This window comes from Microbacterium sp. UFMG61 (assembly GCF_015354505.1).
Taxonomy (GTDB): domain Bacteria; phylum Actinomycetota; class Actinomycetes; order Actinomycetales; family Microbacteriaceae; genus Microbacterium.
In genome coordinates this window covers 1-57,023 of the sequence record NZ_JACAFP010000006.1, presented here as the reverse complement: position 1 = coordinate 57,023, position 57,023 = coordinate 1, and the positions used below count along the sequence as shown (strand labels likewise).

General features: G+C 67.0%; 53 protein-coding genes and 3 tRNA genes (1 of these 56 running past the window's edge). 25 read left to right on the top strand and 31 right to left on the bottom strand.

What is annotated here, in order from left to right; translation table 11 throughout:
• Positions 1-1,099, bottom strand: the 5' portion of a protein-coding gene (locus IXW21_RS08540; protein WP_228528331.1) for a carboxyl transferase domain-containing protein. It extends 455 nt beyond the left edge of the window; the window shows 1,099 of its 1,554 coding nt (coding positions 1-1,099); the start codon lies at positions 1,097-1,099; its stop codon lies off the left edge, out of view.
• A gap of 111 nt (positions 1,100-1,210) precedes the next feature.
• On the opposite strand from IXW21_RS08540, the gene IXW21_RS08535 reads away from it, so the two are divergent.
• Positions 1,211-1,804, top strand: coding sequence for a TetR/AcrR family transcriptional regulator (locus IXW21_RS08535; protein ID WP_194763844.1), 594 nt, complete (start codon positions 1,211-1,213; stop codon positions 1,802-1,804).
• On the opposite strand, the gene IXW21_RS08530 is transcribed toward IXW21_RS08535, so the two are convergent.
• Genes IXW21_RS08530 through pdhA form a run of 3 tightly spaced genes read right to left on the bottom strand, consistent with a single transcriptional unit; the run spans position 1,797 to position 5,288 of the window.
• Positions 1,797-3,164: a dihydrolipoamide acetyltransferase family protein gene (locus IXW21_RS08530; protein ID WP_194763843.1), complete on the bottom strand. Its 1,368-nt coding sequence runs from the start codon at positions 3,162-3,164 to the stop codon at positions 1,797-1,799. The two genes, IXW21_RS08535 and IXW21_RS08530, sit on opposite strands and share 8 nt — an antisense overlap.
• Positions 3,161-4,171 carry an alpha-ketoacid dehydrogenase subunit beta gene (locus IXW21_RS08525; RefSeq protein ID WP_228528330.1) on the bottom strand — a complete coding sequence of 337 codons (1,011 nt, stop codon included), beginning with the start codon at positions 4,169-4,171 and terminating at the stop codon, positions 3,161-3,163. The genes IXW21_RS08530 and IXW21_RS08525 overlap by 4 nt, the downstream gene beginning before the upstream one ends.
• Before the next feature lies 1 nt (position 4,172).
• Positions 4,173-5,288 (bottom strand): pyruvate dehydrogenase (acetyl-transferring) E1 component subunit alpha, encoded by a 1,116-nt coding sequence (pdhA, locus tag IXW21_RS08520; protein ID WP_194764033.1) that lies wholly within the window; start codon positions 5,286-5,288, stop codon positions 4,173-4,175.
• Positions 5,289-5,457: 169 nt separating this feature from the next.
• Here pdhA and IXW21_RS08515 point away from each other — a divergent pair, with 169 nt between their 5' ends.
• Entirely contained in the window at positions 5,458-5,931 is a 474-nt protein-coding gene (locus IXW21_RS08515; protein WP_194763841.1) for an Lrp/AsnC family transcriptional regulator, read from the top strand.
• Here the strand turns inward: IXW21_RS08515 and IXW21_RS08510 are convergent.
• Entirely contained in the window at positions 5,903-6,802 is a 900-nt protein-coding gene (locus IXW21_RS08510; protein WP_194763840.1) for an alpha/beta fold hydrolase, read from the bottom strand. The two genes, IXW21_RS08515 and IXW21_RS08510, sit on opposite strands and share 29 nt — an antisense overlap.
• Before the next feature lie 81 nt (positions 6,803-6,883).
• On the opposite strand from IXW21_RS08510, the gene IXW21_RS08505 reads away from it, so the two are divergent.
• The 3 genes from IXW21_RS08505 (at position 6,884) to IXW21_RS08495 (ending at position 8,962) form a co-directional block, all read left to right on the top strand.
• Positions 6,884-7,621, top strand: a complete 738-nt coding sequence (locus IXW21_RS08505) for an exonuclease domain-containing protein (RefSeq protein ID WP_194763839.1) — start codon at positions 6,884-6,886, stop codon at positions 7,619-7,621.
• Positions 7,618-8,547, top strand: coding sequence for a helix-turn-helix transcriptional regulator (locus IXW21_RS08500; RefSeq protein WP_194763838.1), 930 nt, complete (start codon positions 7,618-7,620; stop codon positions 8,545-8,547). Before IXW21_RS08505 ends, IXW21_RS08500 begins: the two co-directional genes overlap by 4 nt.
• A gap of 85 nt (positions 8,548-8,632) precedes the next feature.
• Complete coding sequence (locus tag IXW21_RS08495; RefSeq protein ID WP_194763837.1) at positions 8,633-8,962, top strand: hypothetical protein; 330 nt, start codon at positions 8,633-8,635, stop codon at positions 8,960-8,962.
• A 46-nt stretch (positions 8,963-9,008) separates the two neighbouring features.
• On the opposite strand, the gene IXW21_RS08490 is transcribed toward IXW21_RS08495, so the two are convergent.
• Positions 9,009-9,082 (bottom strand) — tRNA-Ile (locus tag IXW21_RS08490).
• A gap of 32 nt (positions 9,083-9,114) precedes the next feature.
• Entirely contained in the window at positions 9,115-9,651 is a 537-nt protein-coding gene (locus tag IXW21_RS08485; protein WP_194763836.1) for a gamma carbonic anhydrase family protein, read from the bottom strand.
• Between the two features lie 140 nt (positions 9,652-9,791).
• Here IXW21_RS08485 and IXW21_RS08480 point away from each other — a divergent pair, with 140 nt between their 5' ends.
• Positions 9,792-10,277, top strand: coding sequence for a Dps family protein (locus IXW21_RS08480; protein WP_194763835.1), 486 nt, complete (start codon positions 9,792-9,794; stop codon positions 10,275-10,277).
• Between the two features lie 65 nt (positions 10,278-10,342).
• Here IXW21_RS08480 and IXW21_RS08475 read toward each other — a convergent pair whose 3' ends face one another.
• From IXW21_RS08475 to IXW21_RS08455, 5 genes are read right to left on the bottom strand one after another with little or no spacing between them, the layout of a single operon-like run.
• The gene (locus IXW21_RS08475; protein WP_194763834.1) at positions 10,343-11,839 is read right to left on the bottom strand and encodes an amidohydrolase family protein; all 1,497 of its coding nucleotides are present in this window, start codon (positions 11,837-11,839) and stop codon (positions 10,343-10,345) included.
• On the bottom strand, positions 11,836-12,477 hold the full coding sequence (locus tag IXW21_RS08470; protein ID WP_194763833.1) for an FMN-binding negative transcriptional regulator: 642 nt from the start codon (positions 12,475-12,477) through the stop codon (positions 11,836-11,838). Before IXW21_RS08470 ends, IXW21_RS08475 begins: the two co-directional genes overlap by 4 nt.
• A gap of 23 nt (positions 12,478-12,500) precedes the next feature.
• The gene (locus IXW21_RS08465) at positions 12,501-13,499 is read right to left on the bottom strand and encodes an Fpg/Nei family DNA glycosylase (protein ID WP_194763832.1); all 999 of its coding nucleotides are present in this window, start codon (positions 13,497-13,499) and stop codon (positions 12,501-12,503) included.
• 1 nt (position 13,500) lies between these two features.
• Positions 13,501-13,986 carry a ribose-5-phosphate isomerase gene (locus tag IXW21_RS08460; protein WP_194763831.1) on the bottom strand — a complete coding sequence of 162 codons (486 nt, stop codon included), beginning with the start codon at positions 13,984-13,986 and terminating at the stop codon, positions 13,501-13,503.
• Between the two features lie 37 nt (positions 13,987-14,023).
• Complete coding sequence (locus tag IXW21_RS08455; RefSeq protein ID WP_228528329.1) at positions 14,024-15,211, bottom strand: ferrochelatase; 1,188 nt, start codon at positions 15,209-15,211, stop codon at positions 14,024-14,026.
• A 121-nt stretch (positions 15,212-15,332) separates the two neighbouring features.
• On the opposite strand from IXW21_RS08455, the gene pepN reads away from it, so the two are divergent.
• The 4 genes from pepN to IXW21_RS08435 all read left to right on the top strand — a co-directional run bounded on the left by pepN (position 15,333) and on the right by IXW21_RS08435 (position 21,133).
• Entirely contained in the window at positions 15,333-17,885 is a 2,553-nt protein-coding gene (pepN, locus tag IXW21_RS08450) for an aminopeptidase N (RefSeq protein WP_194763829.1), read from the top strand.
• A gap of 73 nt (positions 17,886-17,958) precedes the next feature.
• On the top strand, positions 17,959-19,032 hold the full coding sequence (locus IXW21_RS08445; RefSeq protein ID WP_194764032.1) for a mechanosensitive ion channel domain-containing protein: 1,074 nt from the start codon (positions 17,959-17,961) through the stop codon (positions 19,030-19,032).
• Positions 18,987-19,478, top strand: coding sequence for a globin (locus tag IXW21_RS08440; protein ID WP_228528351.1), 492 nt, complete (start codon positions 18,987-18,989; stop codon positions 19,476-19,478). Before IXW21_RS08445 ends, IXW21_RS08440 begins: the two co-directional genes overlap by 46 nt.
• Entirely contained in the window at positions 19,475-21,133 is a 1,659-nt protein-coding gene (locus IXW21_RS08435) for an FAD-binding dehydrogenase (RefSeq protein ID WP_194763827.1), read from the top strand. Before IXW21_RS08440 ends, IXW21_RS08435 begins: the two co-directional genes overlap by 4 nt.
• Positions 21,134-21,141: 8 nt before the next feature.
• On the opposite strand, the gene IXW21_RS08430 is transcribed toward IXW21_RS08435, so the two are convergent.
• Entirely contained in the window at positions 21,142-21,810 is a 669-nt protein-coding gene (locus IXW21_RS08430; protein WP_194763826.1) for a hypothetical protein, read from the bottom strand.
• A 51-nt stretch (positions 21,811-21,861) separates the two neighbouring features.
• Between IXW21_RS08430 and IXW21_RS08425 the strand changes: the two genes are divergently transcribed.
• Complete coding sequence (locus IXW21_RS08425) at positions 21,862-22,749, top strand: acyl-CoA thioesterase (RefSeq protein WP_194763825.1); 888 nt, start codon at positions 21,862-21,864, stop codon at positions 22,747-22,749.
• Positions 22,750-22,796: 47 nt separating this feature from the next.
• On the opposite strand, the gene IXW21_RS08420 is transcribed toward IXW21_RS08425, so the two are convergent.
• The 4 genes from IXW21_RS08420 to ssb form a co-directional block, all read right to left on the bottom strand.
• Positions 22,797-23,285 carry an acyl-CoA thioesterase gene (locus IXW21_RS08420; protein WP_194763824.1) on the bottom strand — a complete coding sequence of 163 codons (489 nt, stop codon included), beginning with the start codon at positions 23,283-23,285 and terminating at the stop codon, positions 22,797-22,799.
• Positions 23,286-23,292: 7 nt separating this feature from the next.
• Complete coding sequence (gene ettA, locus IXW21_RS08415; protein ID WP_194763823.1) at positions 23,293-24,972, bottom strand: energy-dependent translational throttle protein EttA; 1,680 nt, start codon at positions 24,970-24,972, stop codon at positions 23,293-23,295.
• 108 nt (positions 24,973-25,080) lie between these two features.
• A complete protein-coding gene (locus tag IXW21_RS08410; protein WP_194763822.1) occupies positions 25,081-25,584 on the bottom strand; it encodes a DUF6993 domain-containing protein in 504 nt (167 codons plus the stop codon).
• Positions 25,585-25,654: 70 nt separating this feature from the next.
• Positions 25,655-26,206 (bottom strand): single-stranded DNA-binding protein, encoded by a 552-nt coding sequence (ssb, locus tag IXW21_RS18245; RefSeq protein WP_228528327.1) that lies wholly within the window; start codon positions 26,204-26,206, stop codon positions 25,655-25,657.
• Between the two features lie 204 nt (positions 26,207-26,410).
• Between ssb and IXW21_RS08400 the strand changes: the two genes are divergently transcribed.
• On the top strand, positions 26,411-26,680 hold the full coding sequence (locus IXW21_RS08400; protein ID WP_194763821.1) for a hypothetical protein: 270 nt from the start codon (positions 26,411-26,413) through the stop codon (positions 26,678-26,680).
• 23 nt (positions 26,681-26,703) lie between these two features.
• Here the strand turns inward: IXW21_RS08400 and IXW21_RS08395 are convergent.
• Positions 26,704-26,776: transfer RNA gene (locus tag IXW21_RS08395), tRNA-Arg, on the bottom strand.
• 58 nt (positions 26,777-26,834) lie between these two features.
• On the opposite strand from IXW21_RS08395, the gene orn reads away from it, so the two are divergent.
• From orn to IXW21_RS08360, 7 genes are all read left to right on the top strand, one after another.
• Positions 26,835-27,461, top strand: a complete 627-nt coding sequence (gene orn / locus IXW21_RS08390; protein ID WP_194763820.1) for an oligoribonuclease — start codon at positions 26,835-26,837, stop codon at positions 27,459-27,461.
• A 36-nt stretch (positions 27,462-27,497) separates the two neighbouring features.
• A tRNA-His gene (locus IXW21_RS08385) sits at positions 27,498-27,573 on the top strand.
• Positions 27,574-27,691: 118 nt separating this feature from the next.
• Positions 27,692-29,737 (top strand): heavy metal translocating P-type ATPase, encoded by a 2,046-nt coding sequence (locus tag IXW21_RS08380; RefSeq protein ID WP_194763819.1) that lies wholly within the window; start codon positions 27,692-27,694, stop codon positions 29,735-29,737.
• 43 nt (positions 29,738-29,780) lie between these two features.
• Positions 29,781-30,407, top strand: a complete 627-nt coding sequence (locus IXW21_RS08375; protein ID WP_194763818.1) for a LysE family transporter — start codon at positions 29,781-29,783, stop codon at positions 30,405-30,407.
• Between the two features lie 36 nt (positions 30,408-30,443).
• Complete coding sequence (locus IXW21_RS08370) at positions 30,444-30,791, top strand: metallopeptidase family protein (RefSeq protein ID WP_194763817.1); 348 nt, start codon at positions 30,444-30,446, stop codon at positions 30,789-30,791.
• The gene (clpS, locus tag IXW21_RS08365) at positions 30,788-31,081 is read left to right on the top strand and encodes an ATP-dependent Clp protease adapter ClpS (RefSeq protein ID WP_194763816.1); all 294 of its coding nucleotides are present in this window, start codon (positions 30,788-30,790) and stop codon (positions 31,079-31,081) included. The genes IXW21_RS08370 and clpS overlap by 4 nt, the downstream gene beginning before the upstream one ends.
• Positions 31,078-31,569 carry a DUF2017 family protein gene (locus tag IXW21_RS08360; protein WP_194763815.1) on the top strand — a complete coding sequence of 164 codons (492 nt, stop codon included), beginning with the start codon at positions 31,078-31,080 and terminating at the stop codon, positions 31,567-31,569. Before clpS ends, IXW21_RS08360 begins: the two co-directional genes overlap by 4 nt.
• A gap of 3 nt (positions 31,570-31,572) precedes the next feature.
• On the opposite strand, the gene IXW21_RS08355 is transcribed toward IXW21_RS08360, so the two are convergent.
• Genes IXW21_RS08355 through gatC form a run of 6 tightly spaced genes read right to left on the bottom strand, consistent with a single transcriptional unit; the run spans position 31,573 to position 37,124 of the window.
• On the bottom strand, positions 31,573-32,154 hold the full coding sequence (locus IXW21_RS08355; protein WP_194763814.1) for a hypothetical protein: 582 nt from the start codon (positions 32,152-32,154) through the stop codon (positions 31,573-31,575).
• Positions 32,138-32,455, bottom strand: coding sequence for a hypothetical protein (locus IXW21_RS08350; RefSeq protein ID WP_194763813.1), 318 nt, complete (start codon positions 32,453-32,455; stop codon positions 32,138-32,140). The genes IXW21_RS08355 and IXW21_RS08350 overlap by 17 nt, the downstream gene beginning before the upstream one ends.
• 37 nt (positions 32,456-32,492) lie before the next feature.
• Positions 32,493-33,749, bottom strand: a complete 1,257-nt coding sequence (dinB, locus tag IXW21_RS08345) for a DNA polymerase IV (RefSeq protein ID WP_194763812.1) — start codon at positions 33,747-33,749, stop codon at positions 32,493-32,495.
• 47 nt (positions 33,750-33,796) lie between these two features.
• Positions 33,797-35,311, bottom strand: coding sequence for an Asp-tRNA(Asn)/Glu-tRNA(Gln) amidotransferase subunit GatB (gene gatB, locus IXW21_RS08340; protein WP_194763811.1), 1,515 nt, complete (start codon positions 35,309-35,311; stop codon positions 33,797-33,799).
• The gene (gatA, locus tag IXW21_RS08335; protein WP_194763810.1) at positions 35,311-36,828 is read right to left on the bottom strand and encodes an Asp-tRNA(Asn)/Glu-tRNA(Gln) amidotransferase subunit GatA; all 1,518 of its coding nucleotides are present in this window, start codon (positions 36,826-36,828) and stop codon (positions 35,311-35,313) included. The genes gatB and gatA overlap by 1 nt, the downstream gene beginning before the upstream one ends.
• Complete coding sequence (gene gatC, locus IXW21_RS08330; protein ID WP_194763809.1) at positions 36,825-37,124, bottom strand: Asp-tRNA(Asn)/Glu-tRNA(Gln) amidotransferase subunit GatC; 300 nt, start codon at positions 37,122-37,124, stop codon at positions 36,825-36,827. The genes gatA and gatC overlap by 4 nt, the downstream gene beginning before the upstream one ends.
• Positions 37,125-37,192: 68 nt before the next feature.
• Between gatC and IXW21_RS08325 the strand changes: the two genes are divergently transcribed.
• Both IXW21_RS08325 and IXW21_RS08320 read left to right on the top strand, forming a co-directional pair.
• Positions 37,193-38,893, top strand: a complete 1,701-nt coding sequence (locus IXW21_RS08325) for a long-chain-fatty-acid--CoA ligase (protein ID WP_194763808.1) — start codon at positions 37,193-37,195, stop codon at positions 38,891-38,893.
• Positions 38,894-38,940: 47 nt separating this feature from the next.
• Positions 38,941-40,788, top strand: a complete 1,848-nt coding sequence (locus IXW21_RS08320) for a DEAD/DEAH box helicase (protein ID WP_323742198.1) — start codon at positions 38,941-38,943, stop codon at positions 40,786-40,788.
• Between the two features lie 152 nt (positions 40,789-40,940).
• Here the strand turns inward: IXW21_RS08320 and IXW21_RS08315 are convergent, their stop codons facing one another.
• Genes IXW21_RS08315 through IXW21_RS08300 form a run of 4 tightly spaced genes read right to left on the bottom strand, consistent with a single transcriptional unit; the run spans position 40,941 to position 46,063 of the window.
• Positions 40,941-41,426 (bottom strand): hypothetical protein, encoded by a 486-nt coding sequence (locus tag IXW21_RS08315; RefSeq protein WP_194763807.1) that lies wholly within the window; start codon positions 41,424-41,426, stop codon positions 40,941-40,943.
• Complete coding sequence (ligA, locus tag IXW21_RS08310; protein ID WP_194763806.1) at positions 41,423-43,738, bottom strand: NAD-dependent DNA ligase LigA; 2,316 nt, start codon at positions 43,736-43,738, stop codon at positions 41,423-41,425. Before ligA ends, IXW21_RS08315 begins: the two co-directional genes overlap by 4 nt.
• A gap of 42 nt (positions 43,739-43,780) precedes the next feature.
• Complete coding sequence (mnmA, locus tag IXW21_RS08305; protein ID WP_194763805.1) at positions 43,781-44,878, bottom strand: tRNA 2-thiouridine(34) synthase MnmA; 1,098 nt, start codon at positions 44,876-44,878, stop codon at positions 43,781-43,783.
• 9 nt (positions 44,879-44,887) lie between these two features.
• A complete protein-coding gene (locus IXW21_RS08300) occupies positions 44,888-46,063 on the bottom strand; it encodes a cysteine desulfurase family protein (RefSeq protein ID WP_194763804.1) in 1,176 nt (391 codons plus the stop codon).
• A gap of 94 nt (positions 46,064-46,157) precedes the next feature.
• Here IXW21_RS08300 and glgX point away from each other — a divergent pair, with 94 nt between their 5' ends.
• The 3 genes from glgX (at position 46,158) to glgB (ending at position 52,572) form a co-directional block, all read left to right on the top strand.
• Positions 46,158-48,230 carry a glycogen debranching protein GlgX gene (gene glgX / locus IXW21_RS08295; protein ID WP_194763803.1) on the top strand — a complete coding sequence of 691 codons (2,073 nt, stop codon included), beginning with the start codon at positions 46,158-46,160 and terminating at the stop codon, positions 48,228-48,230.
• A gap of 65 nt (positions 48,231-48,295) precedes the next feature.
• Positions 48,296-50,371: an alpha-1,4-glucan--maltose-1-phosphate maltosyltransferase gene (locus IXW21_RS08290; RefSeq protein ID WP_323742197.1), complete on the top strand. Its 2,076-nt coding sequence runs from the start codon at positions 48,296-48,298 to the stop codon at positions 50,369-50,371.
• Positions 50,368-52,572 carry a 1,4-alpha-glucan branching protein GlgB gene (gene glgB, locus IXW21_RS08285; RefSeq protein ID WP_194763801.1) on the top strand — a complete coding sequence of 735 codons (2,205 nt, stop codon included), beginning with the start codon at positions 50,368-50,370 and terminating at the stop codon, positions 52,570-52,572. The genes IXW21_RS08290 and glgB overlap by 4 nt, the downstream gene beginning before the upstream one ends.
• 15 nt (positions 52,573-52,587) lie before the next feature.
• Here the strand turns inward: glgB and IXW21_RS08280 are convergent, their stop codons facing one another.
• Positions 52,588-53,526 (bottom strand): tetratricopeptide repeat protein, encoded by a 939-nt coding sequence (locus IXW21_RS08280; RefSeq protein ID WP_194763800.1) that lies wholly within the window; start codon positions 53,524-53,526, stop codon positions 52,588-52,590.
• Positions 53,523-55,481 (bottom strand): glycosyl transferase, encoded by a 1,959-nt coding sequence (locus tag IXW21_RS08275; protein ID WP_194763799.1) that lies wholly within the window; start codon positions 55,479-55,481, stop codon positions 53,523-53,525. Before IXW21_RS08275 ends, IXW21_RS08280 begins: the two co-directional genes overlap by 4 nt.
• A gap of 181 nt (positions 55,482-55,662) precedes the next feature.
• On the opposite strand from IXW21_RS08275, the gene IXW21_RS08270 reads away from it, so the two are divergent.
• Positions 55,663-56,724 (top strand): AI-2E family transporter, encoded by a 1,062-nt coding sequence (locus IXW21_RS08270; RefSeq protein WP_194763798.1) that lies wholly within the window; start codon positions 55,663-55,665, stop codon positions 56,722-56,724.
• On the opposite strand, the gene IXW21_RS08265 is transcribed toward IXW21_RS08270, so the two are convergent.
• The coding region (locus tag IXW21_RS08265) for an integrase core domain-containing protein (protein WP_194763797.1) at positions 56,721-57,023 on the bottom strand (303 nt) is incomplete at its 5' end. The two genes, IXW21_RS08270 and IXW21_RS08265, sit on opposite strands and share 4 nt — an antisense overlap.

Below are 57,023 nucleotides of genomic sequence, written 5' to 3'. Positions count from 1 at the left end.
CTTCGGTGCCGACCATGAAACCACTGATGTTCTGCAGGAAGACCAGCGGGATGCCGCGCTGATCGCACAGTTCGATGAAGTGCGCCCCCTTCAGGGCGGACTCGCCGAACAGCACTCCGTTGTTCGCGACGATGCCGACAGGATGCCCGTGCAGCCGAGCGAATGCCGTCACCAGCGTCGTTCCGTACTCCGCTTTGAACTCACGGAGTGAGCCCCCGTCGATCAGGCGTTCGATGACCTCATGCACGTCGTACGACGCGTTGACGTCGACCGGAACAACGTCATAGAGCGACCCCGCGGTCGACGGTGCCCGGGTATCGTGCACCTCCCACGCGGGTGCCGGTGGCTGCGGAAGCATGGCGACGATGTCGCGCAGGATCTCGAGTGCGTGCTCGTCGTCCTCGGCCAGGTGATCGACGACTCCGCTTCGTCGTGCGTGCAGCTCGCCGCCGCCCAGTTCTTCCGCAGAGACGACCTCGCCGATCGCCGCCTTGACGAGCGGCGGGCCGCCCAGGAAGATCGTCCCCTGACCGCGCACGATGACGGTCTCGTCGCTCATGGCCGGAACATAGGCGCCTCCTGCCGTGCAGGAGCCGAGAACAGCAGCGAGCTGCGGAATGCCCTGCGCCGACATGCGGGCCTGGTTGAAGAAGATGCGACCGAAATGCTCGCGATCCGGGAACACCTCGTCCTGTCGAGGAAGAAAAGCCCCGCCGGAGTCGACGAGGTACAGGCAGGGAAGACGGTTCTCGAGCGCGATCTCCTGTGCACGAAGGTGCTTCTTCACCGTGAGCGGGTAATAGGTGCCGCCCTTCACGGTCGCGTCGTTGCAGACGACCATGACATGGCGTCCGTGCACGAGCCCGATTCCGGCGATGACTCCCGCGGCCGGCGCATCACCGTCATAGAGACCGTCGGCCGCGAGCGGAGCGACCTCGAGGAAAGGACTCCCCTCGTCCAGCAGACGCGATACACGATCACGGGGAAGGAGTTTTCCCCTCGCCAGATGCCGCTGCCGAGAGGCCTCGGGGCCTCCCTGGGCGGCTGCGGTACGTCGCTCTTTCAACTCGGCGGCCAAGGACTGCTGGGTCGCAGGCATCGTGATGTCCTCCTCGACACACGTGCGCATTCGTCACACTCTGGTGCGACTCGTGCTTCTTCGGTTAGTGTGCACTAACCAGTCTCATCAGGTTAGCGAGGATTAACTGAGATGACAACCCCGATCACCGCCCGAGATCGAGCCAAGGCGGAGCGGTCCGGTGCGATCCTGCGCGCCACCGCGCAGCTCTTCGCCGAGCGCGGCTACAACGGTGTCAGCCTGGAGGACATCGGGGCGGCGGTCGGCGTGTCCGGACCCGCGGTCTACCGGCACTTCGCCGGGAAGCAGGCGCTGCTGGGCGCCGTGCTCGTCGAGGTCAGCCGCGACCTCGTCGACGGCGGATCCCGGGTGTCGGCGGCCGCGACGACGCCCGACGAGCGCATCAGCGCACTGATCGCCTTCCACGTCGATTTCGCACTGCGCCACGCCGACGTCATCCGTGTACACGACAGCGATGTCGCCCACCTCGCTCCCGCCGATCACAGTGAGGTCCGTCGCCTGCAGCGCGCGTACATCGAACTCTGGATGGATGCGCTCGCCGCGGTGGTCGATGCCGGTGCCGATGAGCTACGGCTCCGCGTGCAGGCGTGCTTCGGTCTCATCAACTCGACACCGCACAGCACGACGTCGGCTGCTCGCCGACATGCCGCCACCGCGACCGTGCTGGCCGCGATGGCGGAGTCGGCTCTCCGGGCCGCTATCTGAAGAGCAGGGCTCTGCCCGGTTCCTCGAGGATGTCGGCGACGTCTTTGAGGAACCGCGCTCCCTCCGCGCCGTCGACGACCCGGTGGTCGAACGACAGACTGAGCGTCATCATCTGGCGCAGCGCGATCTCGCCGCGATACTCCCAGGGCTGACGACGCACGGCGCCGACGGCGAGGATCCCCGACTGCCCGGGCGGCAGGATCGGCGTGCCGGCATCGACGCCGAACACCCCGATGTTCGAGATCGAGAATGTGCCACCCGCGAGTGCGGAAGGAGCAGTGCGCCCTTCGCGCGCCGTCTCGGCGAGACCCTGCACCGCATCGGCGAGTTCGACGAGCGTCAGACGCTCGGCATCCCGGATGTTCGGCACGAGCAGCCCGCGGTCGGTCGCTGCGGCGATGCCGAGATCGACGTAGCCGTGTCGCACGATCTCGCCCGCCGCCTCATCCCACCGCGAGTTCAGTTCCGGCGCTCGTCCGAGAGCCAGACACACGGCTTTCGCGACCACCACGAGCGGCCCGATCCTGTGCCCGGCGAGGGATCGATCATCGCGGAGCGACGACACGAGGTCCATGGTGGAGGTCACGTCGACCGTATGGAACACCGTGACGTGTGGCGCGGTGAACGCACTCTCGACCATGGCGGCAGCGGTGTGCTTGCGCACGCCCCTGATGGGCACGCCTATCTCGCGGGCACGCTCCCCTGGCGACGGGTCGGCTGACGCCGCCGAGGCTCGGAGCCGGTCCGGACGAGCGCTCGCGAGCGCGGCGCCAGAGGTCAGCTCGGCGTAGTCATCGACGTCGGAGCGCGTGATCAGCCTGTCACCGACGGCTGCGGCCACGAGCACGAGATCGATGCCGAGGCGTTTCGCATACGCGCGAACCGGCGGCGTCGAACGCGGACGTTCGACCACGAGATCGACGCTCGGGGTCGGGGCAGCATCGTGCGGGGCCGCCTCGAGCACCGCGGTGTCCTGTGCCCGCGGTGCGCCACCGAACCGTCGCGCTCGACGGGCGGGTCGCGCCGCCGAGGTCGGAGCCGCACCGTACCCGACGAGATTCGGCTCGGCCTTGACGTCATCGGCGCGCCCCGTTCCGCTCGCCTCATCGTCGGAGCCGTCGGCCTCGATCTCGAAGGCGATCAGCGGCGCGCCGACGGCGACCGTCTCACCCGCGCCGGCGTGCAGGGTGGCTACGGTTCCCTCGTAGGGCGAGGGAAGCTCGACGATCGCTTTCGCGGTCTCGACCTCGGCGAGCGTCTGATTCAGAGCGACGCTGTCGCCTGGCGCGACCAGCCACTGCACCACTTCTGCCTCCGTGAGACCTTCGCCGAGATCAGGCAGCCGGAACTCCGTGATCATGCGTCCACTCCCGTCAGGCTGTTCGGTCGGTCGAGCACGCGATCCACCGCGTCCAGAAGACGATCGAGGTCGGGCAGGTGGTACTTCTCGAGCTTCGCGGGCGGATACGGCACGTCGTGCCCGGTCACTCGAAGCGGCGCGGACTCGAGGTAGTCGAAGCATCGCTCGGTGACACTGGCGATGATCTCGGCAGCGACTCCGGCCTCGCGAGACGCCTCGTGCGCGACGACCACTCGACCGGTCTTTCTCACGGACGCCGCCACCGAGTCGTAGTCGACGGGTGACAGCGAGCGCAGATCGATGACTTCCAACGAGATCCCCTCGTCCTCTGCGGCGTCCGCGGCCTGAAGAGCGGTGGTCGTCATCGCTCCGTAGGTGATGAGCGTGACGTCGGTCCCCTGACGAACGACGCGCGCGAGTCCCATCGGTGGAGCATCCGCCAGCGGTGCCTCGAGGTCGACCTCACCCCTGTGGTGATACAGACGTTTGGGTTCGAAGAAGATCACCGGATCGTCGGATGCGATCGCCTGACGGAGACTCCGATACGCATCGTCGGGGTTGGAGACCGCGATGACTCGCAGGCCTGCGGTGTGCACGAAGTAGGCCTCCGGCGACTCGGAATGGTGTTCGGCGGCACCGATGCCACCCGCCCACGGGATCCGTATCGTGATCGGCATCTTCACCCGCCCCTGGGTGCGGTAGTGCAGCTTGGCGACCTGCGCGACGATCTGGTCGAAGGCCGGATAGACGAACCCGTCGAACTGGATCTCGACGACGGGACGATACCCCCGGAATGCGAGCCCGACTGCGGTGCCGACGATGCCGGACTCCGCCAACGGCGTGTCGATCACGCGCTGTGCGCCGAACTCGTCAAGCAGCCCGTCCGTGATGCGGAACACCCCTCCGAGCCTTCCGATGTCCTCTCCGAGAAGGACGACTCTGTCATCATCGCGCATCGCCTGGCGGAGCCCTGCTCCGAGGGCTTTACCGAGGGTGAGCTCCGTCATCTCACACCGCCCCGTCGAAGGACGCGAGGTACGCGGCATACTCCGAGCGCTGACGCTCGAGGCCCGAGTGCGGCTCGGCGTACACCCCGTCGAAGACCGCGAGCGGCGGCCGGGTCACCATGCCGAGGCACTGCGCGCGCATCTCCTTGGCGATCGCGTCGGCCGCCGCCTGCGTGTCCGCCACGTGATCGTCGTCCAACTCGCCGAGGGCGCGCAGATGGGCCTCGAGGCGGGCGATCGGGTCGCGACGACGCCAGGACTCGAGCTCGTCACTGCCGCGGTATCTGGTCGGGTCGTCCGCAGTGGTGTGCGGCCCCATCCGGTATGTCACCGCTTCGATGTAGGCGGGCCCCTTGCCCGACCGCGCGTGCTCCAACGCCCAGCGCATCGCAGCCATGCACGCGAGCACGTCGTTGCCGTCGACCCGCAGACTCGGGATCCCGAACCCCGGCGCACGCCCGGCGATCGGGAACTGCGACTGCACTGTGACGGGCTCCGAGATGGCCCAGTGGTTGTTCTGACAGACGAAGACCACGGGTGCGCGATACGACGACGCGAACACCATCGCCTCGTTGACGTCCCCCTGGCTCGTCGCGCCGTCGCCGAAGTACGTGACGGCGACCTCGTCGGCACCGTCGTGCCGGATGCCGAGCGCGTAGCCGACCGCGTGCAGGGTCTGCGCTCCGATGATGATCTGCAGCGGAGCGACCCGGAGCGCGGCGGGATCGTGTCCGGCACCTTCCTCACCGCGCCACATGCGGACGAAGTCGGCGGGCCGCGCTCCGCGGGCGTAGATGACCCCGGTCTCCCGATAGCTCGGGAAGACATAGTCCTGCGGGGCGAGAGCGCGAGCGGTGCCGATCTGCGTCGCCTCCTGGCCCTGGCACGGAGCCCAGAGCCCGAGCTGTCCCTGACGCTGCAGAGCGATGCCCTCGGCATCGATGCGCCGAAGAACGATCATGTCGCGGAGAAGATCCCTCAGCATGGGGGCGTCGACGTCGGCCACATACGGGTCGAGCTCCGGGTGAGGGATCCGCGTCCCGTCCGGTGCCAGGATGCGTTCCGACAGCTCGAGATTCTGCGCGGTGTCGACTATCGGAGTGCTCTGCGGTGACATCATCGTCCTCCTTGCTCATGCTGCCCTCGTGAGGCATCGCACGCGTCTTCCGGCTTCGTCGCCGGCCATCTCGAGCGTACGTCCGCTCAGCAGCTCGCTCAAGCAATGAACGAGCGGTTGAGCATGTTGCCAAATCGAAGCGAACGAAGCGCTGCTACTCTTTGGCACTATGGCCGGACTTGACCGTATCGATCTGGAATTGCTCGCCGCGCTCGCCGATGACCCGCGCATCACCATCGTCGCGCTGGCCGAGAGCCTCGGGCTGTCGCGGAACACCATCCAGGCCCGCATGGCACGTCTGGAGGAGACCGGAGTGTTCCTCTCCTACGAGAGGTCCTTCTCCCCCGATGTGCTCGGATTCCCGCTCCAGGCTTTCGTGAGCATCGGAGTCCGCCAGACCGAGCTCCCGCGCATCATCAACGAACTCTCACGCATCCCCGAGATCGTGCAGGCGCACGGCCTGAGCGGCTCCGTCGACCTCCTGGCGCGCGTCGCGTGCCGCGATGCGCGCCACCTCTTCGACACCGACGCGCGCATCCTCTCGGTCGACGGCGTCGAGCGGACCGAGACGTCGCTCGCGATGGGCGAGGTCATCCCGTTCCGCGTGGCCGGACTCATGGGCGTCGCGCGACGGGAATCCTGAGGAATCGACGGATCGCCCCTGCCGCCTCGGCCGGGGTCTCGTAGTGGATGAGATGTCCGACGTGGGCGATCTCCACGAGTGACGCGTCGGCGAACCGCGCGGCGAGCTTGCGCTCGACCTCGATGGGCGTGATGTCGTCGTTCGCGGCCGCTATCAGCAGCGTGGGCGCGTCGATGTCCGCGGCCACCTCGCTCACGTCGTGCGAGACGCTGGCCACGAACGCGTCGCGCAGGACGTCGCGGTCGGCGAATCGCGAGAAGTACGTGTCGTGCTGATCGTGGATGAAGCGACGGAGCTCCGGGTCCGAAGTCTTCGCCATCGTGATGCTCATCACCCGCACGATCAGACGATTGCGCAGCAGAGCGGTGCCCAGCCGCTCGGGCAGACGTGCGCCGAGCGCATAGTAGAGGACCGCGAGCCGGGTCATGATCCCCTTCGGCCCTTCGAGAGCCGGTGCACCGATCGGGTTGATCAGAACCAGGCGCGGTGTCGCGAGCCCGCGCGCGACGGCTGCAGACGTGACGATGGACCCGAACGAATGCCCGAGGATCACCGCCCCGGGTGCCACCGCAGCCGCGAACTCCGTGAGCCACGCCACGTACTCGTCCAGATCGTAGGTGCGCCCGGGCACAGGCGCCGACTCCCCGAAGCCGGGAAGGTCCGGCGCGATGACGCGGAGCTCCGGCAGAAAGGCGAGTACCGGCTCGAGACCGTGATGGTCGCCGCGGAATCCATGCACGGCGATGACCGTCGTGGATGCGTCGGCCGGGCCGTACTCCCAGAAGACGGCGTCCGCACCCCTGACCTCGACCTCGCGACGAACGACCGGCAGGCGACTCAGGCGGTCGGCATACGGCGAAGCTACAGACATTCCCTCAGTCTACGAGCGTCTCTCAGGATGATCACCGTGCGCCTTCACGGCGATGTCGGAGGCAGCCTCTAGCGTGAACCCATGACCGAGGTTCCCGACGCTCCCTCATGGATTCGGCGCGTGGGCGTCTTCGATCTCGAGACGACGGGAGTGGACGTCGATCACGATCGCATCGTCACCGCACACGTCGGCCTGCTCGACGGCGACGGCCGCGAGCTCGCCTCGAAGACGTGGCTCGTGGACCCCGGAGTCGACATCCCTGAAGGAGCGAGCGCGATCCACGGGATCACGACCGCACAGGCGCGTCGAGACGGACGGCCGCCAGCGCTCGCGATCGCCGAGATCGTCGGTGCTCTCCGCTCCCTGCTCTCACAGGGCGTTCCTGTCGTGGCCTACAACGCGTCCTATGACTTCTCGCTCCTCGACCACGAGGCGCGTCGCCACGGTGTCGCGCGGCTCGAGAACCCACAGCCGATCATCGACCCTCTCGTCATCGACAAGGCGTACGATCGCTATCGGCCCGGCAAGAGAACTCTCGAAGCCGTCGCCGCCCTGTATGCGGTGAACCTGGAAGGCGCCCACGACGCCTCTGCGGATGCGGTCGCAGCGGGGCGGGTCGCCCAGGCGATCGCTCGGCAGTACGCACTCCCGGACTCGATCGACGATCTTCACACCCGACAGGTCGGATGGGCGCGCTCGCAGGCCGCGAGCCTGACCGAATATTTCATCAGGATCGGCCGGTTGGATCCCGAAGATCGACTCGACGGGACGTGGCCGGTGCGGCCGCCGCGCGACGAAGGAGAAAGACAGCGAAGATGAGGTTCCGTACTCGCGACGTGACCCGTGTCGAGAGCACCTGGAAGCAGTTCGTGCCCTCGGCCGTTCTGCATGACGTCGATCCGCACCGATTCCTCTTCGACTGGCATTCGGCAGACCTCGGCGGTGCGAATCTCGTGCGCTACGACCTCGCCGCAGCGGTGCTGTCCACCGCAGAGCCGCAGGACCAGTTCCTCGCCTGTCGTGTCGACGGCCCGGATGCACGGGTGTGGTCCGATCGCGATGATCTCGATGCGACGAGGCCATGGCTTTCCGACGGCCCCAGCGTCCACGCGCGCTGGGAGCAGGGCGCTCGAGTCACCGCTCTCATCTTCGAACGCGAGGAGCTGCAGCGCATCGCCCGGCAGATCAGCGGTGACGAGACCCTGTCTCTGCACGTCGCGGATCTCTCACCGCTCTCGGCCGAGGCGGCCGCGCGATGGAATCGGATGTTCTCCTACCTCGAGGCGAACGTATCGACGCTGAGCGACGACGATGGAGTGCTGCGGGCCGAGTACGCCAGGCACGCCGGCGCGACCACGTTGTCGACCTTCGCGACCACGATGTCGCAGAGCCGGCACCGACCGGTACAGACCGCGCCGGCACCCGCGACGGTGCGGCGCGCCCTCGCGTACATCGACGAGAATGCGCACCTTCCGATCACCGTCGACGACATCGCCGCATCGGTGCACATCTCGACGAGAGGCCTCCAGTACGCGTTCCGCCGTGCGCTCGACGCGACACCGGCCGAGTGTCTGCGCCAGGCGCGCCTCGACGGCGCGCATCGCGAGCTGCGTTCCGGAGTGCCGACCTCGGTCGCCGCTGTCGCGCGGCGCTGGGGTTTCTCCCACCCCTCGCGCTTCGCCGCGGCGTATCGTGACGCGTTCGGCGTGCTCCCGTCCGCGACCGCCGGCAGACATCGTCGATGACACCACGCGAACAGGATGTTCGCATCGTGCGCGCGTCGCCCGCCGTCGGCGCGCCCGCACTACGCCGACGCCGTAGATTTCGACCATGGGTTCTCTGTATTACGGCGCCTCCGCCCCGATCTCGATCGAGGATCGTGCGCTCGCACACCTCAAGGTGGTCGTCGCGACCAAGCTGCGTCGGAACGAGAGCTTCACACTCTCGTGGCAGCATCAGGACGGCGAACAGCACGGACGCTCCACGGTGTGGCTGCACCCCTCGATCCCGCTGCGATTCGTCTTCGACGAGCCTGACGCTCCGGACCTGAGTCGTCGCTGGATAGAGGAGCTCGCGCATTCGGCCAACTCCAGTGGAGGGATCACGCTGATCGCCGAGCACCTCGAGACCGTCGAACCGGTCGAGCCCGTCCTCTCCTGAGCGACGCCCGCGCCACGAGGGGCGTCGGGAGGAACGAGGGTACAAGTAGGGCGGGTCGGACTTGAACCGACGATCGTTGGGTTATGAGCCCACTGCCTTAACCAGCTTGGCCACCGCCCCGTGACTCCAGCCTAGCGGGAGCAATTCGTGGATCAGATCGGACTCGCCTCGGCGTGGGTCCGCTTGTGGTCGAGATAGACGTCAGCGTTCCGAAACAGCCCGGCACGCTCCTCCTCGCTGAGAGCACGACGAACCGTCGCCGGAACTCCGGCGACGAGAGATCCCTCAGGAACGACCGTCCCCCCGAGAACGACAGCCCCGCCCGCGATGAGGCAGCCGGCACCGATCTCAGCACCGCTGAGCACGACGGCGCCCATTCCGATGAGCGACCCGTCACCGATCGTGCAGCCGTGGACGACCGCGTTATGGCCGATCGAGACTCTCGCTCCCACGATCACGGGATGCTCGACGTCCACATGGATCGACACGTTGTCCTGCACATTGCTGGCCGCTCCGATTCGGATACCGGCCGAATCTCCGCGGAGCACTGCGTTGTACCAGACGCTCGCGCCGGCTGCGAGGGTGACGTCCCCCACGATCCGCGCACCGTCCGCGATGAACGCGTCATCATGGATCGAAGGGGATGCCGAAGGAAGCGCGAGAACGGATGCCCCTGGTGCGATGCTCATGAGGCGAGACTACCCTCACCACCCGGTTTTTCCGCGTGATTCCGGGGCACTAAGCCGAGCCTTCGCTTGCTTGCGGAATGTTCCAGGCTGAGTAGCGTTGTCATCATCAGGCACGAAGCACACCACTTGGAGGAGCCAAGATGAGCAAGGCACAGACCGTTTCCACCACCTCGAGCGACCCGACCGTGGCAGCCGCTGCAGCCCAGTTCCTCTCCCCCGTCGTCCTCGGTCTGCAGGCGCTGACCGTCAACGGCAAGCAGGCGCACTGGCATGTTCGCGGAGCCAACTTCGTCGGCGTGCACGAGCTGCTCGACACGATCGTCGCCCACGCCGGCGACTTCGCCGACACCGCCGCAGAGCGCATCGTCGCCCTGGGCCTGCCGATCGATGCGCGCATCAGCGCCGTCGCCACGAAGGGTGGCGCGACCGCGGTACCTGCCGGTTTCACTCAGTCCGACGAGCTCGTTCGCGCGGTCATCGCCGACATCGACACGATCCTGGTCGACGCCAAGGCAGCGATCGACGGCCTCGACGAGGTCGATCTGACGAGCCAGGACGTCGCGATCGAGATCGTGCGCGGCCTCGAGAAGGACCGTTGGTTCCTCGTATCGCACATCGCCGCATAAGCAGTTCCACGACTGAGCAAGGGCACCGGGGTTCTCCCGGTGCCCTTACTCGTGCGCATACGACGTCAGACGCCGTGGGTGAGTCGTCCGGACACGAGTGTGGCGAGAACCGGCATCGCCCGGAGACCCGTCCCCGTCGTGGCCATCGGGTCGAGACCGCACAGCACGATGTCGGCGACCTCGCCGGGTCGCAGGGCGGTGCGCACGCTGGCACGGAGTGCCTGCTCCCGCGTGAGACGCTCTTCGGGATGCCAAGGTTCACGGTCATCGTCGGTACGCGTCACCGCAGCCGCGATCGCCTGCCAGGGATCCAGCGGTGCGACGGGAGCATCAGAGCCGAACCTCAGCTCGACGCCCGCATCGCGAAGTGCACCCAGCGGATACCCGATCGATGTCTGTCCCGCCCAGTGCCTACCCACGAGATCGCGGTCGTCGAGAGCATGCTGGGGCTGCACGCTGGCGACGACACCGAGACGACCGAACCGAGCCAGATCGGCGTGCCGCACGAGCTGAGCGTGCTCGATGCTGCCCACCGCGCCCGAGACGGTGAAGGCGTCGAGCGCGCCGGTGACCGCTCGGTCGCCGATCGCGTGGACGGCGACTGCCAGACCGGCCCCGGTCGCGACCGTCAGCAACTCGGTGAGCTCGGCAGGAGGGACGGTGAGCACGCCGAAATTCTCCGGATCACCAGGATAGGAGTGCGAACAGGCTGCCGTCCGGGTTCCCAGCGAGCCGTCGCTGATGATCTTCAGCGGACCGACGTGCACCAGGCCGCGACCCGCATCCGGGACGCGCGGATCTTCGTGCAGTTCACCGGTGCGCAGCCCCGCAGCGATCGCGCGCTCAAGGTCGAACGGGTAGACCGCGAACTCGACGCGGTGCGATGCGAAACCCGCGGCGACTCGACGTGGCCAGGCGTCGGCGTTCCAGGCCATGTCGAAGTCGACGAGGCCGGTGATGCCTCTCGACGCCGCACGCTGTCCCGCCGCGATCACGGCGTCGTCTCCGCGCGCCGGGTCCACTGCGTTCAGCCGCCGAGAGATCTCGAACGCGTCCTCCTCGCGAAGCATGCCGTCCGGGCTCGCGAACCCCTCGAGCTGAAGCGCCGCGGTGTTCAGCCACGTGCTGTGCACGTCGGCATTGATGAGGTAGGTGGGTGTCGAGCCGGTGGCACCGTCGAGAAGCGCGAGACTCGGCGCATCCGGCCACATCGCGTCGCGGAATCCACTGCCGACCAGACGCCCGTCAGGCAGCGGTGACGCCGCGGTCATGATCGCAGCGGCCTCCGCCGCTGAGGACGCTGCGCCCAGCGCGACACGCTCGGTCGCGAGCGCCCACTGCACCGTGTGCACATGGTTGTCCCAGAGCCCCGGCACCACCCAGGCGCCTTTTCCTTCCAGCACTTCTCCCCTCGACGGGATCGCGCCTGTCGGAGCGATGTCGCTGATGAGGCCGTCATCGATGAAGATGTCGACCGGTTCGTCGTCGATCAGGAACTCCGCTCCAGGCCCTGCGATCCGCACAGCCGTGATGGTGCCGATGCGGCTGTCGATTCCGTTCACCTTTTCCCTCCGGTGCGCGCCTCCTGGGCGCGCCTCATCTCTGCGGCGAGCTCCGGCTGCGCGTAGGGGCCGTCGCCCTCGAGCTCGGCGATGACCGTCTCGATCGTGTCGATCGGCTTGTTCTGGCTGAGCTTCCGCTTCGCGAGCACGCGCGTCGGGGTGAGTCGGAAGCCCACCGTCCCCGAGGCGAGACGGGTGACGAACGCCGGATCGTTCGGGCGCTCCCACATGCGCCGCGGCTCCGGCATCCGCCCTTCGAATCGGTCGACGAGTCGGTCGAGCACGGCGAGGTTCTCCTCATCGCTGAGGATCTCGGGCACCCCCGCGAGGTGCACCGCGGTGTAGTTCCACGTCGGGACGGCCTGCACATCGCCGTACCAGCCCGGCGAGATGTAGCCATGAGGCCCCTGGAAGATGACGAGCAGCTCGCGGTCGCCCAGACCGTGGATCAGGTCATCGGGCCGACCGACATGGCCCACGAGCGTGAGGTCGTCGCGATCGTGGTCGAGCAGCACCACATAGTGCGAGGAGACGAGTCCGTCGGGGCCGTCGCTGACGATCGTCGCCCACGGATTCCCGTGGATCACACGACGGATCTCGTCGACATCAGCGAGCGTGAAGCTGGGGTTCTGACGCATCCTCCCAGCCTATGGCCGACGGTTCACGCCTGGCAGCGCGGACACCAGTACAGCTTGCGTGCGCCGATCTCCTCGAGTGCGATCTCCGTGCCGCAGACACGGCACGGAAGTCCTGCGCGGTGGTAGACCCAGTGACGGTCGTCGCGACTCGCCATCGCCGCACGGTACTGGTCGGGCGAGAGGTCGTCCATGGTCATCATCTGACCGGTCTCCACTCCGATGGCCAGCAGCCGCACCCAGTCGTCCCACAGTGCGCGGACGACGTCCTCTGGCACATCGCGGCCCGGCGTATGGGGGTTCAGCCGCTGACGGAAGAGCATCTCGGCGCGGTACACGTTGCCGATTCCGCTGACGACCGCCTGATCCATGAGGAGCAGTGCGATCACCGTCTGCTTCTTGCGCACGGCCTGAACGAAGCGGTCCTCGTTCTGCACCGGATCACCCACGAGCGGATCCGGGCCGAGCTTCGCGATGCTGGCGAGCTTCTCCTCCGGCGTCTGCAGCACGCAGGCCGTCGGTCCGCGCAGGTCGGCCGCCGTGATGTCGGTCATCAGCCGCAGGCGCACCTGACCGACCACGGGAGGCGGCCACTCCATGCCCTCGTCGGCAAGACCTTTCGTCTGCTCGGACATGCGCACGTGCACGCGGGTGCGTCGCGGCGCTCCGATGGAGGCGAGGGAGTTCTCCCCCGCCTCATCGAGGATCGCCTCGTCGACGAGCGTTCCGCGCTGATTCGTCTGTCCCATGCGTCCGTTCGCGGATGCGATCGTGGGGTCGACCAGGATCTCTCCGGCGAAATCCCAGGCCCCGTACAGGCCGAGGTGCACGCGCAGCCAGAGGTCGCCCTCGGCTTCGAGGAACATCTGCTTGCCGACCGCCTGGACGCTGAGCGCCTCGCGGCCGTCGAGGACGGCCGCGCCCTCGGCGAATCGACCCTGAGGACTCGACGCGCTCATCGTCTTGCCGACGAAGTTCCGCTCGAACTGGCGCGCGATGCGGTGGACGGAATGCCCCTCGGGCATGTCAGGCCCGAGAATCCGGGAGAAGCGAACCGTCGCGCTCGAAGTCCGCGATCTGGCCGATGCGACGCACGTGGCGCTCGTCATGCGAGAACGGCGTCGAGATGAAGGTGTCGATGAACGACGTGACCTCGTCGAACGCGTGCTGGCGAGCCCCGATGGAGATGACGTTCGCGTCGTTGTGCTCACGAGCGAGCTCAGCCGTCGAGGTGTTCCACACCAGCGCGGCGCGGATCCCCTCGACCTTGTTCGCAGCGATCTGCTCGCCGTTGCCCGATCCGCCGAAGACGACGCCGAGCGCGTCGACGCCGCCACGCTGATCGACGACCACCGCCTGAGCCGCGCGGATGCAGAAGGCCGGGTAGTCGTCGAGCGCGTCGTACTCCACCGGACCGTGATCGATGACCTCGTGACCCGCGCTGCGAAGATGCTCCTGCAGCCGGGTGGAGAAGTCGAGTCCTGCGTGATCGGTGGCGAGGTGGATGCGCATGGCATCCATCCTAGAAGCGCGTGAGGTCAGTGGGTGATCACGGAGCGACGCCGGCCGCCGCAGGCTTGAAACCGGCGCGCACGTTCTCGCAGCATCCGGGACGGCACACGTCGAAGGCACCCGGCAGCGGAGTCACGTGGGGACGCTCCTCGTTGGGGCGTCCTTCGAGCCGCTCGACGATCAGATCGACGATTCCGGTGACGAACGACGGTGCCACTCCGGGGGTGGGCGTCCGCGTGAACGCCAGGCCGGCTTCCTCCGCGGCTTCTGCCGCCTCGGTGTCGAGGTCCCACAGGACCTCCATGTGATCACTCATGAAACCGACGGGAACGACGGCTACGGCCTTCCGTCCGCGCTCGGGCAGCTCTCCGATCACGTCGCACACGTCGGGCTCGAGCCACGGCTGCGAGGCGGGGCCGGAACGCGACTGGTAGACCAGCTCCCACGAGACATCGGCGGCAGCGGGGATGCTCTCGCGGACCCGATCCATGACCCAGGCGGCCACGGCGAGATGCTGAGCGGCGTAGGCGCCCCCCTCTCCCCACTCGATCTCCCGGGATCCCGAGCGCTCGGCATCGGCAGTGGGGATGCTGTGGGTGGAGAAGAGGATCTGGATGTCCGCGGCAGCGATGCCCTGAGCGAGGAACCTCTCGACCGCCTCGCGCACTCCGGTCTCGAACGACTCGACGAAGCCCGGGTGGTCGTAGAACGGGCGGATCTTGTCGATCGTGACCGTGTCGCCGAGCTTCGTCTCCTCGAGCACGCGGGCGAAATCCTCGCGGTACTGACGGCAGCTCGAGAACGAGCTGTACGCACTCGTCGCGAAGGCGAGCAGCGTGGTGCGTCCGTCGGCGGCCGCCTCAGTGACGACCTCCTCGAGGTATGGGCTCCAGTTGCGGTTGCCCCAGTACACGGGCAGGTCTATGCCACGGCGAGCGAGTTCGCCCTCCAACGCCTCCTTGAGGATGCGGTTCTGGCCGTTGATCGGGCTCACGCCGCCGAAGTGGCGGTAATGGTGCGCGACCTCTTCGAGACGCTCGTCCGGGATGCCGCGCCCGCGGGTGACGTTGCGCAGGAACGGGATCACGTCGTCCTGCCCTTCGGGTCCGCCGAACCCGGCGAGGAGGATGCCGTCGTACGCCGTGGGCGTCGTCACATAGGGCGCACCGGAGGCGGCGGCGGGAGAGGCAAAGAGTACGGTGTTCGGCTCGATCGCGGTCACCATCCCATCATCCCACCTCTCGGGAGTGGGACAGGTCGTCGTGCTGGCGTAGGCTGTCATGGTTGCCGTGGGCGCCAACTGCGCTGGGTTGCGGCAGCATCCCCTCACCCCTGGGAGTAAAGCTGTGCCTGGAGAGAATCTCACCCGCCTCGAAGCGCAGGAGCGCCGCGACGTCATCGACACCCAGTCGTACGAGGTCTCGCTCGATCTGACGAAGGGCGCAGAGGTCTTCGGCTCGCGCAGCGTCGTGCGCTTCACCGCCACCCCCGACGGCTCCACCTTCATCGACCTGATCGCCCGCGAGGTCCGTGAGATCTCGCTCAACGGCGAGCAGCTCGACCCCGACGAGGTCTTCGCCGACTCGCGCATCTCGCTGTCCGGCCTGCAGGCCGAGAACGTCCTGGTCGTCGACGCCGACTGCGAGTACACGAACACCGGCGAGGGACTGCACCGCTTCGTCGACCCTGTCGACGGCGAGGTGTACCTCTATTCGCAATTCGAGGTACCCGACTCCCGTCGTGTGTTCGCTGTCTTCGAGCAGCCCGACCTCAAGGCCACGTTCCAGTTCACGGTGACCGCACCGGCAGCGTGGAAGGTCGTCTCCAACTCACCCACTCCCGAGCCCATCGTGCATGACGACGATTCGGTGGCCACATGGGGCTTCGAGCCCACTCCCCGCATCTCCTCGTACATCACGGCCCTCGTCGCAGGCCCCTACGAGTCCACGTTCTCGGAGCTCACGAGCGCGTCGGGACGGGTGATTCCTCTCGGCGTCTACGGGCGCAAGAGCCTGTGGCAGCATCTCGACGCCGACTACATCTTCGACAAGACGCGCGAAGGCTTCGCCTACTTCGAGTCGAAGTTCGGTGTGCCGTACCCGTTCGCGAAGTACGACCAGCTGTTCGTGCCCGAGTTCAATGCGGGCGCGATGGAGAACGCGGGCGCGGTGACCTTCACCGAGAGCTACGTGTTCCGCAGCAAGGTGACCGACGCCGTCAAGGAGCGTCGTGTCGTCACGATCCTGCACGAGCTCGCGCACATGTGGTTCGGTGACCTCGTCACGATGAAGTGGTGGAACGACCTCTGGCTGAACGAGTCGTTCGCCGAGTGGGCGTCGACCATCGCCACCGCCGAGGCCACCGAGTGGACCGAGGCATGGACCACGTTCAACGCCATGGAGAAGACCTGGGCCTATCGCCAGGACCAGCTGCCCTCCACGCACCCGATCGTGGCCGAGATCAACGACCTCGAAGACGTGCAGGTCAACTTCGACGGCATCACGTACGCGAAGGGCGGCTCCGTCCTCAAGCAGCTCGCCGCCTGGGTGGGCATCGAAGAGTTCTTCGCCGGCGTCTCGCAGTACTTCCAGAAGCACTCCTGGGGCAACACCGAGCTCAGCGACCTGCTCGTCGAACTCGAAGCCACCAGCGGCCGCGATCTCAGCACCTGGTCGAAGAAGTGGCTCGAGACGGCCGGCGTGAACACGCTCGAGCCGGTCATCGCCGAGGACTCCGACGGCACGATCTCGCGCTTCGCCGTCACCCAGACCGCCCCCGCCGACTACCCGACGATCCGCCCCCACCGCCTCGGCATCGGGTTCTACACCCTCACCGACGGCGCGCTGGTGCGCACCCACTACGCCGAGGTCGACGTCGACGGCGACCGCACCGAGATCCCCGAGCTGCACGGCCACAAGCGCCCCGACCTCGTGCTCCTCAACGACAACGACCTCGCCTACACGAAGATCCGCCTCGACGAGCGCTCCCTCGCCACCGCGATCGCCCACCTCGCCGACATCAGCGATCCCCTCGCCCGCTCCCTCGTCTGGGGCGCCGCGTGGGATCAGACCCGTGACGCCGAGACCGCCGCGACCGACTACATCGACCTCGTGCTCGGCAACATCGGCCGCGAGACCGAATCCACCACCGTCCGCACGACCCTTGCACAGCTGCGCACCGCCGCGACGCTCTACGTCGCCCCGGACGCTCGTCTCGCCGCTCGCCAGAAGGTCGCAGACGGACTCTGGTCGCTCGCCGAGGCGGCCGAGTCAGGCAGTGACAGCCAGCTGCAGTTCGTGACGGCGTTCGCGAGCGCGCTGGTCACGCACGACCACGCAGGTATCGTCGGACGCCTGCGTTCGGGTGAGGAGACGCTTCCCGGTCTCGAGATCGACGCGGATCTGAACTGGCAGCTCCTCGTCGGGCTCGCGACGATCGGCGCCACGGATGCTGCGACGATCGATGCCGCACTCGCCTCAGACAACACCGCGAAGGGTGGGGAGTTCGCCGCCCAGGCACGCGCGGCACTGCCCGACGTCGCTTCGAAGAAGGCCGCATGGGCCTCGCTGATCGAACGCGATGATGCTCCGAACACGATCGTCCGCTCCGCCGCGCTCGGTTTCGTGCATCCGGCCGGAGCCGAGGTGCTGCGCGAGTTCGTGCCGGCGTACTTCGACATGCTGCTCCCGATCTGGGGGTCGCGGACCTACCAGATCGCGCAGTACCTGATCGTCGGGCTCTTCCCGACCGCGATCGCCGACGTCGAGCTGCGCGATGCGACACGCGCCTGGCTCTCCGCCAACCAGGGTGCGGCTCCGGCACTGCGTCGCCTCGTGCTCGAGAACCTCGCTGACGTCGAGCGGGCTCTGGCTGCTCAGGTCCGCGACGCGGAGGACTGAGCGTCTCTTCCCGATCAGGCCTCTGCGCGGTGCGTCCAGCCCGCGCAGAGGCCTGATGGCTACTCTGGAGGGGATGATCATGCTGCCGTTGCAAACGTCCGATGCGCCCGCCACAGAGCTGCCGAAGTGGTGGGCCGATGCCTTGACCGTGCTCGGCGCCGTCGGAATGAAAGCTCTGCACGTCGCGGTGATCATCGTGATCTGCGTGGTCATCGCACTGGTGCTGCGTGTCGTCATCCGTCGAGTCGTCCATCGCATCGTCGACAGCGCGAAGAACAAGGCCGACGTCGACGACACCCAGGCCTTGGAGCGATCTCCCCTGGCCGATATGCGCCTCGTGCAGCGAACCCGAACCCTCGGCACGATCCTCCAGAACATCGTCAACGTCATGCTCGTCGTGATCGCCGTGGTGTTGATCGTGAACGCGCTCGACAGCAGCCTGCTCGGCTCCCTCACTCTTCTGACCGCCGCGGTGGGCGCCGGCCTCGGTTTCGGCGCTCAGAACATCGTCAAGGACGTCTTGAACGGCATGTTCATCGTGGCGGAAGACCAGATCGGCATCGGCGACGTCGTCGATCTCGGCTTGGCAAGCGGCGTGGTCGAGTACGTGAGCGTGCGTATCACGCAGGTCCGCGATGTCAACGGGACCCTCTGGTACGTCCGGAACGGCGAAGTCCTCCGCATCGGCAACATGTCGCAGGGGTGGGCGCGTGCGATCATCGATCTCGGCGTGCCCGTCGACTCCGACCTCGATCGGGTCGAGACGATCATGCTCGAGACCGCCCAGGGGCTCGCGAAGGATCCCAAGTGGCGCACACGCATCATCGAGAAGCCCGAGCTCTGGGGCCTCGAATCGATCGATGGAGATGCGCTCGTGGTGCGGCTCGTCATCAAGGCGCGGGCGAACGCGAAGGACGACGTCGCCCAGGAACTCCGCAAGCGACTGCGGGCAGCGATGCTCGAGAACGAGATCGCCTTCCCCAGCATGACCACGGTGATCCCGACGGGACTCGACGGGGCTCGTCGAGTGCGTGGCGCCAACCCGCCCAAGACCCGCCCCAACGCCGTGACAGGCGTGCCCGTGATCCCGGATCGCGGCATCTGGCGACGCAAGAAGACGAACGACGACGGGAGCCCGCAGAAGTGACGTTCTACGACGAGGTCGGCGGCCGAGAGACGTTCGCGAAGATCGTGTCGGTGTTCTACCGGGAGGTGGCACTCGATCCTGTGCTGAAGCCGATGTACCCCGAGGAGGATCTCGGCCCCGCAGAGGAACGACTCCTTCTTTTCCTGGAGCAGTACTGGGGCGGTCCCACGACGTACGGCGAGACGCGCGGACATCCCCGACTCCGCATGCGCCACATGCCGTTCCATGTCGGTCCTGACGCTCGCGACAGGTGGCTGCGCCACATGCGGACGGCGCTGGACGAGGCCCAGTTGTCGCCGCTCCACGAATCCACGCTGTGGGACTATCTCGAGCGCGCGGCTTATGCCATGGTGAACACATTCGAGCCGTCCGGCATCGGCACCACCGCCGCGGGACGCCCCACGCTCGAGACCCGCTCGAGTCAGGAATCAACGGAGAAGCCATGACCTCAACGCCCCTGTCTGCAGACGTCCTGGTCATCGGATGGGGTCTTGCGGGTCTCGTCGCCGCTAGCGAGGCGCTGGATGCCGGCCGGCGGGTGGTCCTGGTGGATCAGGAGCCGCGCACCAACCTCGGCGGGCAGGCATGGTGGTCGTTCGGCGGCCTGTTCTTCATCGACTCCCCCGAGCAACGACGCATGGGAATCCGGGATTCGCACGCGCTCGCCTCGCAGGACTGGTTCGGCAACGCGGCGTTCGATCGCCCCGAAGACCATTGGCCGCGTCGATGGGCCGAGGCCTACCTCGAGTTCGCCGCCGGCGAGAAGCGCGCCTGGCTGCGTGAGCGCGGTGTGAGCTTCTTTCCGGTGGTCGGCTGGGCCGAACGCGGCGGCTACGGGGCGCTGGGTCCCGGCAATTCCGTACCGCGGTTCCACATCACGTGGGGAACCGGTCCGGGTGTCGTGGCGCCGTTCATCGCTGCTGTGGAGCAGGGCGAGCGCGAGGGTCACCTCACGGTACTCCCCCGCCACCGGGTGACGGAGCTGGTCATGACCGACGGCGCCGTGACCGGCGCACGAGGGACGATCCTGGCCTCGACCGCCGCCGCGCGCGGTGTCGAGACCTCCCGAGAAATCATCGGCGAGTTCGAGATCGCCGCGGGAGCGACCGTGGTGAGCTCGGGCGGGATCGGCGGTAACCATGACCTCGTCCGCGCGGCCTGGCCCGCGCGGCTCGGCACGCCGCCCGACCACATGCTCACGGGGGTGCCCGCATACGTCGACGGATCGATGCAGCCCGTCGCCCAGGCTGCGGGAGCGCGACTCATCAACGGCGATCGCATGTGGCACTACGTCGAGGGGATCTCGAACTGGGACCCCGTGTGGCCGTCGCACGGCATCCGGATCCTGCCCGGCCCGTCGTCGCTCTGGATCGATGCCACAGGTTCGCGGCTGCCCGTGCCCCTGTTCCCCGGGTTCGACACACTGGGCACCCTCGCGCACCTGCGCGCGACAGGGCACGATCACTCGTGGTTCATCACCTCTCGTCAGATCGTCGAGAAGGAGTTCGCGCTGTCGGGCAGCGAACAGAATCCCGACCTCACCGGGAAGGACGTCGGTCTGCTGCTGAAGTCCCGCCTGGCCAAGGGTCCGACCGGCCCCGTGCAGTCCTTCCTCGACGAGGGTGCCGACTTCATCGTCGAGCGCGACCTCGAGACGCTGCTCGAGCAGATGCGCCATCACCCCGGTGGCGAGCTCCTCGACATCGACCATGTCCGTCGAGAGATCGTCGCGCGTGACCTGGAGATCGAGAACGACTTCACGAAGGACGCACAGATCGGGATGCTCCGCTCCATGCGTGGGTACCGCGGCGACAAGCTGATCCGCACCGCGTCGCCGCATCGCCTTCAGGATCCCGCTGCCGGACCGATCATCGCCGTGAAGCTCCATGTGCTGACCCGGAAGTCTCTCGGTGGCATCAACACCGATCTCGACGGGCGCGCGCTGGGTGCAGACGGTGAGCCCATCCCCGGCCTGTACGCCGCCGGTGAGGCGAGCGGATTCGGCGGTGGCGGAGTGCACGGGTATCGCGCGCTCGAGGGAACATTCCTCGGTGGATGCCTGTTCTCCGGCCGTCAGGCGGGCCGAGCGGCCTCGCGCTGACGGTCTCGCTAGTCGGAGACTCCGGTGCCGCGCACCGCTGTGAGCCCGGTCGCGACGGGGCCGCGGGCGAGTACGTGACCGCGGCGGAAAGCCAGTCGAGTCCAGCGTCCGGAGACGGTGACCGCGACCTGCTCCTCCCCGGAGATGAATCCGAAGGCATCCGCGGCGAAGGCCACACCGCGTGGGAGGCCCCCGAGATCCTCGTCCGGTTCGCCCCAGACTGCGGCCCGCAGTGCCCGCACCGCCTCTTCACCGGAACCGGGAGTCGCCCCGCGCGCGACGGCGCTGATGCCCCACTGCGCACGCTGAGCGATGACGGATGCCGCCACGCTCCCGGTCGCCTCCCACTGACCTCGGGGTGGGGCCACACCCGCCCATGCCGGGGAAAGTCCGGTATCCGGGAGGGTCAGCGCACGATCATCGTCGTCCGTCACCGCGAGCGAGGAGACTACGACGTCGCATTCCAGCTCCGGATCGGCGTGGACGATGCGCATCGCCAGCACCGTCGGAGTCTGATCGAAGAGCCCGTGCGGTGCGAGAGCTGCCGCGGTCAATGCCAGCACACCGTTCGAGGCCTGCAGGCGGACCCCCTCGTCCGAGATTCTCGACGAACGTCCGACGAAGGTCAGGACATCTTTGGAGGTCTCGGAGTCTGCGAGGAGGAGCTTGTGGGACACACCCTCTAAACTATCAACGCTGTAGCGACCGCAGTCGCGGGGAAGGAAGTCATGACCGCCGACGAACACGCGATCCGCACCGTCGACCAGCTCCTCGAGGTGCTGGACCTCGACTCGACGCAGGCCCGGACGACAGAGGACATCTTCACCGGGTCCTCGCATCCGATGCCCTCCGGACGGATCTATGGCGGCCAAGTGCTCGCTCAGAGTCTGCTCGCGGCAGAGCGGACCCTCCCCGAGGACAGAGCGGTGCACTCGATGCACGGGTATTTCCTGCGTCCCGGTGATGCAGGCCAGGGCCTCACGATCGCGGTCGACCGGATTCACGACGGTCGTTCGTTCTCGACGCGTCGCTCTCAGGCCTACCAGAACGGCGTCCCGATCTTCTCCATGATCGCTTCCTTCCAGGATGACGATCCGGGGGTCGAGCATGCGATCACGATGCCCGAGGGCGTTCCGACGCCCGAATCGCTCCTCCCCGACGAGAAGAGAGTAGACGGGCTTCCGCCAGGCGCTGCACGCATGCTCAGTGACCGCGCGGCCGACGTGCGCCACGTCGACAGCCCCCTCTTCCTGCCGAACGACGACGCCCGCGTGCCCCAGCAGGGAGTATGGATGCGGATGCGCGCGCCCCTTCCCGACGATCAGCGCATACACAGAGCTGCACTGGCGTACCTGAGCGACATGACCATCCAGGAGTCCATCCTCCGCGCGCACGGTCTCCACTGGTCACTGCCCGGCTTGAAGGTGGCGAGCCTGGATCACGCGATGTGGTGGCATCGCCCCGCCCGCGTCGACGAATGGCTTCTGTACATGCAGGAGTCGCCCAATGCCCGAGGCGGACGAGGACTCGCTCAGGGACGCATCTTCACCCGCTCCGGCGAGCTCGTCGCCTCCGTCGCGCAGGAGATCATGGTGAGGGTTCCGACGAAGGGCTGAGCGCGAACGCCCTGCTCGGCAGTGTGTGGACTCAGCCGCGTGCAGACTCAGCGGTGTGCGTACTCGATGGAAGGACCGATATAGGGATCCCATGCATCCCGCATCTCCTGCGAAAGCCGGGTAGGGCGTCCTGTCGCAGCATCGACGAGGACGATGACCGCCGTCGAGCGTGCGTAGATCGTGCGGGGCTCCGCCTCCGGAGCGTTGTGCACCTCGTAGCAGACCTCGACACTCGACCCACCGAGCTTGCCGAACCACATCTGCACCTCGAGCGGGCGCCGCTGATACGGCACCGGCGCGAGGTACTCGATCTCCTGTCGCGCGATGAGCGTGAGGATGCCCTCATCGATACCGGAGTCCAGCACCGCCGTGGACGGAGCCTGCTCACCGGGGCCCGCACGCCAGAACGCGCGAACGCGCGCCTCCTCGAGCAGCTTCAGCATCGAGGTGTTGTTGACATGATTGAACGCATCCAGATCGCCCCAGCGGAGGTGAATCGGAATGTGAAGACGAGGCCCCGGTGTCAGGTCGGACATCGCCGGATCAGTCGCGGGTGAGCTTGCGGTGGGTCGACCGGTGCGGCTTGGCAGCATCCGCACCCAGGCGCTGGATCTTGTTCTCCTCATAGGCCTCGAAGTTGCCCTCGAACCAGTACCACTGGTCGGGCTTCTCGTCGGTTCCCTCATAGGCGAGGATGTGGGTCGCGATGCGGTCGAGGAACCACCGGTCGTGGGTGATGACCACGGCGCAGCCGGGGAACTCGAGGAGCGCATTCTCGAGCGAGCTGAGGGTCTCGACGTCGAGGTCGTTGGTCGGCTCGTCGAGGAGGAGCAGGTTGCCGCCCTCCTTGAGCGTGAGCGCGAGGTTCAGGCGGTTGCGCTCACCACCGGAGAGCACGCCTGCCTTCTTCTGCTGATCCGGACCCTTGAAGCCGAACTTCGAGACGTACGCGCGCGACGGGATCTCGGTCTTGCCGACGGTGATGTAGTCGAGCCCGTCGGAGACGACCTCCCACAGCGTCTTGTCGGGGTCGATGTTCGCGCGTGACTGGTCGACGTAGCTGATCTTGACTGTCTCACCGATCTTGAGGTCACCGCCGTCGAGCGGTTCGAGACCGACGATGGTCTTGAACAGCGTGGTCTTTCCGACACCGTTGGGGCCGATCACACCGACGATGCCGTTCGGCGGCAGGCTGAAGCTCAGGCCGTCGATGAGCGAGCGGCCGTCGAAACCCTTCTGGAGCTTCTTCGCCTCGATCACGACGCTGCCGAGACGCGGGCCGGCGGGGATCTGGATCTCCTCGAAGTCGAGCTTCCTCGTCCGCTCGGCTTCCGTCGCCATCTCCTCGTAGCGAGCGAGACGTGCCTTCGACTTCGTCTGGCGACCCTTCGCGCTCGAGCGCACCCACTCCAGCTCCTCTTTGAGGCGCTTGGCGAGCTTGGCGTCCTTCTTGCCCTGGATCTCGAGGCGTTCGCCCTTCTTCTCCAGGTACGTCGAGTAGTTGCCCTCGTAGCCGATCAGACGGCCGCGATCGACCTCGGCGATCCACTCGGCGACGTGGTCGAGGAAGTACCGGTCGTGGGTGATCGCGATGACCGCACCCTTGTACGCCTGCAGATGCTGCTCGAGCCAGAGAACGCTCTCGGCGTCGAGGTGGTTCGTGGGCTCATCGAGAAGCAGCAGGTCGGGCTTCTGAAGAAGCAGCTTGGCCAGCGCCACACGGCGCTTCTCACCACCGGAGAGCGGCGCGATGGCAGCGTCTCCCGGAGGGGTCCGCAGTGCGTCCATCGCCTGCTCGAGCTGGGAGTCGAGGTCCCAGCCGTCCGCAGCGTCGATCTCCTCCTGCAGGGTGCCCATCTCGGCGAGCAGCGCGTCGAAGTCCGCGTCGGGATCGGCCATCAGCATGGAGATCTCGTTGAACCGATCGACCTTCGCCTTGATCGCGATGCCGTCTTGGACGTTCTCGAGCACCGTCTTCGTCTCGTCGAGCTCCGGCTCCTGCATGAGGATTCCGACCGTGAAGCCCGGAGTCAGCTTGGCCTCGCCGTTGGAGGGGGTGTCGAGTCCCGCCATGATCTTCAGGATCGTCGACTTACCGGCACCGTTCGGGCCGACCATGCCGATCTTCGCGCCGGGGAGGAACGACATCGTCACGTCGTCGAGGATGAGCTTCTCACCCACCGCCTTGCGCGCACGGACCATCGAGTAGATGTACTCAGCCACCGAAAAAGCTCCTTCTGTTGGCGTCGAAGATCGACACTCCAGCCTACCGGCCTCTCACCCCACCTCTGCTGTGCACTCGGGAAGGAGATGCCGTGACGGGAACTCAGCTCACCAGTCGATCGCGCGAGTGGTACCGACCAGGCATCGCCCCTCTGCGAGCTGAGGCATCACAGCCGTCACCGGTTCGCCCGTCGAGGGGCCGACCTGACCGACGAGGCATTCGGTCTCTCCCCACCGCACGGAGAACTGGAGACTCTCGACGGGGTTGCCCACCGTCGTCGCATCCTGAGTGACCTGCATCGCCGCACGATCGAAGCCGGCGCCGACGAGCGCGTCCACATACGCGCGTCCGGAGTTTCGAGACTCCGACGACCACACCTGCGCCGTGACCGCAGTGAAAAGCGGCAGGTTGTCGGCCGCACTCCCGTCAGCGACGTACGTGGGACCCGACGGCTCGGGTGCCGATGAAGGGGGCGCCGATGAGGTCGCCGCCTCTTGTCTCGGCTCGGCCGGTTCCGAAGGTGAGCATGCCGCGAGCCCACCGGCGAGCGTCGCTGCGACGACAGCCGCGAGCACGCAGCGAGAGACGGAGGAGCCCGATCGTCGTAACACGGGTCGAGTCTACGGGTCGGTCTCCCCCGCCCGAGCATCTGCGCGAGCCTGCCGAGCCCGGCGGATGCACTCAGCGCGAGGAGATCGCAGAGGCGAACTCGTCGTCGAAGTCCGGCGCATCACGGTCGGTGCTGGCCCACGATGTGTCGACCTCGCCCTCGACTCCGCTGCCCGCCGCGTCGCCGGCTACCGAGCCCTCGTCGCGGTCGTCGCGGTCGTCGCGATCCGGCGCGGTGTGACCGCGCGATTGGTCATTGCTGGCGCTTCGCGGGTTCCGCCGGTACGCGGCTGTTCCCCACCGGAGATCATGCCCGATCGCATCGGCATCGATGTCGACGCTCGTGCCCTGTTTGCCGTTGTTCTCCCACGATCGGATCTTCATCCGACCGGTGACGATGACGCTGTCGCCGGACCGCAGCGAGGCCTTCGTGTTCTCCGCGAGCTGACGGAATGCGGCGACCGAGTACCAGTTGGTGGAGACGTCGACCCAGGTCTGGGTGGCGTCATCGAACCGACGATGCGTGCTGGCGAGGCGGAAGTTCGTCACGGGAACTCCGCTTGCTGTGCGACCCTGCGTCGGATCCGTGGCGACGTTGCCGACGATCGTGACCGTGTCTTGCATGATTCTCTCCTCTGTACGCCGGAACATCATCCGGATGCATCCAGAGTGCGCGCATCGAGGTCGACATGGATGTCGTCTCACCACCGATTGTGCAGAGGATCGACGAGTTCGAAATCGTGCAGTCCGAGTGATGGAACGCCTGATGCGGGCGGAGAGTCGAATGTCCGTGGCCGGCCATATGTTCGAATCGGAAAGGAGATACCGATGTCCGACACCCTGATCAGATCCCACCCCGAGGTTCCTTACGCGACTCCGACGATCAGTTCGCCGCGCGAGCATCTGGTGCGGGCCGCCGCACACCTGTGGCGCGTGCAGGACGCGTCCGGGAGGGTACTGGGACACCTCCGCATCGTCAGCGATCCACTCGGGATCCGATACCGGGCCGAGCGTCTGCATCTGGCGACGGGCGGGTTCCGCCTCGTCGGCGACTTCTGGCGAGCGGACGATGCCGTCGCAGCTCTTCGGAACGGCTGACCCCCAAGCCGATGCGAGCACAGTGCCCCCGGCAGGATTCGAACCTGCGACCAAGAGATTAGAAGGCTCCTGCTCTTTCCCCTGAGCTACGGAGGCGGCCCCTCTACCGTACCGCTCCGGAGACCGATGTCAGAGCCGTCGATAGGATGTCCGCATGGTATCTGCGTCAGAGAACGACCGCCTCGTCTGGATCGATTGCGAGATGACGGGACTCGACCTCTCTGTCGACGAGCTCGTCGAGATCGCCGTCGTCATCACTGATTTCGAACTGCGACCGATCGATCCCGGCTTCCAGATCGTGATCCGTCCAAGCGAGGCTGCACTCGAGCACATGAATGACTTCGTGACGAAGATGCACGAGACCTCGGGGCTCATCACCGAGATCCCGAATGGTGTACCGGTCGACGAGGCACAGGCTCAGACGCTCGCGTACATCAAGCGCTTCGTGCCGCTCGAACGCAAAGCGCCACTCGCCGGCAACACCATCGGCACGGACCGCATGTTCCTGGCCAAGTACATGCCCGATGTCGATCAGTGGCTCCACTATCGGAACGTCGACGTCTCGAGCATCAAGGAACTTTCGCGACGGTGGTATCCGCGTGTGTTCTTCCAGGCCCCCGCCAAGGACGGCGGTCATCGTGCCCTGGCAGACATCCTCGAGTCGATCCGCGAGCTCCGCTACTACCGCGAAGCCGTCTTCGTCGACGAGCCCGGCCCCTCGAGCGATGACGCTCGTGACATCGCGACGCGCACCGTGTCAGAGTTCACTCCAAACATGTAATAGACTCATCTGGTCGCCAACTCCGGTTGGCACATGGTGGGTATAGCTCAGCTGGTAGAGCGCTGGCTTGTGGTGCCGGATGTCGCGGGTTCGAGTCCCGTTACTCACCCCATCATGAAGAGGCCCGAGTCTTAGGACTCGGGCCTCTTCCGTGTCCCCGAAAGATGGAGCTGGAATACCCCCTGGGGGTATTCGGTTGTCTTCAGTGAACTCGCTGAAGGGATCCGCTCATGACACACACGCACGGCTCGACACCGACCGATCACGCCGCGCCCGGCGAAGATCCCGCGCCTGGCGCTCACTCGAACCACTCCGGCCACAGCGGCCACACCGCCAGATTCCGTCGGCTCTTCTGGATCATGCTCGTGGTGGCGATACCAGTGGTCACGGCGTCGCCGATGTTCGGAATGCTTCTCGGGTACGACGTACCGGGGTGGGCACGGTGGCTCGCGCCCGCTCTCGGCACGGTGATGTACGCATGGGGCGGGGCACCGTTCCTCGCCGGCGCGGTCGCCGAGATTCGGGACCGCAGACCGGGCATGATGCTCCTGATCGGACTCGCCATCACCGTCGCCTTCCTCGCATCGTGGGGCGCGAGTCTCGGTGTGCTGCATCACGAACTGGGGTTCTGGTGGGAACTGGCGCTGCTGATCGTGATCATGCTTCTGGGGCACTGGCTCGAGATGCGCTCGCTCGCCCAGACGAACTCCGCGCTCGATTCCCTCGCCGCACTGCTGCCTGATGTGGCCGAGCGCATCGAGCACGGCGACACAGTGCAGGTCTCGCCCGACGACCTCCGTGTGGGCGATGTCGTGGTCATCCGACCGGGTGGACGTCTGCCGGCCGATGGACGCGTCATCCAGGGCAGCGCAGATGTGGACGAGTCGATGATCACCGGCGAGTCCCGCGCGGTGACTCGGTCCACCGGCGATGCCGTCGTTGCAGGGACCGTGGCCACCGACTCAGGGCTCCGGGTCGAGGTTACGGCGGTCGGCACGGACACCGCACTCGCCGGCATCCAGAGACTCGTGGCCGACGCACAGGCGTCCTCGTCTCGCGCCCAGAGACTCGCCGACCGCGCTGCCGGATGGCTCTTCTGGTTCGCGCTCGGTGCCGCTGCCATCACCGCTCTCGCGTGGTCCGCGGCGGGGTTCCCTGACGACGCAGTGATCCGCACAATCACCGTTCTGGTCATCGCCTGCCCGCACGCCCTGGGCCTCGCCATCCCTCTCGTCGTCTCGATCACGACGGAGCGCGCGGCCCGCGCTGGAATCCTCGTGAAAGACCGCCTGGCGCTCGAGACCATGCGCACGGTCGACACCGTGCTCTTCGACAAGACGGGAACGCTCACGAAGGGCACCCCCGCGGTCACGTCCATCGAACCCGTCAGCCCGTTCACGCCCGAAGAGCTTCTCGTCCTCGCAGCGTCAGCCGAGCAGGACTCCGAGCACCCCCTCGCGAAGGCGATAGCGATAGCCGCACACGACCGAGGACTCGAGTTCCGACGTGCCACCGGCTTCCGGTCCTCCCCTGCCGTCGGCGTGAGCGCGCACGTCGACGGCAGAACGGTGCAGGTGGGCGGGCCACGCCTGCTCGACGAGGCCGGCGCCGAGGAGCTTCCGATCGCCGAGGCCTGGCGGGAGGAGGGCGCGATCATCCTTCATGTGCTCGTCGACCATCGGGTCGCCGGCGCGTTCCGACTCGCCGACGACATCCGCCCGGAATCGATCTCGGCCGTCGAGGCGCTGCATGCGCGCGGAGTCGACGTCGTGATGATCACGGGCGACGCGGCCGCCGTCGCTGAGAACGTCGCTCGACAGGTCGGCATCGACCGGGTGATCGCCGGCGTGCGACCCGAGGACAAGGCCGCCCGGGTTCGAACGTTGCAGGCGGAGGGACGCAGAGTCGCGATGGTGGGCGACGGCGTGAACGACGCCCCCGCGCTCGCGCAGGCCGATGTCGGCCTCGCCATCGGCGCCGGAACCGATGTGGCAATCGCCTCTGCCGGCGTGATCCTCGCCGGAGATGATCCCCGCGCGGTCATCTCGGTCATCGATCTCTCCACGGCCGGTTACCGCAAGATGACCCAGAATCTCTGGTGGGCGGCCGGATACAACCTGCTCTCCGTGCCTCTCGCGGCGGGCGTGCTCGCCCCGTTGGGGTTCGTGCTCCCGATGTCGGTCGGAGCGATCCTGATGTCGGTGTCGACGATCGTCGTGGCGCTCAACGCACAGTTGCTGCGTCGACTCGATCTGCGCCTGCCGAAGACACTGTGAGCAAGTGAACATCGCGTCGGAGCGAGAGCCCTAGGATTGCGAGGTGTCACTCGCCGTCTGGTTCTCGCTCCTGACCGCCTGCGTTGTGATCAGCTTCACTCCGGGCGCCGGCGCCATCAACACCATGTCGAACGCGCTCAGTCAGGGCTGGCGCCGATCGATCTGGGGCATCATCGGTCAGCAGCTCGCGCTGATCGTCCACGTCGCGATCGTCGCGGCAGGTCTCGGCCTGATCGTGTCGCAGTCCGAAGTGCTGTTCAACGGCATCAGATACGCCGGTGCAGCGTACCTCGCCTTTCTCGGCATCAGGTTGATCATCGCGAGACCGAGCCCCGGCATCGCAGAAGCCGATCCCGTCGACGTTCATGAGGGCCACTGGTCGATGATTCGACGCGGCTTCTGGGTGAATCTGCTCAATCCGAAGGCGATCGTCTTCTTCCTCGCCTTCCTCCCGCAGTTCATTCGTCTGGACCAACCTCAACTTCCCCAGTACCTCACTCTCATCGTCACGGTCATGGTGGTCGACATCCTCGTCATGTGGGGATTCTTCGCAGCGGCGGCTCGACCGTTCCGTCGCTTCACCCGATCTGCACGGGGTCAGCGCATCTTGAACACCGTGTTCGGAGCTCTCTTCATCGCCGTCGCCGCACTGCTCGTGTTCCTGCACTGACGCCGAAGCATCCTGCGCAGCAATAGGCTGGAGCCGATGGAGATGGATGCGACCCCCTTCGAGGAACTCGTGATCGACGAGCTCGATCGCCTGCCCGACGAGATGGTCGACGGTCTCGAGAACGTCGTCTTCGTGGTCGAAGACCGCCCGGAGGACGGAAGCCTCGACCTCCTCGGGCTGTATGACGGCTTGGCACTGACCGAGCGCACGCAGTACGGATCCGGTGAGCTACCCGACCGCATCGTGGTCTATCGCGAGCCGCATCTCGCCGCATGCGAGAGCGAGGACGAGCTCCGCGACGAGGTGCACACCACGCTGGTTCACGAGATCGCGCATTTCTACGGCATCGATGACGAGCACCTGCACGAACTGGGCTGGGCATGAGCCCCCTCGCGACTCCGGAGATCGACGAGGTCGTCGACCTTCAGGCAGCACCGATGGAACCGTGGGAGGTCGTCGTCTGGAACGATCCCGTGAACCTGATGAGCTACGTCGTGCGGGTGTTCCGCACCTACTTCGGTTATTCCGTCGAGCGCGCGACCCAGCTGATGCGCGCGGTCCATCATGAGGGTCACGCGATCGTCTCCACCGGGCCACGCGAGACGATGGAAGTGCACGCACAGGCCATGCACGACTATGGGCTCTGGGCGACAGTGCGGAGGGCCGCTCAATGAACGACCCGACCATCCACGTGCGGATGGCGAGAGTCGAGGCTGTTCAGCTCGCTCAGCTCGTCGACGACTTCCGCGAACTCGTCGGCTCCGACCGTGACATCACGGATCCTGCCCTCGGACGCCTGGCTCCCGATCCCTATCCGGATGACGAGGACGCCTCGAAGACTTTCCGAAGCGCGACGCGTGACGATCTGCTCGATCGTCGCGCTCTCGATGCCGAGATCGTCCGCACGGCGCTCGCGGACCTTCGTGGTGACATGGACTCCATGTCCCAGACCGAGGCCTTCACCGAGCACGAGCTGGCGATCGGCCCGGCGGAGGTCGATGCGTGGCTCCGCACGCTCACGGCCCTGCGGCTGGTGATCGCCGAACGGCTCGGCATCGAGAGCGACGACGACCACGACCCCGACGATGCGAGGTTCGGCGTCTACGACTGGCTCGGCTACCGTCTCGAACTGGTGATCGAGGCGGCGGACGCGCTGCTCTGAGCACTAGGGGATGTCGATCACCCTCGTGGCGAGTGATCGAGGATCGTCGCGGGCGATGTGCGACTGCTCCTGCTCGGCCCAACGGTCCCAGTGCGGTCGGTAGGTGTCTCCGTCGCGCGTCAGGGCGCGCGCCTTCCTCCCGCTCTCGCCGGATTCCAGCCACACGCGCACGTCGGCGATCGCCGCGGTCGCAGATGTCAGTATGCCGCTGCCCTCGATGAGCACGCCGAGTGCAGGATCGACCGCATGGCTCTCGGCCTCGGCCCCCTGATCCCAGTCCCAGCGCCGCCACTCGCCGAGATACCCGCGACCGTGCGGGCGGAGGATGCCCGTCAACGCGCGCTCCACCCCATCGTCGAGTCCATCCCACCCGGGGTAGATCGAGTCGAGAGCGATGAGCTGCACGCGGCCCACGATCGGCCATCGCTCGATGAGCATCCGGGCGAGGGTCGTCTTGCCCGCACCGCTCCGGCCGTCGATGAGCACCACCGGGTTGGCCGCATCGAGAGCTCGGATGTCGGCGACGATCAGCGCCGCAGCGCGCTCGAGAGCGGCCGCGACGGGGTCGTCACTTCTTGAGGGCACGGATGATACGCGAGAGTGCTCGCCCGGTGACCCAGACGAACGGCACAGCCACGACCAACAGAGTGATGATGTTGGGTTCGAACCGGAGTCCCTCCTCACGACGCACGTAGACGCCCACGGGGATCGAGACTCCGCCGCCTCCGCCGCCTTCTGCTCCGTCGCCGCTTCCGCCACCGAAGCCCGAATAGGTCAACGCGACAGGAGTGATACTCACGCCATCGACATCCTGCGGCTCCCCGTACGCGCTCTTCACGCCGAAAGTGGATGCCTGCTTACCGAGTTCCAGTGCAATGTTGGGCATGACTCCACGCTAGTCCAGGAGGCGCGATCTCGAAGGGCTAATCCAGACCGTGTGCTTTCGGATGCTGTGCGGCACCCCGGCCCTCGCCGCGGCCGATGTGTCTGGCGCGACCGATCATCGCCGAACCGAAACGCGCGACGGCGTCGTCCACTGCGCCCTCGACCTTCCGCCAGCCCTCGTCGTCGTCCCACAGGCCGATCCCTCCGCCTCCAGCGGGGCGCAGTCTCTCGGCCCGCACGCCGACGAGACGCACGGGATCGCGGCGCTCGATCTGTTCGAACAGCGCCTGAGCCGCTTCGCCGATCCGCTGACCGACCGCAGTCGGCTCGGCAAGCGTCTGCGACCGGCTGAGTGTGCGGAAGTCGTCGAAGCGGATCTTGATCGCGACCGTCGACGTCTCCCACTCGGCCTTGCGCAGACGCGCGGCGACGCGATCGGCGAGCCTGAGCAGTTCGGCGCGCAGATATGTGCGGTCGGTGACATCTGTGTCGAAGGTCTCCTCGTGACCGATGCTCTTCTCGACGCGCTCGGTCTCGACCGCGCGCGCGTCTTCCCCCCGCGACAGCAGCGTGAGGCGGGAGCTCAGCGCAGGACCGACGGCACGGTCGAGCATGTCGGTCGACGACATCCGGATGTCGCGGACGGTGCGGATCCCGCGCCCTTCCAAAGCCTCTGCCGCTTTCGGTCCCACACCCCACATCGCTCGCACAGGTCGAGGATCGAGGAAGGCCTGTGTCTCGGACGCGGCGATCACGAGCATCCCGTTCGGTTTCGATATCGTCGAGGCCATCTTCGCGACGTGCTTCGTCGCCGCCACGCCGACGCTGCAGGTGATCCCGACCTCATCACTCACTCGCGTACGGACGAGCTGGGCGATCTGCGCCGGACTCCCCCACAGCCGCCGCACGCCACGGACATCGAGGAAGGCCTCGTCGACGGAGAGCGGCTCTACCAGCGGCGTGATGGACTCGAAGATCGCCATCACCTGCCGCGACACCTCCTGATAGCGATGGAAATGCGGCGGCACGATCCTCGCCGAAGGACAGAGGCGAATGGCCTGGGACACCGGCATCGCGGCGCGGACACCGTATCGACGTGCTTCGTACGAAGCGCTGGATACGACGGAGCGGCCGTCGGGGGCACCGATGATCAGCGGGAGGCCACGCAGAGTCGGATCGTCGAGCACCTCGACCGCTGCATAGAACGCATCCATGTCGACGTGCAGGATGCTCGTACCGGTGTCGTCGGCATCGGCGGATGACACGAGGCGCCCTCTGCCGTCACCGTGTCCCATGAGACCATTCTCCCCCGGACCTCGGACATGAGGTCCGGGGGATACGGTTACTGCGCAGCGCGCTCGAGGACGAGCTCGCGGACCCGAGCGGCATCCGCCTGGCCCTTCATCGCCTTCATCACCGCACCGATGACGGCGCCGGCCGCCTGGACCTTGCCGTCCTTGATCTTGGCGAGCACATCGGGCTGCGCAGCGAGAGCCTCATCGATCGCGGCGATGAGCGCGCCGTCGTCAGAGACGACAGCGAGACCGCGGCTGTCGACGACCTGCTTCGGCGTGCCCTCGCCTGCGATGACGCCCTCGAGAACCTGACGCGCGAGCTTGTCCGTGAGCGTCCCGGCATCGACGAGCTTCTGCAGCGCGGCGACGTTCTCGGGCGAGACGAGCTCGGTGGCGTCCTTCTCCTGCGCGTTGGCCAGACGGGTGATCTCACCCGTCCACCACTTGCGCGCGGTCGCCGGAGTGGCGCCCGCCTCGATGGTCGCCACGACGACGTCGAGCAGGCCGCCGTTGCGCACGTCCTGGAACTCCAGGTCGGTGAAGCCCCACTCGGCCATCAGGCGGCGTCGGCGTGCGACGGGCTGCTCGGGAAGCTCCGCCCGCAAGGCCTCGATGAGCTCCGCGGCCGGCTCGACCGGAAGCAGATCGGGCTCGGGGAAGTAACGGTAATCGTCTGCATCCGACTTCGGACGACCGGGCGATGTGGTGCCGGTGTCCTCGTGCCAGTGCCGCGTCTCCTGTGTGATCGTCCCGCCGTCAGCGAGGATCTGGGCCTGACGCTGGATCTCGTAACGGACCGCGCGCTCGACCGATCGCATCGAGTTGACGTTCTTCGTCTCCGTGCGCGTGCCGAGCTTCTCCTGGCCGCGAGGGCGCAGCGAGACGTTCGCGTCGCAGCGCAGGTTCCCGCGCTCCAGACGAGCCTCGGAGATCCCGAGGCTGCGCACGATGTCGCGAATCGTCGCGACGTACGCCTTGGCGACCTCAGGGGCACGGTGCTCGGTGCCGAAGATCGTCTTGGTGACGATCTCGACCAGCGGAACTCCCGCGCGATTGTAGTCGACGAGCGAGTATTCGGCGCCCTGGATGCGACCGGTCGCGCCCCCCATATGGGTGAGCTTGCCGGCATCCTCCTCCATGTGCGCGCGCTCGATCGGGATCTGCACGATCGTTCCGTCTTCGAGTTCGACCTCGACGGATCCCTCGAACGCGATCGGCTCGTCGTACTGAGAGATCTGGTAGTTCTTGCCGAGGTCGGGGTAGAAGTAGTTCTTCCTCGCGAACCGGCTCGACGGAGCGATCGAGCAGCCGAGCGCGAGGCCCAGGCTGATCGACGAGCGGATCGCCGTCTCGTTCACGACGGGAAGCGAACCGGGCAGCCCGAGGTCGACGGGCGCGATCAGCGTGTTCGGCTCGGCTGCGTGATACAGCTCGTTGGCCGGGTTCGGCGCGTCCGAGAACATCTTCGTGTTCGTGTTGAGCTCGACGTGCACCTCGAACCCGAGCACCGGCTCGAACAGTTCGAGTGCCTTGTCGAAGTCCATGAGCTTGGCGGTGGCCATCAGCGGGTCCCTCCCATGAGCTGGGGTGCACGCGTGAGGAGCGGTGCTCCCCACGAATCGACGAGCAGCGTCTCGACGGCCGCGCCGACCTTGTACAGTCGCGCGTCCTCCCGTGCCGGTGCGATGAACTGGATGCCGACGGGCAGGCCGTCTTCTGCGGCCAGCCCACTGGGGATCGAGATCCCCGGAACGCCGGCGAGGTTCACCGGGATCGTCGTGATGTCGTTGAGGTACATCTGCAGCGGGTCGTCGATCTTCTCGCCGATCTTGAACGCGGTCGTCGGAGCCGACGGCGTCGCGATCACGTCGACGTCCGCGAACGCGTTCGCGAAGTCCTGCTGGATGAGCGTGCGGACCTTCTGCGCGCTGCCGTAGTAGGCGTCGTAGTATCCGGCCGACAGCGCATAGGTGCCGAGGATGATGCGTCGCTTGACCTCGTCGCCGAAGCCGGCGTCACGCGTCGCGGACATGACGTCCTCGACCGTCGGGTTGCCATCCGGTGTGACACGGAGGCCGAAGCGCACCGAGTCGAACTTCGCCAGGTTGCTGGATGCCTCGGCGGGGAGGATCAGGTAGTACGCGGCGACGCCGTACTCGAAGTGCGGTGCTCCGATCTCGACGATCTCGGCTCCCTGTGCCTCCATCAGCGCGAGCGCGCTGCGGAACGACTCCGCCACACCCGACTGGAAGCCGCTGTCGGGAAGCTCGCGGATCACACCGACCTTGAGACCCTTGAGCACCTCTCCGCGTGCGCCCTCGCGGGCGGCGTCGGCGAACGACGGCCACTCATCGCGCAGCGACGTGGAATCCTTCGGGTCATGGCCGCCGATGGCGTCGTGAAGCAGACCGGCGTCAAGCACCGTACGCGTCACAGGGCCGACCTGGTCGAGGCTCGACGCGAGGGCGATCGCGCCGTAGCGGCTGACGCCACCGTAGGTGGGCTTGACGCCGACGGTGCCGGTGACGTGCGCCGGCTGACGGATGGATCCGCCGGTGTCCGAACCGAGCGCGAGCGGCGCCTCGAACGCGGCGACCGCGGCAGCCGATCCGCCACCGGAGCCACCGGGGATCCGGTCGAGGTCCCAGGGGTTGCGAGTCGGCCCGTATGCCGAGTGCTCGGTCGAGGACCCCATGGCGAACTCGTCCATGTTGGTCTTGCCGAGCGGGATGAGTCCCGCGGCGCGCGAACGGGCGACGACGGTGGCGTCGTACGGCGAGCGGTATCCCTCGAGAATGCGCGAACCGCTCGTGGTCGGCTGGTCGGTCGTGACGAGAACGTCCTTGATCGCCAGCGGAACGCCGGCGATGGGTCCGAGATGCTCTCCCGCGGCGCGCTGCGCGTCGACGGCCGCGGCCGCGTCGAGCGCTCCCTCGTTGACGTGGAGGAAGGCATGGACGTCGCCGTCGACGGCAGCGATGCGGTCGAGGTGAGCACGCGTCGCTTCGACGCTCGAGATCTCGCGGCTGGCGAGCTTGTCCGCAAGTTCCGCGGCGGTCATGCGGATGATGTCGCTCACTGTTCTTCTCCCAGGATCGCGGTGACGCGGAACCGGCCGTCGGCCTGGTCCGGCGCGTTCTGGAGCACCTGCTCATGCGTGAGCGTCTCGCCGACGACGTCGGGACGGAAGACGTTGCTCAGCGGGATCGGGTGACTCGTCGCTGCGACGTCGGGGCTTGCCACCTCCGACACCTTGGCGATGTTGTCGACGATGGCGTCGAGCTGGCCCGTGAGCCGCGTCACCTCGTCGTCGTTCAGCTGGATGCGCGCGAGCACGCCGAGATGGCGCACAAGATCAGGGGTGATTTCAGACACACCACGAGTCTACTTGGCGTGCCCGTCGACTCCCTGCAGTGCTTCCACTGCCGCCCTATGCTGGGCGGGTGAGCTCGTACCAGCCTCCTCGCCCGTGGATCGCCAGCTACGCCGACGGCGTCCCGGATGACCTCTCCCCCGTGTCGGGATCCCTGATCGACATCGTCGCGGCGTCTGCACGCGACGACCCGGACGCGCCCGCGCTGCAGTTCTTCGGGCGTGAGACGAGCTACTCCGAGTTGCAGGATGCGATCGACCGCGCCGCCGCCGGTCTGCGCGCCCTCGGCGTGCGAGCGGGCGACCCGGTGGCGATCGTGTTGCCGAACTGCCCCCAGCACATCGTGGCCTTCTACGCTGTCCTGCGTCTGGGTGCGGTCGTGGTCGAGCACAACCCCCTCTACACTGCCCGCGAGCTGCGCAAGCAGTTCGAGGATCATGGAGCGAAGCACGCCATCGTATGGAACAAGGTGGTCTCCACGGTGCAGGGGTTCCCGGCCGACCTCGCGATGACGAACCTCGTCTCCGTCGACGTCACCCGGGCGATGCCGGTCCTGACGCGGGTCGCGCTGCGACTGCCCGTGGCGAAGGCCCGCGAGTCGCGCGCGGCGCTGACCGAGAAGGTCCGCGGAACCGTCACGTGGGATTCACTCGTGCGGTCTTCCCCCATCCCGGCCACGCACCCGAAGCCGGCGACAGACGACCTCGCGATCATCCAGTACACGTCCGGGACCACCGGCACCCCCAAGGGCGCAGCGCTGACCCACGGCAATCTTCTCGCGAACGCGGCTCAGTCGCAGGCCTGGGTGCCGTCGATCCAGCGGGGCAAGGGCTGTGTCGTCTACGCGGTGCTGCCGATGTTCCACGCCTACGGGCTGACGCTCTGCCTGACCTTCGCCATGTCCATGGGTGCCCGGCTCGTGCTGTTCCCGAAGTTCGACCCCGACCTCGTGCTCGATGTGATGAAGAAGCATCCGGCGACGTTCCTCCCGCTCGTTCCGCCGATCGCCGACCGGCTGCTGTCGGCGGCGAACGCGAAGGGTGTCTCCCTCGACGGCATCGAGGTGGCGATCTCCGGGGCCATGGCTCTGCCTCATGACCTGGTCGTCCCTTTCGAAGCAGCCACGAACGGCTTCCTCGTCGAGGGGTACGGACTCAGCGAATGCTCACCCGTGCTGATGGCGAACCCGGTGGCCGACAACCGCCTGCCCGGAACCGTCGGACTCCCGCTGCCCGGCACGGAGTGCCGCGTCGTCGATCCTGAGAATCCGAGCGTCGATGTGCCTGCAGGATCCGCCGGCGAGCTCCTCGTACGCGGACCCCAGGTGTTCTCGGGCTATTACGGCAAACCTGAGGAGACCGAGGCCGTCTTCGTCGACGGGTGGTTCCGCACGGGCGACATCGTCACGGTCGACGACGCGGGGTTCATCCGCATCGTCGACCGCATCAAGGAGCTCATCATCACCGGCGGCTTCAACGTCGCTCCGACCGAGGTCGAGAACGCCCTGCGCCAGCATCCGCAGGTCATCGACGCCGCTGTCGTCGGCCTTCCGAGCGATCATTCGGGCGAGGAGGTCGTCGCGGCGATCGTCGTCGACGATGGTGCGGACGTCGATGTCGAGGCGATCCGCGACTACGCACGCAGCATCCTCACCCCGTACAAGGTCCCGCGGCGCGTCTTCGTGGTCGATGAACTACCGAAATCACTGATCGGCAAGGTGCTCCGCCGTCAGGTGAAGGAGAAGCTGCTTGCGCTCACCGGCAACTCCTGAGGGCGCCCTCACAGGCGCGGAATCCCGCGAAGCGCTACCCTTGGTCAGTGACTCCTGAAGACGCTGTGCCCACCGACGCCCCCGAGACCCCTGGATTCGAGGAGCTCGGCATCACCGGCCCCGTCCTCAAGGCCATCAAGGACCTCGGCTACGAGACCCCCTCCCCCATCCAAGCCGCGACCATCCCCACCCTCCTCTCGGGTCGCGATGTGGTCGGCATGGCGCAGACCGGAACGGGAAAGACCGCGGCCTTCGCGCTCCCCGTGCTCGAGCGCCTCGATGTATCGCAGAAGACCCCGCAGGCCCTCGTGCTCGCACCGACCCGCGAGCTCGCCCTGCAGGTCTGCGAGGCGTTCGAGTCCTATGCCTCGAAGATGAAGGGCGTCCACGTCCTTCCCGTCTACGGCGGCCAGGGCTACGGCGTGCAGCTGTCGGCTCTCCGCCGCGGCGTGCACGTGATCGTCGGAACCCCCGGCCGCATCATGGACCACCTCGCCAAGGGCACGCTCGACCTGTCCCAGCTGCAGTACCTGGTGCTCGACGAGGCCGACGAGATGCTGAAGATGGGCTTCGCTGAGGACGTCGAGCAGATCCTCGCGCAGACGCCCGAGGAGAAGCAGGTCGCCCTGTTCTCGGCGACGATGCCTCCGCAGATCCGCCGCCTCGCGCAGAAGTACCTGCGCGAGCCCGAAGAGATCAGCATCAAGTCGAAGACCGCCACCGGCACGAACATCACCCAGCGCTATCTCGTCGTGTCGTACGCGCAGAAGGTCGACGCGCTCACCCGCATCCTCGAGGTCGAGAACTTCGACGGCATGATCGTCTTCGTCCGCACCAAGAACGAGACCGAGACGCTGGCCGAGAAGCTCCGCGCCCGTGGGTACTCCGCTGCGGCGATCAACGGCGACGTGCCGCAGGTGCAGCGAGAGCGCAGCGTCAACCAGCTGAAGGCGAGCAAGCTCGACATCCTCGTGGCGACCGACGTCGCGGCCCGTGGCCTGGACGTCGAACGCATCAGCCACGTCGTCAACTTCGACATCCCGACCGACACCGAGTCCTACGTGCACCGCATCGGGCGCACAGGTCGCGCCGGTCGTACCGGTGACGCGATCAGCTTCATCACTCCGCGTGAGCGTTACCTGCTGAAGTCCATCGAGAAGGCCACGCGTCAGCAGCCCACGCAGATGCAGCTGCCGACTCTGGACGACGTGAACACCACGCGTCTCACCCGGTTCGACGACGCGATCACGGCGGCTCTCGGCGATGCCGCGCGGATCGAGAAGTTCCGCGACGTCATCGATCATTACGTGCGCAATCACGACGTGCCGGAAGCCGATGTGGCCGCTGCACTCGCGGTCGTCGCGCAGGGCGACACTCCGCTGTTGCTCGACCCGGCCGATGACCCGCTGTCGAAGGCGGTCGAGTACGACAATCGTCCGCCGCGCGAGAACAGCACCCGCGAGCGGCGTGAGCCCCGCGAACCCCGCGAGCGTCGCGGACGCGGAGACTACAAGCCGTACCGCATCGAGGTCGGACGCCGTCACCGTGTCGAGCCCCGTCAGATCGTCGGCGCCCTCGCGAACGAAGGCGGCCTCGGTCGTGACGACTTCGGCGCGATCAACATCCGCCCGGACTTCACGGTCGTCGAGCTGCCGGCGAACATGGATTCCTCGGTGCTCGACAAGCTCAAGGACACCCGGATCTCGGGTCGCCTGATCGAGATCAAGCCCGACCGCGGACCCGTGGGTCGTCGCAACGATGGACCTCGGGATGGCGGCAGCCGCGGTGGCTTCGACCGTCGTGACGATCGTCCGCGCTACGACCGCGACGACCGTCCGGCGCGCAACGACGAGCGCGCCGAGAAGCCGTTCCGCAAGCCCCGTCATAAGGGCTGATCGCTGTGAACTCGAGCGCACCGGTCTCGCCTGTGGGATCGGTGCGCTCGACACCCACCCTGCGGTGTGATCGACCAGCGACGACGGTCGAACTCGTTCGGGTGCCGCGACGCATCAGCTGATCGGCCCCACCCACCGGATCGTCGAGCGGCTCAGTCGACAGACGACCCTGATGCCGACCCGCGGGCGAGACGTGCCGCCACATCGATGAGCTGTTCAGGGCGAGCGAGCAATGATCGCTGCTCCGGATGGTCGATCAGGTGCTGAAGCAGCCGGTGCGCACCGTCGACTGTCGGCGTCCAATACCCGCCGACATGATGACGGCTGAGTGGTGAGGTGACCGGCTCTCCGTCGACCATCACCTCCACTGCGCCATCGTCAGGGTCCATATCGACGCTGTCGAGCGTCAGGAACGTCAGCGCGCCGAGCACGATGGTGCTCACGAGGCCCGGCAGCCTGAACCTCGTCGTCGGCACGTCGAGCAGCACCCGCTCGATCTGGGACCACGGCGCGATCCCGTGCTCTTCGGTCCCCTGTCGAAAGAAGACCGCCTCGGGTGTGAGACGCAGGTGAAATCTCCCCGGATCGCCGACGGCCAGTGCGCCCGGCACAGCGATCAAGGGCCCGTACCGCTTCATCCGAGCGCGTCCGGCCCCTCGGTGACGAGGATGTGGAACTGTGCAGCATCGAGAACCCGGATGCCGAGCTCTTCCGCCTTGCCGAGCTTCGAGCCCGCTCCCGGACCCGCGGCGACGAAATCGGTCTTCTTCGACACGCTCGAGGCGGCTTTGCCGCCGGCCTTGATGATGGCCTCCTGTGCTCCGTCTCGGGTGTAGCCGTCGAGCGATCCGGTCGCCACCACGGTCAGACCGTCGAGCACACCGCCCTCGACCACTGCGGCACCGGGCCCTGGGTGCCCGGGTGTGGCCCACTGCACACCTGCATCCGTCCATTGCCGGACGATCTCCTGGTGCCAATCGACATCGAACCACGCGAGCAGGGAGTCGGCGATGATCCCGCCGACTCCCTCGACGGCCGCGAGTTCTTCTCGCGATGCCGCACGGATGGCGTCGAGCGAACCGAACCACTGCGCAAGAGCCCGAGCGGCGACCGGTCCGACGTGCCGGATGTTCAGCGAGACGAGCAGGCGCCAGAGGTCTTTGGTCTTGGCCTTCTCGAGCTCGGCGAGGAGCGTGATCGCCTGCGACGACGGCTGCGGACCCTCGAGCCCGGACTTCTTCTCGGCAGCGGTCGGGTTGCGTCGGAACGGAGCTCGGGTCTTCACGAGACCGTCCTCGTCTTCCTTGGGCAGACCTGTCTCGGCATCGCGCACGAACAACTCGATGGGGACGATCTCGTCGAGGGTGAGCGCGAACAGACCGGCCTCGGTCTCGAGCGGAGGGATCTCCGGCGAGGTGGGCTGTGTGAGAGCGGCCGCCGTGACCTCGCCCAGTGCCTCGACATCGAGCGCTCCGCGTGATCCGATGTGCTCGACGCGCCCGCGCACCTGGGCGGGGCATGACCGCGCGTTCGGACAGCGCAGGTCGATGTCGCCCTCCTTCATGGGCCGCAACGGCGTGCCGCACTCGGGACACTCCACCGGCATCACGAACTCACGTTCGGTGCCGTCCCTCTTCTCGACGACGGGGCCGAGGACCTCGGGGATCACGTCACCCGCCTTGCGCAGCACGACGGTGTCGCCGATCAGCACGCCCTTCGCCTTCACGACATCCTTGTTGTGCAGCGTCGCCTGCCTGACCACGGACCCCGCGACCTGAGCAGGGGCCATCACGGCGAACGGCGTGGCTCGTCCCGTACGGCCGACCGAGACGACGATGTCGAGGAGTGTGGTCTGAACCTCTTCCGGCGGATATTTGTACGCGATCGCCCAACGGGGCGCCCGGCTCGTGGCGCCGAGCTCGTCGTGCAGAGACAGCTCGTCGACCTTGACGACGATCCCGTCGAGCTCGTGCTCGATATCGTGTCGATGCTCGCCGAAGTACTCGACGAACGCCACGACCTCGTCGACGCTCGTGCAGACCTTCGTATGCGGGCTCGTGGGAAGTCCCCATTCCGCCAGCTGCTCATACACCTGGCTCTGCGCAGCCACCGGGGGGGTCTCCCACGCGCCGATGCCGTGCACGTAGAGGGCCAGCGACTCGATGCGAAGCATGCCCGCTTCGAGCTCGAGCCCGTCCTTCTTGTCGATCTGCTGGCGCAGGCCGCCGCTCGCCGCATTCCGCGGATTCGCGAACGACGGGAACCGTCTGGCTGCGGCAGTCCGAGCCTTCTCTTCGTCGAACGGCTTCTTCGCTCCGCTGCGGGCCTCCCATCGGGCCAGGGCGTCGGCGTACGCCCGGTCGCGGAACGACGCCTGAGCAGCGTTCAGACGCTCGAAGGCGGCGACGGGGATGAAGACCTCGCCGCGCACCTCGACGATCGGCGGGTGACCCTCGCCACTGAGTTCCAGAGGGATCTCAGGCAGGCGCAGCGCGTTCTCCGTCACGATCTCCCCGACGCGGCCGTCGCCTCGCGTTGCCGCCGACGTCAGGCGTCCGTTCTCATATCGGAGATTGATCGCAAGCCCGTCGATCTTGAGCTCGGTGAGCCAGTCGACGTCGCGTCCGGCCGATGCACGCGTCTTGGCCGCCCACTCCCTAAGCTCGTCGATCGAGAACACGTTGTCGAGACTGAGCATCCGTTCGGCGTGCTCGATGGTCGCGAGCCCTGTCGCCTCGGCCGCGCCCACCATCTGAGTGGGCGAATCCTGCCCCTGCAACTCCGGATGCAGCCGCTCGAGCTCCTCGAGCCGGTGCATCCAACCGTCGTAGGTGTGATCGTCGACGACCGACGTGTCGCGTCCGTAGTACGCGTCCTTCGCCTCGAGGATGCGAGTGGTCAGCTCGTCGGCTTCGATACGGGCGTCTTCCAGCGAGATGTTCTCCGGCACACCGCCAGTCTACGAGCGGGCACCGACATCCAGAGGCAGGCGCTACGCGTGAACGGGCACGGCGGATACCGTGCGGTCGATCGTGAACTGGCCGAGCACGCGGGTGCCGACGTAGAGAACCGCGGTCTGCCCCGGAGCCACGCCGTTGAGGGGCTCCTCGGGAACGACACGCACGCCCTCGGACGTGACGAAGGCCCGAGCGATCTCAGGTTCGGCGTGGGCACGGATCTGCACCTCGCAGTCGAACTCCGAATCCACCGGTGCGGCCCCGGCCCAGCTGAAGCGCTGCCCGGAGATCTCGCGAATCGCGAGCGCCTCCTTCGGTCCGACGACGACCGTGTTCGAGACAGGGCGCACCTCGAGTACGAATCGCGGCTTGCCGTCCGACGCGGGCACGCCGAGTTTGAGGCCTCGACGCTGCCCCACTGTGAAGGCGTGCGCACCCTCGTGCGAGCCCACGACCTCCCCGGTGCGGTCGACGATCTCGCCCGTCGCCGTGCCGACCTTCTCCGCCAGCCAGCCGCGGGTGTCGCCGTCAGGGATGAAGCAGATGTCGTGGCTGTCGGGCTTCTGGGCGACGGTCAGCCCACGCTCGGCGGCCTCCGCGCGCACGACCGCCTTGGACGGCGTCGTGCCGAGGGGGAAGTAGGTGTGAGCGAGCTGCTCGGCAGTCAGCACACCGAGGACGTACGACTGGTCCTTCGCGTTGTCGGCTGCGCGGTGCAGCTCCAGGCCCGCGTCGGTCGGGATCAGGGTGGCGTAGTGACCGGTGCACACGGCGTCGAAGCCGAGCTCGATCGCGCGCTCGAGGAGCGCGGCGAACTTGATCTTCTCGTTGCAGCGCATGCAGGGGTTCGGGGTGCGACCCGCCTGGTACTCCGAGACGAAGTCGGCGATGACGTCTTCGCGGAATCGCTCCGAGAAGTCCCAGACGTAGAAAGGGATCCCGAGGAGGTCGGCTGCGCGACGGGCATCGAGTGCGTCCTCGATCGTGCAGCATCCCCTACTGCCTGTGCGCAGGGTGCCGCCGGCGCGCGAGAGCGCAAGATGTACTCCGACGACATCGTGACCTGCGTCGACCGCACGCGCCGCCGCCACGGCGGAGTCCACGCCACCGCTCATGGCCGCAAGAATCCTCATGAGTCCAGTCTACGAGCGTGCGGCTGAGCCGGAGCCGGATGCGCGCGAGTACGCGTCGGCGATCGACGCGATGACGGCATCGACGTCTTCGTCCGTCGACGTGCGCCCGAGCGAGAACCGCAGCACGCTGCGTGCGTCCTGCTCACTGCGCCCCATGGCCATCACGACGTGGGAGGGCTCCGCCACTCCGGCCTGACATGCGGATCCCGTCGATGCTGCGATCCCCGCCATGTCGAGCAGGAAGAGCAGGCTCTCCCCCACTGCGCCGGGAAAGAGGACGTGCGCGTTGCCCGGCAGCCGCTCGACGCGGTCTCCCAGGACCTCGGCGGTCGGGACGCGGGTGAGGATGCCGTCGACCAGACGATCGCGCATGGCTCGGAGCCGCGCGCTCTCCGTCTCCCGTTCGGCCTCGGCGAGTTCCAGAGCCACGGCGAACGCGGTGGCACCCGCGACGTCCTGGGTCCCTGCACGGAGCCCCCGTTGCTGTGCGCCGCCGCGGATGATCGCCGAGAGCCGAGCAGTGCGCGAGGTGACGAGGGCGCCGACGCCGACCGGCGCTCCGATCTTGTGGCCCGCGACGCTCATGGCGACCAGACCCACCGCGTCCGCGGCATCCCCCCTGAGGGCGCGGAAGGACAGGGGCACATGGCCGAGCGCCGACACGGCGTCGAAGTGCAGGGGAACCTGCGCATCCGCCGCGGCTGCGGCCAGTGACACGGCGTCGTTGATCGTCCCAGCCTCGTTGTTGGCGATCAGCGCCGTGGCCAGTGCCGCGCCCGGAAGCTGCGCGGCGAACTGCGCGATGTCGATCGCCGCCGTGCGGAATACCGGAACAGCGCGCAGCACCGCACCGGCCGCGACGAGCGCCTCCACGGTGTCCATGGTGGCGTGATGCTCGGCGTCGGGCATCACGATGGCATCCGTCTTTGCGGTCCGTGCCAGCCACAGACCCTGGAGAGCGAGATTGATCGACTCCGTGCCCCCTGACGTGAAGACCACCTCGATGGGATCGCATCCGAGCACCGCTGCGGCGCGCTCTCGAGCCTCCTCGAGCAGTCGCCGGGCGTCCTGCCCCGCACCGTGGGTCGACGAGGCGTTGCCCACGATCGCGCTCGCGTCCAGCCAGGCCTCGCGCGCCTCAGGACGCATCGGCGTCGTGGCGGCGTGATCGAGATAGTGCTGCATGCCTCAACTCTCCCCCATTTCGCGGCGCCGGGGCACACGTGGAACTGAGTGCGACGTGGTCTGAGACCCGAGCGCAGACCCCTATGGTGTATTCATGCCCGCGATCCGAGACATCACCGTGCCCGGCGGTACTGCACTCGACAACCTCGGCGTTCGCCTTCACGACGGCGTCGGAACCCTCCGCGTCTGGTCGCAGAACGCGTCGTCCATCGAGCTCGTCGTCTTCGATGCCACAGACCTCGACTGGGTCACCGATCAGGTGGACCTGGAACGTCTGCCCGGAGGTGTCTGGGAGGTGACGACCGAGCTGTTGCAACCCGGCACCCGCTATGCGATCCGCGTCGGCGGACCGCACGGTCCGGGCAACACATTCAATCCCGAGACGCTCCTGCTCGACCCGTACGCGCGCGGGCTCGCGCAGGGCGACGGCTACGAGGAGTGGCGCTCCGTCGTCATCGTCGACGGCTTCGATTGGGGCGACTCGGTCAAGCCCCGCATCCCGCTCGATCGAACAGTGATCTACGAAGGTCATCTGAAGGGTCTCACCAAGCGTCAGCCCGACATCCCCCCGGCACTGCACGGGACCTACGCGGGGCTCGCGCACCCGGCGATGATCGAATACTTCCACGCGTTGGGAATCACATCGATCGAGCTTCTCCCCGTGCACGCGTTCGTGCCTGAACCCCGCCTGCTCGAACGCGGGCTCACCAACTACTGGGGCTACAACACACTCAACTTCTTCACTCCGCACAACGCCTATGCGACCGAAGATGCGCGCAAGGGCGGCCCTGAAGCAGTGCTCGCCGAGTTCAAGGGCATGGTACGACTCCTTCACGAGGCCGGGCTCGAGGTGATCCTCGACGTGGTGTACAACCACACCTCGGAGGAGGGCCTCGGCGGACCGCGATCGAGCCTCCGCGGAATCGACAATGCGAGCTACTACCGACAGAATCCGTCCGGCGCGTACATCGACACCACCGGATGCGGCAACACGCTCGACACCTCAACGGATGCCGGCGCCCGCCTCGTGCTCGACTCGCTGCGCTACTGGGCGCAGGAGATGCAGATCGACGGCTTCCGCTTCGACCTGGCGGCCGCCATCGCCCGCGACGCTTCGCACACTTACACGCCCGAGCATCCGCTGCTCACGGCGATCGCGAACGACCCGGTCCTGAAGGACACGAAGCTCATCGCAGAGCCGTGGGACGTCGGCATGGGCGGTTGGCAGACCGGAAACTTCCCGCAGGGCTGGCTGGAGTGGAACGACCGCTACCGGGACCGTGTGCGCAACTTCTGGCTGAGCGACATCGACTATGCGCGCAGAGCATCGGCTCCGGTCGGGATCGGCGGCTTCGCCACACGACTAGCCGGCTCCTCCAACACCTTCGCCGATGAGCGCGGTCCCCTCGCGAGCATCAACTTCGTCACGGCCCACGACGGTTTCACCCTTCACGACCTCGTCTCCTACGACGTCAAGCACAACGAAGCGAACGGCGAACAGAACCGTGACGGCGCGGACATGAACCGCGCCTTCAACCACGGCATCGAGGGCCCCACGGACGACCCCGCGATCCTTGCGGCCCGACGCAAGGCGATGCGCAATCTGCTCGGCACCCTCCTGCTGTCGGCCGGCATTCCGATGCTCACTGCGGGCGACGAAGTCGGGCGGACGCAGCGCGGGAACAACAACGCGTACGCGCAGGATTCCGCCATGACCTGGCTCGGCTGGGATCCCGAGCCCTGGCAGGAGGATCTGCGTGCGCACGTGTCACGACTGATCCAGCTGCGCTCGGAGAACCCCGCCCTGCGCCCGAGCCGCTACGCGCGACTCGGCGAGCACATCCCCAACGCCTCCGTCATGGACTGGTTCGATCAGAACGGCGAGACGATGGAGCGTGAGCAGTGGACGGACCCCGGCAATCGCACGTTGCAGTATGTCGCCGCCTCCACTCCTGATCGTGAGGCCGCGAATCGCATCCTTCTGATCGTCCACGGAACGGAGTCGCCGATCGACGTGCGACTGCCCGAAGAGCTCGAGGACGCGACGCGCTTCGTGTCACTGTGGTCGAGCGCAGACGAGCGTCCAGCGACCGAGAGCGAGACATTCGCCCCCGGCGACATCCTGCCCATCCCGGGCACCTCCATGCGACTGTTCCGCGTCGAATGACCCGCGGCGCGCCGCAGCCGCCCGGGACGCTACCCGGTGAGGTGCGGTCGCGGTACATTCGGGGGGTGGTCGCACGCACGAGCAGTATCAGTCCGAAGGCTTTCCGGAGCCCCGCTCAGATCCCCCTGCGCCCCCTCGGCGCAGTGTCCGAGGAGAAGCCCCTGAGGGCCACGCGGATTCCGCTGCTCGACGGCACTCCCGCGGTTCCGGGAGGGTTCGCTCCGAAAGCCTTCGTGGGCGAGGTCGTCCCGTTCAGCGTGGTCGCATTCCGCGAGGGTCACGATCTCATCGGGGTGCAGCTTCGGCTGACCTCTCCCGACGGTACGGAATCCCTGCATCGTCTTTCGCCCCGGCTCGACGGCACTGACCGCTGGAGCACCGAGATCGCCATCGATCTCCAGGGCGAGTGGGCCTTCCGATTCGAGGCGTTCTCCGACGAATTCGCGACCTGGGCGCATGCGGCCGAGGTGAAGGTCGCCGCAGGCGTCGACGTGCCGGTGATGGCGGCGCTCGGTGCCGAGATCCTGACTCGCGCTGCTGCCGAGAAGGATCGTCCACTGCCCCAGCGCAAGCTTCTGACCGCGCATGCCACGTCCTTGGCCGCCGGCGATGCGGCCACCACGACCGCGGTCTCGACCGACCCCGAGCTCGCGCAGTTCTTCGTCGGCCGTCCCCTCACGACCCTCCGGTCCGCGTCGGAGGCACGAACGCTGCACGTCGAGCGCACGGCGGCAGGCGTCGGCGCCTGGTACGAGTTCTTCCCTCGCTCCGAAGGGGCGAAGCGTCTGAAAGACGGCACGATCAAGAGCGGCACGTTCCGCACCGCTGCCAGACGACTGCCGGCCGTCGCCGCCATGGGCTTCGACGTCATCTATCTGGTGCCCATCCACCCCATCGGCTCGACGAACCGCAAGGGCCGCAACAACACTCTGGTGACGGAGCCCGGCGACCCCGGCTCCCCGTATGCGATCGGGGCGACCGAGGGCGGCCACGACGCCATCCACCCCGAGCTCGGCAAGCCGGCCGATTTCCGCGCCTTCGTTCGTGCAGCGCGTGCTGAGGGGCTCGAAGTCGCACTCGACCTCGCTCTGCAGGCGTCTCCCGATCACCCCTGGGTCGCAGAGCACCCGGAGTGGTTCACCACGCTTCCTGACGGAACCATCGCGTACGCAGAGAACCCGCCGAAGAAGTACCAGGACATCTACCCGCTGAACTTCGACAACGATCCCGAGGGGATCTACCTCGAGATGCTCCGCGTGGTGCAGCACTGGGTGCGCGAAGGCGTGAAGATCTTCCGCGTCGACAACCCCCACACGAAGCCGCTGCAGTTCTGGGAGTGGCTGATCGCCACCGTGAACGCGGCCGATCCCGACGTCATCTTCCTCGCGGAGGCCTTCACGCGTCCCGCCGTCATGCGTGCGCTCGCCGCGGTGGGGTTCCAGCAGAGCTACAGCTACTTCACGTGGCGCAACACGAAGTCCGAGCTCGAGGAGTTCCTCACCAGCGTGTCGCACGAGACGAGCGACTACATGCGCCCGAACCTCTTCGTGAACACACACGACATCCTGACCGAGTACCTGCAGTTCGGCGGGCGTGCGGCGTATCGCATCCGCGCCTGCATCGGCGCCACGGCGGCACCGGTCTACGGCGTCTACGCGGGCTACGAGCTCTTCGAGAACGTCGCACGGCCCGGCTCCGAAGAGAACATCGACAATGAGAAGTACGAGTTCAAGTTCCGCGACTGGGAAGGCGCCGAGGCCGCAGGCGACTCGTTGGCACCGCTCCTGCGCCGGTTGAACGCGATTCGGCGGGCACATCCCGCACTCCGGCAGCTGCGCAACCTCTCGGTGCACTGGAGCGATGACGACGCGGTCCTCGTCTACAGCAAGCATCTCGATGCCGCCTTCACCGGCACCGGGGCGTCCGACACGATCATCGTCGTCGCCAACGTCGATCCGCACTCGGTGCGCGAGACCACCGTGCACCTCGACACGACGGTGTGGGGTGTGGCGCCGGGAGAGACGTTCGAGGTCGAGGACCTTCTCACGGGAGAGATCTGGACCTGGGCCGACCACAACTACGTGCGACTCGACGCGTTCGCCGAGCCGGTGCACATCCTGAAGGTGAGGGAACGAGCATGAGCTACGTCGAAGATGTGACGGCGTCATCCGACTGGGCGGCCGTCGCCGCGGGATCCCATCACGATCCGCATTCGGTGCTCGGCGCTCATCCGCACGCCGACGCGGCAGGCCGCACGGTCACGGTCATCCGCGCCCGGCGACCGCTCGCCGCCACCGTCGCCGCGGTGTTCCGCGACGGCACTCGACTCGAGCTCCACCACACGGCCCACGGCATCTGGGAGGCGCAGCATGAGGGAGCGCCTGTCCCCTACCGTCTTGCGACCGCCTACGGCGAGGATGACGAGACGATCAGCGAGGATCCGTACCGCCACGTTCCGACCCTCGGCGACGTCGACCTGCATCTGATCGCCGAGGGCCGCCATGAGCGTCTCTGGGAGGTTCTCGGAGCACACCCTCGAGTACATGACGGTGAGGCCGGTGTGGCATTCGCGGTCTGGGCCCCCAACGCGACCGCTGTGCGAGTCGCGGGCGACCACAACGGGTGGAACGGCGACGCGCATGCCATGCGGTCGATGGGCGTGAGCGGGATCTGGGAGCTGTTCATCCCCGGAGTCGCTGCGGGCACCACCTACAAGTTCGAGATCAGAACCCGCGACGGCGCCTGGATCTTCAAGGCCGACCCCATGGCGCAAGCCGCCCAGGTGCCTCCGGAGACGGCGTCCGTGGTCACACAGTCCGCGTACGCATGGTCGGACGGCGCCTGGATGACGCGACGGGCTGCCACGCATGCGGTCGCTCAACCGCTGTCCATCTACGAGGTGCACCTCGGATCGTGGCGTGCCGGCCTGGGCTACCGTGACGCGGCCGATCAGCTGATCTCACATGTCATGGAAGCCGGGTTCACGCACGTCGAGTTCATGCCTCTCGCTGAGCATCCGTTCGGCGGGTCCTGGGGCTACCAGGTGAGCGGCTACTATGCCCCGACCAGTCGCTACGGCAGTCCGGACGATCTGAGGTACCTCATCGACAGGCTCCACCAGGCCGGGATCGGGGTGATCCTCGACTGGGTGCCGGGCCATTTCCCGAAGGATGCGTTCGCCCTGGCGAAGTTCGACGGGCAGGCGCTCTACGAGCACCCCGATCCTCGACGCGGCGAGCACCAGGACTGGGGCACGCTCATCTTCGACTACGGTCGCCCCGAGGTACGTGGATTCCTGGTGGCGAACGCGCTGTACTGGCTCCAGGAGTTCCACGTGGACGGGCTCCGCGTCGACGCCGTGGCATCGATGCTCTATCTGGACTACTCCCGCAAGGACGGCGAGTGGGAGCCGAACATCCACGGCGGTCGTGAGAACCTCGAGGCGATCCGCTTCCTGCAGGAGGTCAACGCGACCGCGTATCGCCTGCATCCCGGTGTTCTCATGATCGCGGAGGAATCCACGAGCTTCCCCGGCGTCACGGCTCCGACGAACCACGCCGGACTCGGTTTCGGTTTCAAGTGGAACATGGGCTGGATGAACGACTCGCTGCAGTACATCGAGCGCGATCCGATGTACCGCGCGCACCACGAGGGAGAGATGACGTTCTCGTTCGTCTACGCCTTCGGCGAGAACTACCTGCTCCCGATCAGCCACGATGAGGTCGTGCACGGGAAGGGCAGTCTCCTCGCGAAGATGCCCGGAGACCACTGGCACAAGCTCGCGAACGTCCGGGCGTACCTCGCCTACATGTGGGGACACCCGGGCAAGAAGCTCCTCTTCATGGGGCAGGAGTTCGGTCAGCTCGCTGAGTGGTCGGAGGGCCGAGAGCTCGACTGGTGGCTGCTGGAGCAGCCCTCACACGCGCAACTCCAGGACTTCATCGGGCAGCTCAACAGCACCTACCGTGCGCAGTCACCGCTGTGGGAACGCGACAACGACGGCTCGTGTTTCTCACGTCTCGGGGCCCCCACCTGGGACCCGAACATCATCGCGTTCGAACGTCGCGACGCACACGGCGGCCGGGTCGCCGTGATCAGCAACTTCGCCGGGATCGAGCGCACCGGATACAGACTCGCTCTCCCACACGAAGGGGTCTGGCATGAGATCCTCAACACGGACGCCGCGGAGTACGGCGGCCGTGGCTCAGGCAACCTCGGCATGGTCGTCGCCCACGACGAGGCCGAGGGCTCCGCGGTGGCGAACATCACGCTGCCTGCGCTCTCGACCATCTGGCTGCGCCACGAGAACGATCCGCACGTTCCTACGGTCAGCAACGGGTGACCGTAGGAACTCCGGTCAGAACAGCAGCGAAGAGAGCCGATTGCGTGCGGAGATGACACGCGGGTCGGCCGCTCCGATCACGCCGAAGAGCTCGATGAGCCTCTCTCGAACCGGCGTGCGCTGATCGGAAGGCAGCTGCGCGAACAGATCGAGAAGGCGACCGAACGCATCATCGACGTGGCCGCCCGCAAGATCGAGGTCTGCGACGGCGAACTGTGCCTCAGGATCGAGTGGAGCGGCGGCTGCCGCCGCGCGAGCCTCCTGCAGATCGAGCTGCTGAACCCTGTCGAGCAGACGCACCTGGCCGAGACCGGCGATGGCGTCCTCGTCACGCGGATTCTCCGCGAGGGCCTTCTCGTATGCGACGATCGCGGCCGCATAGTCGCCGATCTCGATGGCGGCGAATGCCTCGGCATGCAGCGGCGGCATCGGAGGTTCTGCAGGCGCAGCGTCGGCCTCGGCGGAGCCGTCGTCGCCGGCGACCGGTACGGTGCCGGTCACGCCGTTCTGCGCCGCCAGCTGCAGCAGCTGTGCGAAGACCTCACGCACCTGCTGCTCGGGAACGGCACCGGTGAACATCGGGACCGGCTGTCCGGCGATCAGCGCGACCACCATCGGGATCGACTGCGCACGGAATCCCTGCGCCAGCTGCGGGTTCGCGTCGACGTCGACCTTGGCGAGCAGCACCTTCCCGCCGAGTTCGCGGGTCACTTTCTCGATGATCGGGCTCAGCTGCTTGCACGGGCCGCACCATTCCGCCCACAGGTCGACGACCACGGGAACCGTTCGCGAGATCTCGAGAATCTGGCCGAAGGACTCGTCTGTGGCGTCGATCACGAGGTCGGGGACGGCGCCCCCTGCTGCCGGGGCACCGGCGGGCGGTGCTGACGGTCGATTACGGAGGGTGGAGAGGTCGACAGCGCCACGAAGGGCCGCGGGAGAGATATCGGTCACTTGAGCACCTCGGCGGAGAGAAGGTCCTGGCGAACGGCCAGGAGTCGGATCTGTTCGGTCGAACCCTGGGCGGGCACCGAGAAGAAGAGTTGGAACTCGTATCGAGTCGTCACGCCCTTCGCGGACTCGGTGACGCCTGTGAGCGCCTTGACCTGTGCGTTCTCGCCGAAGCGGATCACCGCGTCGGCCGAGGTCGGGGTCACGGTCTCGTTGTCGATGAGCGACACGGCGACGATCGCACCGCTGCCGAGCGTGGTCAAAGACACGGGAGCGGTGTCAGCCGGAGCGATGTCGAACGCCGTCTGCGAGGTCTCGGCCGCGCCGTTGTCGGCGAGGTTCTGGACGACGGCCTGCCGGCTGTCGCGGATCGACTTCGCGAGGTTCAGCGCCAGGTCGTCGAAGAGACCGTAGGCAGCGCTCTGCTCCCCCGCGTCGACGACGTCAGAGAATGTCGCAGCCAGCTCACCCGGCGGGATGCTGAGGAACGCAGAGTCGTCCGGCACGAGTGATGTGCCGAGCCACGCGGCGGCGACATCCGGGAACACGGCGTCGGCAGACATCTCGGCCATGTTCGTGATCTTGTAGGTCGACCACGGGTCCTGCTGCGTCATCGTGAGAATCACCGGGGGGACGGTGTCGTCACCCTCGCTCTTGGAGAGCACCAGTACCGTGCGCGGCCAGCGATCCGTCGCCTCGGGAAGAACGACCTCGACGTCGTCGGTCGGGATCGCCGACGGCGGCGTGGTCTCGGGCAACGCGGTGCGCAACGCGTACTCCGTGGTGCGCGCGGTCAAGGCGGGGCCGTCGAGGCGCGTGCCCGCCAATTCGATGTTCATCGCGGCATCCGCTTCGCTGATCGTGGCGGCCGCGTCCTGAAGGATCCGCTTGGCCTGCGCCTCAGTCACCGCCGGCGGCTTCTGATTGTCGGGAGCGATCACCGTGGCCGTCGGCGTGGGCGAAGGTGTGCCCTCCCCGAACTGGGGCCAGGAGTCGGCGGAGCATCCGGTCGCGAGCAGCGCCGTCAGCGCGATGGCCGGAACCGCGAACGATCGCCGCCGACGTGACGCCGTCTGGGCGCGCATCTCCCTCGACGCGCCTTCCGTCGACGGAGACGCGTCGTCGGTCTTCTTCTCGGGCTGAGTCTCTTCTCCCTCGACCGCCGCGGGCGACGCCGACGCGTCCGAGCCTTCGATGGCAGCACGCTCGGCAGGAGGAAGCTGAGCGACGTCGATCGGCTCGGTCACCGGAAGCGGGCCGGGGCCCTTACGCCGGGGCCCACGTCCGCGACGCTGGTGACGAATTCCGAGAACGTAGAGGATGAGCCCGACGAGCAGCACCACGGCGCCGGCAGCCATGAGGGGTCCGGCGAGGGGCGTCGAGTTGTCGATGGGCCACGACACCACGATGTCATCGGGCGCGTCCTGAATGCCGTCGTAGGCGATGAGGACGCTGACGCCCTCAGGGAGCTGCAGGTCGGTGATCAGAGAGTCCGTGTCGGAGAAAGAGTCGAGCCAGAGATCGGACCCTGCCGGATTGCGTCCCGCGGGTTCCGCTTCGCCGCCCTCTACCGGGGTCTCAGGCGCTGCACCGTCAGAAGGAGTCTCCTCGGGAGCCGGAGCCGCGGCATCCGCCGTCGGTTCGACGAACTGCACGTCGAGCTCACCGCCGTCGCCGGCCGTGACGTGGTTGTACTCCGTGTCCGACAGCCAGGCCTCCATGTCCGCCGTTCGGCCATAGGCGGCGAAGATGTCTCCCTCGCCACGGATGAGAAGCGTCTGCGCTCCCGGATTCTCACGAAGCACGTCGCCATCCATAAGCACGAAAGGCGCCGGTTCGGAGACGTCCACCGCGACCTTCTGCGTCGACGGCCCTTGGAAAATGGTTCGCTGGGCGATGCCTGCACCGATCAGTCCCGCGGCCAGCACGAAGGCCACCACGGCCCATACGAAACGCACGAATAGTCTCCTCACGCGCCCCGGACGCTCGCCCGAGGCACAACACTCGACATTTCAGACTATCGAAATCACCTGTGTGTTGCCCACGAGGCACACCCGCGGTCATCGCGCGGCACGTCGCGGCGGGTCTCCGCGGAGGCTGTCGATAGCCTTGCAGCATCCGCTTTTCCGAGGAGCCGTGATGAAGATCCACAACCCGTTCCGCACCGCACTGGTGGCCACCCTCGGCGTGGGTCTGGGAATCCTGTTGATCGGCAGCGTCGAGAGCCTGTCCACCGTGCTGCTCTACGTCGGAACTGCGCTGTTCCTCAGCCTGGGCCTCGATCCGCTCGTCACATTCCTGGAACGCAGGAAGCTTCCGCGTTGGCTCGCCGTCCTCATCACGATCGTCGCGGTGCTCGGAGTGTTCGCGGGTGTCGTCCTCATCGTGCTCCCGGTGCTCGTCGACCAGATCTCCCAACTGATCGTGCAGATCACGGCGATCGTGCAACGGGGGACGATCCTTCCTGACCTGCGTGAATGGATGATCGACACCTTCCCGAACCTCAAAGTCGACGAGGTGTTCGCCTATGTCGCGAACTGGCTCGAGACCAACGTCGCGCAGATCGGCGGATCGATCGGCCAGGGAGTGCTCGCGGTCAGCGGGGCCGTGGTCAGCGGCCTCTTCGGAGCCTTCATCGTCCTGATCCTGACGATCTACCTCACCGCTTCGACCCCCTCTCTCAAGCGCGCCGTCTACCAGCTCGCCCCCGCTTCCAAGCGCGACCGCTTCATCGACCTCGCCGAGCAGATCACCGACTCGGTCGGCTACTACGTGATGGGTCAGGTCTCGCAGGGCGTGATCAACGGTGTCCTCAGCATGATCTTCCTCACGATCATCGACGCCCCGTTCCCCGCGGTCCTCGCGGTGATCGCGTTCTTCTTCTCGCTGATCCCGCTGGTCGGCACGTTGACGGGGTCGACGATCATCGTGCTCGTCTGTCTGATCCCCGGACTCGGTTCACCGGCGATCGCGATCACCGCCGGCATCTACTACCTGATCTACATGCAGATCGAGGCGTACATCATCTCGCCGAGGATCATGAGCCGCGCGGTCTCCGTTCCGGGTGCCGTCGTGGTGGTGGCGGCGCTCGCGGGCGGGAGCCTGCTCGGGCTTCTGGGCGCACTCATCGCGATCCCCGTGGCCGCCAGCATCCTGATCATCTACCGGCAGGTGCTGATCCCTCGGATGAACGAGCTCTAGCTGTACTGACCTCGACCGTTGTTGATTCGGTCGATAGGGGTCTTGCCTCCGATGCCGAGGTGGGTTCTGTCTAGGTTGTAGTGGTCGAGCCAGGCCGTCAATGCTGCTCGGCGGTCGTCGTTGGAGGTCCAGGGTCGGGCGTAGGCCCATTCGGCGGCGAGGGTGCGGTTCAAGCGCTCGACTTTCCCGTTCGTCCAGGGGCAGTGCGGGCGGATGAACTTCTGCGTGATGCCGTGCGCGTCGATTACGTCTCGAAACGCGGTCGAGTGCCGGTAGGCGAACGCGTTGTCGCTGATCAC

What these genes read in the sequence shown, in the direction of transcription:
- IXW21_RS08535 (WP_194763844.1), top strand. Translation starts at nt 1,211, where the DNA reads ATGACAACCCCGATCACCGCCCGAGATCGAGCCAAGGCGGAGCGGTCC.
- IXW21_RS08530 (WP_194763843.1), bottom strand. Translation starts at nt 3,164, where the DNA reads ATGATCACGGAGTTCCGGCTGCCTGATCTCGGCGAAGGTCTCACGGAG.
- IXW21_RS08525 (WP_228528330.1), bottom strand. Translation starts at nt 4,171, where the DNA reads ATGACGGAGCTCACCCTCGGTAAAGCCCTCGGAGCAGGGCTCCGCCAG.
- pdhA (WP_194764033.1), bottom strand. Translation starts at nt 5,288, where the DNA reads ATGTCACCGCAGAGCACTCCGATAGTCGACACCGCGCAGAATCTCGAG.
- IXW21_RS08515 (WP_194763841.1), top strand. Translation starts at nt 5,458, where the DNA reads ATGGCCGGACTTGACCGTATCGATCTGGAATTGCTCGCCGCGCTCGCC.
- IXW21_RS08510 (WP_194763840.1), bottom strand. Translation starts at nt 6,802, where the DNA reads ATGTCTGTAGCTTCGCCGTATGCCGACCGCCTGAGTCGCCTGCCGGTC.
- IXW21_RS08505 (WP_194763839.1), top strand. Translation starts at nt 6,884, where the DNA reads ATGACCGAGGTTCCCGACGCTCCCTCATGGATTCGGCGCGTGGGCGTC.
- IXW21_RS08500 (WP_194763838.1), top strand. Translation starts at nt 7,618, where the DNA reads ATGAGGTTCCGTACTCGCGACGTGACCCGTGTCGAGAGCACCTGGAAG.
- IXW21_RS08495 (WP_194763837.1), top strand. Translation starts at nt 8,633, where the DNA reads ATGGGTTCTCTGTATTACGGCGCCTCCGCCCCGATCTCGATCGAGGAT.
- IXW21_RS08485 (WP_194763836.1), bottom strand. Translation starts at nt 9,651, where the DNA reads ATGAGCATCGCACCAGGGGCATCCGTTCTCGCGCTTCCTTCGGCATCC.
- IXW21_RS08480 (WP_194763835.1), top strand. Translation starts at nt 9,792, where the DNA reads ATGAGCAAGGCACAGACCGTTTCCACCACCTCGAGCGACCCGACCGTG.
- IXW21_RS08470 (WP_194763833.1), bottom strand. Translation starts at nt 12,477, where the DNA reads ATGCGTCAGAACCCCAGCTTCACGCTCGCTGATGTCGACGAGATCCGT.
- IXW21_RS08465 (WP_194763832.1), bottom strand. Translation starts at nt 13,499, where the DNA reads ATGCCCGAGGGGCATTCCGTCCACCGCATCGCGCGCCAGTTCGAGCGG.
- IXW21_RS08460 (WP_194763831.1), bottom strand. Translation starts at nt 13,986, where the DNA reads ATGCGCATCCACCTCGCCACCGATCACGCAGGACTCGACTTCTCCACC.
- IXW21_RS08455 (WP_228528329.1), bottom strand. Translation starts at nt 15,211, where the DNA reads ATGGTGACCGCGATCGAGCCGAACACCGTACTCTTTGCCTCTCCCGCC.
- IXW21_RS08445 (WP_194764032.1), top strand. Translation starts at nt 17,959, where the DNA reads ATGATCATGCTGCCGTTGCAAACGTCCGATGCGCCCGCCACAGAGCTG.
- IXW21_RS08435 (WP_194763827.1), top strand. Translation starts at nt 19,475, where the DNA reads ATGACCTCAACGCCCCTGTCTGCAGACGTCCTGGTCATCGGATGGGGT.
- IXW21_RS08425 (WP_194763825.1), top strand. Translation starts at nt 21,862, where the DNA reads ATGACCGCCGACGAACACGCGATCCGCACCGTCGACCAGCTCCTCGAG.
- IXW21_RS08420 (WP_194763824.1), bottom strand. Translation starts at nt 23,285, where the DNA reads ATGTCCGACCTGACACCGGGGCCTCGTCTTCACATTCCGATTCACCTC.
- ssb (WP_228528327.1), bottom strand. Translation starts at nt 26,206, where the DNA reads ATGCAAGACACGGTCACGATCGTCGGCAACGTCGCCACGGATCCGACG.
- IXW21_RS08400 (WP_194763821.1), top strand. Translation starts at nt 26,411, where the DNA reads ATGTCCGACACCCTGATCAGATCCCACCCCGAGGTTCCTTACGCGACT.
- orn (WP_194763820.1), top strand. Translation starts at nt 26,835, where the DNA reads ATGGTATCTGCGTCAGAGAACGACCGCCTCGTCTGGATCGATTGCGAG.
- IXW21_RS08380 (WP_194763819.1), top strand. Translation starts at nt 27,692, where the DNA reads ATGACACACACGCACGGCTCGACACCGACCGATCACGCCGCGCCCGGC.
- IXW21_RS08370 (WP_194763817.1), top strand. Translation starts at nt 30,444, where the DNA reads ATGGAGATGGATGCGACCCCCTTCGAGGAACTCGTGATCGACGAGCTC.
- clpS (WP_194763816.1), top strand. Translation starts at nt 30,788, where the DNA reads ATGAGCCCCCTCGCGACTCCGGAGATCGACGAGGTCGTCGACCTTCAG.
- IXW21_RS08360 (WP_194763815.1), top strand. Translation starts at nt 31,078, where the DNA reads ATGAACGACCCGACCATCCACGTGCGGATGGCGAGAGTCGAGGCTGTT.
- IXW21_RS08350 (WP_194763813.1), bottom strand. Translation starts at nt 32,455, where the DNA reads ATGCCCAACATTGCACTGGAACTCGGTAAGCAGGCATCCACTTTCGGC.
- dinB (WP_194763812.1), bottom strand. Translation starts at nt 33,749, where the DNA reads ATGGGACACGGTGACGGCAGAGGGCGCCTCGTGTCATCCGCCGATGCC.
- gatB (WP_194763811.1), bottom strand. Translation starts at nt 35,311, where the DNA reads ATGGCCACCGCCAAGCTCATGGACTTCGACAAGGCACTCGAACTGTTC.
- IXW21_RS08315 (WP_194763807.1), bottom strand. Translation starts at nt 41,426, where the DNA reads ATGAAGCGGTACGGGCCCTTGATCGCTGTGCCGGGCGCACTGGCCGTC.
- mnmA (WP_194763805.1), bottom strand. Translation starts at nt 44,878, where the DNA reads ATGAGGATTCTTGCGGCCATGAGCGGTGGCGTGGACTCCGCCGTGGCG.
- IXW21_RS08300 (WP_194763804.1), bottom strand. Translation starts at nt 46,063, where the DNA reads ATGCAGCACTATCTCGATCACGCCGCCACGACGCCGATGCGTCCTGAG.
- glgX (WP_194763803.1), top strand. Translation starts at nt 46,158, where the DNA reads ATGCCCGCGATCCGAGACATCACCGTGCCCGGCGGTACTGCACTCGAC.
- glgB (WP_194763801.1), top strand. Translation starts at nt 50,368, where the DNA reads ATGAGCTACGTCGAAGATGTGACGGCGTCATCCGACTGGGCGGCCGTC.
- IXW21_RS08270 (WP_194763798.1), top strand. Translation starts at nt 55,663, where the DNA reads ATGAAGATCCACAACCCGTTCCGCACCGCACTGGTGGCCACCCTCGGC.